This is a genomic window from Paraburkholderia sp. MM6662-R1, assembly GCF_050436245.1.
Lineage (GTDB): Bacteria > Pseudomonadota > Gammaproteobacteria > Burkholderiales > Burkholderiaceae > Paraburkholderia > Paraburkholderia tuberum.
Window position 1 is genome coordinate 1,431,412 of the sequence record NZ_JBNDLV010000003.1, and the last position, 45,723, is coordinate 1,477,134.

Annotated in this window: 31 protein-coding genes and 3 pseudogenes (1 of these 34 only partly in view); 15 read left to right on the plus strand and 19 right to left on the minus strand. The window is 61.4% G+C overall.

Going from position 1 to position 45,723, the window contains the following annotated elements; all coding sequences use genetic code 11:
• The 7 genes and pseudogenes from OKW39_RS29590 to OKW39_RS29620 all read right to left on the minus strand — a co-directional run.
• Nucleotides 1-585, minus strand: a pseudogene (locus tag OKW39_RS29590) (response regulator); it reaches 67 nt to the left of the window's first position.
• 793 nt (nt 586-1,378) lie between these two features.
• On the minus strand, nt 1,379-1,621 hold the full coding sequence (locus OKW39_RS29595; RefSeq protein WP_429564244.1) for a hypothetical protein: 243 nt from the start codon (nt 1,619-1,621) through the stop codon (nt 1,379-1,381).
• Between the two features lie 322 nt (nt 1,622-1,943).
• Nucleotides 1,944-3,371 carry a basic amino acid/polyamine antiporter gene (locus OKW39_RS29600; RefSeq protein ID WP_429360233.1) on the minus strand — a complete coding sequence of 476 codons (1,428 nt, stop codon included), beginning with the start codon at nt 3,369-3,371 and terminating at the stop codon, nt 1,944-1,946.
• 69 nt (nt 3,372-3,440) lie between these two features.
• The gene (locus OKW39_RS29605; RefSeq protein WP_429332842.1) at nt 3,441-4,877 is read right to left on the minus strand and encodes a basic amino acid/polyamine antiporter; all 1,437 of its coding nucleotides are present in this window, start codon (nt 4,875-4,877) and stop codon (nt 3,441-3,443) included.
• A gap of 140 nt (nt 4,878-5,017) precedes the next feature.
• Nucleotides 5,018-6,520: an efflux transporter outer membrane subunit gene (locus tag OKW39_RS29610; RefSeq protein ID WP_429564245.1), complete on the minus strand. Its 1,503-nt coding sequence runs from the start codon at nt 6,518-6,520 to the stop codon at nt 5,018-5,020.
• Complete coding sequence (locus OKW39_RS29615; RefSeq protein ID WP_429564246.1) at nt 6,517-9,576, minus strand: efflux RND transporter permease subunit; 3,060 nt, start codon at nt 9,574-9,576, stop codon at nt 6,517-6,519. Before OKW39_RS29615 ends, OKW39_RS29610 begins: the two co-directional genes overlap by 4 nt.
• Entirely contained in the window at nt 9,573-10,547 is a 975-nt protein-coding gene (locus tag OKW39_RS29620) for an efflux RND transporter periplasmic adaptor subunit (protein ID WP_429360239.1), read from the minus strand. The genes OKW39_RS29615 and OKW39_RS29620 overlap by 4 nt, the downstream gene beginning before the upstream one ends.
• 870 nt (nt 10,548-11,417) lie before the next feature.
• Here OKW39_RS29620 and OKW39_RS29625 point away from each other — a divergent pair.
• The gene (locus OKW39_RS29625; RefSeq protein ID WP_429564247.1) at nt 11,418-12,071 is read left to right on the plus strand and encodes a hypothetical protein; all 654 of its coding nucleotides are present in this window, start codon (nt 11,418-11,420) and stop codon (nt 12,069-12,071) included.
• 67 nt (nt 12,072-12,138) lie between these two features.
• The gene (locus OKW39_RS29630) at nt 12,139-13,401 is read left to right on the plus strand and encodes an esterase/lipase family protein (protein ID WP_429564248.1); all 1,263 of its coding nucleotides are present in this window, start codon (nt 12,139-12,141) and stop codon (nt 13,399-13,401) included.
• A gap of 2,336 nt (nt 13,402-15,737) precedes the next feature.
• On the opposite strand, the gene OKW39_RS29635 is transcribed toward OKW39_RS29630, so the two are convergent.
• Together OKW39_RS29635 and OKW39_RS29640 are read right to left on the minus strand one after the other, a co-directional pair.
• Nucleotides 15,738-16,712: a ParB/RepB/Spo0J family partition protein gene (locus OKW39_RS29635; protein WP_184023618.1), complete on the minus strand. Its 975-nt coding sequence runs from the start codon at nt 16,710-16,712 to the stop codon at nt 15,738-15,740.
• A complete protein-coding gene (locus OKW39_RS29640; RefSeq protein WP_167368785.1) occupies nt 16,709-17,920 on the minus strand; it encodes a ParA family protein in 1,212 nt (403 codons plus the stop codon). Before OKW39_RS29640 ends, OKW39_RS29635 begins: the two co-directional genes overlap by 4 nt.
• Nucleotides 17,921-18,964: 1,044 nt before the next feature.
• Between OKW39_RS29640 and OKW39_RS29645 the strand changes: the two genes are divergently transcribed.
• Nucleotides 18,965-20,368, plus strand: a complete 1,404-nt coding sequence (locus OKW39_RS29645; protein WP_167368809.1) for a replication initiation protein — start codon at nt 18,965-18,967, stop codon at nt 20,366-20,368.
• A gap of 56 nt (nt 20,369-20,424) precedes the next feature.
• On the opposite strand, the gene OKW39_RS29650 is transcribed toward OKW39_RS29645, so the two are convergent.
• Together OKW39_RS29650 and OKW39_RS29655 are read right to left on the minus strand one after the other, a co-directional pair.
• Complete coding sequence (locus OKW39_RS29650; RefSeq protein WP_090810670.1) at nt 20,425-21,921, minus strand: GntP family permease; 1,497 nt, start codon at nt 21,919-21,921, stop codon at nt 20,425-20,427.
• Nucleotides 21,922-21,923: 2 nt separating this feature from the next.
• The gene (locus OKW39_RS29655; RefSeq protein WP_176078826.1) at nt 21,924-22,967 is read right to left on the minus strand and encodes a patatin-like phospholipase family protein; all 1,044 of its coding nucleotides are present in this window, start codon (nt 22,965-22,967) and stop codon (nt 21,924-21,926) included.
• A gap of 559 nt (nt 22,968-23,526) precedes the next feature.
• On the opposite strand from OKW39_RS29655, the gene OKW39_RS29660 reads away from it, so the two are divergent.
• The 7 genes and pseudogenes from OKW39_RS29660 to OKW39_RS29690 all read left to right on the plus strand — a co-directional run bounded on the left by OKW39_RS29660 (nt 23,527) and on the right by OKW39_RS29690 (nt 30,073).
• Nucleotides 23,527-23,898: a GFA family protein gene (locus OKW39_RS29660; protein ID WP_429564249.1), complete on the plus strand. Its 372-nt coding sequence runs from the start codon at nt 23,527-23,529 to the stop codon at nt 23,896-23,898.
• On the plus strand, nt 23,895-24,017 hold the full coding sequence (locus tag OKW39_RS29665) for a hypothetical protein (RefSeq protein ID WP_260332763.1): 123 nt from the start codon (nt 23,895-23,897) through the stop codon (nt 24,015-24,017). The genes OKW39_RS29660 and OKW39_RS29665 overlap by 4 nt, the downstream gene beginning before the upstream one ends.
• Before the next feature lie 7 nt (nt 24,018-24,024).
• Entirely contained in the window at nt 24,025-24,765 is a 741-nt protein-coding gene (locus tag OKW39_RS29670; protein ID WP_429332601.1) for a response regulator, read from the plus strand.
• A pseudogene (locus OKW39_RS29675) lies at nt 24,762-26,107 on the plus strand (ATP-binding protein). Before OKW39_RS29670 ends, OKW39_RS29675 begins: the two are co-directional and overlap by 4 nt.
• Before the next feature lie 527 nt (nt 26,108-26,634).
• Nucleotides 26,635-28,056: pseudogene (locus OKW39_RS29680) on the plus strand (basic amino acid/polyamine antiporter).
• Nucleotides 28,057-28,181: 125 nt separating this feature from the next.
• A complete protein-coding gene (locus OKW39_RS29685; protein ID WP_429564287.1) occupies nt 28,182-29,372 on the plus strand; it encodes an arginine deiminase in 1,191 nt (396 codons plus the stop codon).
• A 365-nt stretch (nt 29,373-29,737) separates the two neighbouring features.
• Nucleotides 29,738-30,073, plus strand: coding sequence for an RcnB family protein (locus OKW39_RS29690; RefSeq protein ID WP_429564250.1), 336 nt, complete (start codon nt 29,738-29,740; stop codon nt 30,071-30,073).
• 98 nt (nt 30,074-30,171) lie between these two features.
• On the opposite strand, the gene OKW39_RS29695 is transcribed toward OKW39_RS29690, so the two are convergent.
• The 4 genes from OKW39_RS29695 to OKW39_RS29710 form a co-directional block, all read right to left on the minus strand.
• Entirely contained in the window at nt 30,172-31,428 is a 1,257-nt protein-coding gene (locus OKW39_RS29695; protein ID WP_429332598.1) for an MFS transporter, read from the minus strand.
• Entirely contained in the window at nt 31,425-31,988 is a 564-nt protein-coding gene (locus OKW39_RS29700; RefSeq protein ID WP_429332597.1) for a GAF domain-containing protein, read from the minus strand. The genes OKW39_RS29695 and OKW39_RS29700 overlap by 4 nt, the downstream gene beginning before the upstream one ends.
• Nucleotides 31,989-32,026: 38 nt before the next feature.
• Nucleotides 32,027-33,454: an MFS transporter gene (locus OKW39_RS29705; RefSeq protein WP_429564251.1), complete on the minus strand. Its 1,428-nt coding sequence runs from the start codon at nt 33,452-33,454 to the stop codon at nt 32,027-32,029.
• 69 nt (nt 33,455-33,523) lie between these two features.
• Nucleotides 33,524-35,308, minus strand: coding sequence for a gamma-glutamyltransferase family protein (locus OKW39_RS29710; protein WP_429564252.1), 1,785 nt, complete (start codon nt 35,306-35,308; stop codon nt 33,524-33,526).
• Between the two features lie 220 nt (nt 35,309-35,528).
• On the opposite strand from OKW39_RS29710, the gene OKW39_RS29715 reads away from it, so the two are divergent.
• Entirely contained in the window at nt 35,529-36,206 is a 678-nt protein-coding gene (locus OKW39_RS29715) for a FadR/GntR family transcriptional regulator (protein WP_184061755.1), read from the plus strand.
• A 40-nt stretch (nt 36,207-36,246) separates the two neighbouring features.
• Here OKW39_RS29715 and OKW39_RS29720 read toward each other — a convergent pair whose 3' ends face one another.
• Both OKW39_RS29720 and OKW39_RS29725 read right to left on the minus strand, forming a co-directional pair.
• Nucleotides 36,247-37,572, minus strand: a complete 1,326-nt coding sequence (locus OKW39_RS29720) for a type II toxin-antitoxin system HipA family toxin (RefSeq protein ID WP_429564253.1) — start codon at nt 37,570-37,572, stop codon at nt 36,247-36,249.
• Between the two features lie 2 nt (nt 37,573-37,574).
• Nucleotides 37,575-38,033, minus strand: a complete 459-nt coding sequence (locus tag OKW39_RS29725) for a helix-turn-helix transcriptional regulator (RefSeq protein ID WP_184061753.1) — start codon at nt 38,031-38,033, stop codon at nt 37,575-37,577.
• A gap of 897 nt (nt 38,034-38,930) precedes the next feature.
• Here OKW39_RS29725 and OKW39_RS29730 point away from each other — a divergent pair.
• The 3 genes from OKW39_RS29730 (at nt 38,931) to OKW39_RS29740 (ending at nt 41,571) form a co-directional block, all read left to right on the plus strand.
• Entirely contained in the window at nt 38,931-39,308 is a 378-nt protein-coding gene (locus tag OKW39_RS29730) for a hypothetical protein (RefSeq protein WP_090810644.1), read from the plus strand.
• A gap of 11 nt (nt 39,309-39,319) precedes the next feature.
• Nucleotides 39,320-39,538 (plus strand): YMGG-like glycine zipper-containing protein, encoded by a 219-nt coding sequence (locus OKW39_RS29735; protein ID WP_018422694.1) that lies wholly within the window; start codon nt 39,320-39,322, stop codon nt 39,536-39,538.
• 467 nt (nt 39,539-40,005) lie between these two features.
• Nucleotides 40,006-41,571 carry an alpha/beta hydrolase gene (locus tag OKW39_RS29740; RefSeq protein ID WP_090810641.1) on the plus strand — a complete coding sequence of 522 codons (1,566 nt, stop codon included), beginning with the start codon at nt 40,006-40,008 and terminating at the stop codon, nt 41,569-41,571.
• 113 nt (nt 41,572-41,684) lie between these two features.
• Here OKW39_RS29740 and OKW39_RS29745 read toward each other — a convergent pair whose 3' ends face one another.
• Together OKW39_RS29745 and OKW39_RS29750 are read right to left on the minus strand one after the other, a co-directional pair.
• A complete protein-coding gene (locus tag OKW39_RS29745) occupies nt 41,685-42,845 on the minus strand; it encodes an endo-1,4-beta-xylanase (RefSeq protein ID WP_429332591.1) in 1,161 nt (386 codons plus the stop codon).
• A 366-nt stretch (nt 42,846-43,211) separates the two neighbouring features.
• Nucleotides 43,212-43,520 carry a BON domain-containing protein gene (locus OKW39_RS29750; RefSeq protein ID WP_187616500.1) on the minus strand — a complete coding sequence of 103 codons (309 nt, stop codon included), beginning with the start codon at nt 43,518-43,520 and terminating at the stop codon, nt 43,212-43,214.
• A gap of 846 nt (nt 43,521-44,366) precedes the next feature.
• Between OKW39_RS29750 and OKW39_RS29755 the strand changes: the two genes are divergently transcribed.
• A complete protein-coding gene (locus OKW39_RS29755; protein WP_429564254.1) occupies nt 44,367-45,521 on the plus strand; it encodes a porin in 1,155 nt (384 codons plus the stop codon).
• The last annotated feature ends 202 nt before the right edge of the window (nt 45,522-45,723 follow it).

Below are 45,723 nucleotides of genomic sequence, written 5' to 3' on the forward strand. Positions count from 1 at the left end.
ATGCCAGCGTTCTTCTGATTGCTCACGGTCTTCGGACTGCGATTGAGCCGCTCGGCAATTGTTGCGATCGACATCCCGTCGCAGATCATTCGCACGACCGTCGATTCTTTTTCAGATAGCAAATTGAGAGAAGATCCGCCTTGCGCTGCGCGCCCCGTTGCGCGCAACATCTTGTCCGCAATGGAATCAGGCAGAAACACGCTTTTATTTTTGGCAACGCGGACGGCAGCGGTAAGGCTGACAAAGCCCTCGGGACCCTTACCGACGAAGCCGGCCGCCCCCGCGTTGAGCGCAGCTGAAATGATGTGCGTGGAAGAATGCGTACTCAAAAAAACTACTCGTATGGCTGGGGCGACACGCCGGATCCGGTCAAGAAGGTTGAGACCGTCGGCATACGGATCGCCTTCGAATTCGTAGTCGCACACAAGAACATCGACTGGCACTTCGACCAACCGCTGGAGAAGCAGGCCAATACTGTCGCTTTTGAAGCAGACCTGGATGTCAGGACAACGCTGAAGAAGATGCTCGACGCCGAGGAGAATAAATGGATGATCGTCGGCGATACCCCACTCTTATTTTGTTCACTCACACTCCATACCACGCAGGTGAATACCTTTTCCTTGCCGAAACACCCTGCATGATTTGTCACCAAAGTACCATGTCATTTCACGCCGTTACATGATGAGAAAGGCGCAGGGCATCTCGTCCCATCCACTCGTCGACTTCCCTGATCCTGTGTGTCGCCACGGGACGCTGCGTTTGCGTGGGCCTAGCCGCACACCTCAGCAGCAAGATCGAGAGCCGCAACCTTCCTGCTTCTAATGAAGCGAACGACGTCGGGAACGCCTATCATCTAAGCGCACCAGGCGGTGCAGTCCAGATAGCCCATATCAAATTGTCTTGATCGTTCCACAAAAGCATTTTGGCACCACGCAAATAGAAGTTTTCGAACCAGTGTTTTTTAAAACGATGCAAAATCGGTGAGAAGTCGGTGTGCTTTGGTAAAGACAAAGCAATTTTTGGGCATGCAACCTGGCATGGATCAATCATGAAGATGGGATAGCGCAACGCCCCCCAACTCGTCGGCGAGGAATTAAAACATCTTCGCCTTGCGCAGAGGCGGATTGTACAATGCGCTAACAAGAAAAAAGTCAGCAGAGTCCTATATGCGTCATAGGTGCAAGAAGTGCTTTCAACATCCAGCCCAGTCGGCCCGTCGCAATGCCCCATCGCCGCCGGCGTCACCGCCGTGTTTCTTCTAGCGGACCGCGCGACAGCAGGTCCGCGGTCGCGGGCCCATTTGCTTCAGCCATTTCTGTGCGTTCATTTCGTTCTCCTGTTGTGTATGGCCGGATGACATCGACGGTGACTCCGGTCACTAATCGGTAATGCGCTCGTCGAATACGGTCAGCGCGGCGAGACTGACGAGACTGCACGCGCTCATGTACCAGGCCGGCGCATAGGCGCTGCCCGCCACGCCAATTAGCCACGTCACGACGAACGGCGCGAAACCGCCGAACAACGTCACGCCGACGCTATAGATGATCCCGAGCGATCGCCCGCGCATTTCGCGCGGGAATCCTTCGAGCAGCAGCAGAAAGCCAGCCGGATTGCCGAGCACCCACAGGCCGATTTCCGATATGGACGTAGTCTGGCCGCCGGCCAGGCAGCACGCCGGGTCGGCGAAACGCGAATTGGCGAAGGTCAGGCTGTAAGGTATTGCTCGACGAGCGTGGCCCAGTAGGCGGAGCCGATCGGCAGTGCCTGATCGTTGAAGATGAAAAAGCTGGGTTTCATTGAAACGTCGCGCACGGCGAGACTGCATCTGATGCAGCGCGAAGGCGCGATTCACACGCGCCCGGCCGACTATTTCATCCGCTGCATTCGCCAGGCCGCGATCATGTGAGCCGCGCGGCGCGCGAGCGGGAGCAGGAGCGGGAGCCTTAAGCCGCAAAATGATTGCGCACGAGATCGACGAACGCGACCAGCCCGGTAAGCAGAACCACGATGAACAGCCAGCGTTCGAGCAGCGTAAACACAGGCCGTTTCCCCTTGCGACGCTCGGCGATGTAAAACCACACGGTCGCCGCCGTATAAAGCACGGTCGACATCAACAGATAATGCAGGCCGCCCGCGTACACGAGAAAGAGCGCGTAGCCGCAGCCCAGCAGCGCGAGCATGAAATCGATGCGCCGTGACCACGGCTGCCCGGCATACGATTCGCCGCTCGCTGCGAGCTTCAACCCATAGCCGGCGACGAGCAGATACGGGATCAGGCTCATCGACGTCGTGAACTCCTTGGCCAGCGTGAACGCTTCTTTCGAAAACAGCGTCACGATCAGAAAGGCCTGAATCACGAGGCTCGTCATCCACAGTGCGGCGACCGGTACGTGGTTGCGGTTTTCTCGCCCGAGAAACGCGGGCATCGTGCGGCTCTTGCCCGCCGCGTGCAGAATTTCGGCGGCGAGCAACGTCCATGCAAGATAAGAACCGAGTACCGATATCAACAGGCCGAGCTTGACCGCGACCGCGCCCCAGGCGCCGACCGCGGCGCTCAGCACGCCAGCCATCGACGGATTTTTCAGCGTGCCCAACTGCTCGAGCGGCAACACGCCATACGACAACAACGTGACCATGACCATCAACGCAAGCACGCAGAGAAAGCCGAGTACGGTCGCGACCCCGACGTCGCGCCGTTCGCGTGCATGCCGTGAATAGACACTCGCGCCTTCGACGCCGAGAAACACGAATACCGTGCCCAACATCGTCTTGCGCACCTCGCCGAACAGACCGGTCGCCGACGGCTCGGGAACGGTCCACAGGTTCCCGAGGAACAACTGCCACTTGACACTCGATAGCACGAGCACCGCGAACAGTCCAAGCGCCAACAACTTGGCGGCCGTCATCGATGCATTCACTACCGACGAGCCCTTCACGCCGCGCAGTATCAGAAAGTGAAACACCCAGATCATCAGCGAGGAACTGACGATCGCGCTAAACGTATTGCCAGCGCCGAATGAAGGCGCGACGATCGCGAGCGCGGACTTGATCAGCACGAGATACGCCACATTGCCGAGACAGCTGGCGCACCAGTAGCCGAACGCCGACAGAAATCCCGTGTAGCGTCCAAACCCGACGCGCGCATACGTGTAGACGCCAGCGTCGAGTTCCGGCTTGCGCCATGCGAGCCGTTGAAAGATCAGCGCGAGTATCAGCATGCCGGAGCCGGTGATGGTCCAGCTGATCAACGAACCGACTACGCCGGTATATTTGCCGAGCGCCTGCGGCAACGAAAAGACGCCCACCCCGACCATCGAGCCGATCACCATCGCCATCAGGCCCGGCGCTGAAAGTCTGACGCGCTTGTCCATTGCTGCGATCGCTCTCCCGCGAACACGTTCCGATCGAGCCGCGCTCGTGCGACTACGATGATCGACCGCTCAGATGACGATCGTGCCGGTGGCGAGGCCGATCAGCGCGCCAATCGCGCCGCAGGCCGCGACGGCCAAGATGACCCACTCGACTTTCGAAAACACCCGCTGCCCGCGCTCGCGTTTGGCCACCACATACAGCACCGTACCGGGCGCATAAAGCAGCGCCGATAGCATCAGGAACTTCAGGCCGCCCGCGAACAGCAAAAAGGCCGTATACAACGTCGCGAACATCGCGACGAAATACTCGGTGCGCAACGCGCCGCTCAAGGTGCCGCCATTCTGTCCACTATCGTCACGCGCGGCCTTGATGCCGTATGCGGCCACGAGAAAATAAGGAATCAGCACCATCGAGCTCGTGAGATTGAGCATCAGCGCAAACGCATCGGTCGACCAGTACGTGCTGATTACGAAACACTGCACCACGGTACTCGTGAGCCAGATCGCGGCGACCGGCAGCTTGCGCTCGTTTTGTCGCGCGAAGATACGCGGCATCGTCTCGAGACGCGCGGCGGCGAACAGCACCTCGGCACAGATCAGCGACCATGCGAGGTACGCGCCGAGAATCGAAATGATCAGACCGGCGCTGACGAACACGACACCGAATGGGCCGAGCAGCGCGCCGAGTACCGCGGCCATCGACGGCTGGCGCATCACCGCGATATCGGCGCGCGGCAAGGTCGCGTAAGGCAGCAGCGTCACCAGCACCAGCAGACACAGCACGGCGACGAAGCCGGTGATCGTCGCGGCGCCGACGTCCGAGCGCTTTTTCGCATAGCGCGAGTACACGCTCGCACCTTCGATACCGACGAACACGAAGACGGTGACGAGCATCGTCGCGCGAACCTGCGAGAACAAGCCCTTGCCGATCTGATCGCTGCGTTCCCACAGATTCGCGCGAAACATGTCGGCGCGAAACAACGCGATCAGCATCACGATGAACAGCACGATTGGAATCAACTTCGCGACCGTGACGATCGTGTTGATCATCGTGGCCTGCTGGACGCCGCGCAGCATCACCAGATGAAACAGCCAGATGCCCACCGACGACACGAGGATCGCGGTCGCCGTATTGCCGTTGCCGAAGGCCGGCACGAAAGCGCCAAGCGTCGATTTGATCAGCACCCAGTACGACACGTTGCCGAAGCAGCCGGCCATCCAGTAGCCGAATGCGGATAGAAAGCCCGCATAATCGCCGTAGCCCGCTCGCGCGTATGCGAACACGCCCGCATCGAGCTCGGGCCGTCGCTGCGCGAGCGCCTGAAAGACGCGCGCCAGCGCATACATGCCGATGCCCGCCACGCACCATGCAATGACCGCGCCGAACGGTCCGGTCGCGCGCGCGAAATTGCGCGGCAACGAGAAAATCCCTGCGCCCACCATTGAGCCGACGACCATCGCGGTCAATGCGGGCAACGACAGTTTCGTCTCGACCTGGGTTGCCATCGTCCACCCTTCAGAGAAGCTGATTTCCTCCAGAAATGGGCTTACGCGGAGCAGGTACGCGTGCATTGCGCATCTCCTGTCAGTTCTCGCGACTGAAGCCAACGGCCTTGCGAGTACCGGACCGCACTCCTCCTGGTCGTTCACTGTGAGGCCGGCGCCGGTGCCCTCGCGGTGGCGGGCGCGGCTTCCGTCGGCGCTCGTGTATTCGAGGCCACTGGCGGATTGGCCAACCAGCCGCCTCCCATCGCCCTGAACAGCGCGAACTGTGCCTGCAGTTCGCCGACCTCTTCCCTCGCCTGCGACGACTGGCTTTCGAGCAGCGCAACCCGCACCTGATCGATATCGACGCGGCCGGTATCGCCGAGTTCGTAGCGACGTCGCACCTGGCTCAACTGCGTGGTGCGACGCGTGACTTCTTCATTGCGTGCCTTGAACAACTCGTCCTGCCGGTTCAAACGCGCCAGTGCACGGTCGACGTCATAGAACGCGCCGAGCGCGGTCTTTTCATAGTTCAACATGGCCTGCTGCGCCTGCGCATCCGATGACTCCACCTGCGAGCGCCGCGCGCCAAAGTCGATCAGCGGCAGCGCCATCGCCGCGCCGAATAGCCAGAACGTGCTGGCCCCGAGGCTTTGACCCGCGATCTCCCAACCATTGCGTGCAAGCAAACCGCTCAACGACATGGTCGGCCAGTAGTTGAGCCGCGCGACATCCGACTGCCTGAGCGCCGCATTCACGCGTGCCTGCGCCGCGATCAGATCCGGGCGCCGCATCAGCAGGTCGACCGGCTGGCCGGGCTCGATATGCGGCAGCGCGGTCATCAGCGTGTCGCTTTCATCGAGAATCCCCGCAAATTCCGCGGGCTGCACGCCGCATAGATTCTGCAAATTGAGTCGTGCCTGCGCGATGCCGTTCTCCACGTCCTGCAAACGCGCATCGACCTGCGCGCGGCCGGCGCGCGCTGCTTCGATGTCCGTACTCAGCACGAGACCCGCGTTAAAGCTCTTTTCGGCGATGTTGACGAAGTCGTCCGCGATTGCGCGGCTCTGCAGCAAAATCGCGCGCTGACGCAGCAGCCCGCGATAGGTGACGTACAGATCCGCGACACCCGACACCACGCTCAGGCGTACCGCCTCCGCGTCGCCCGCGGCCGCGCGTGCCTGTTCGCGTGCCGCCGAGAGCCTTGCGCGTCCCTGACCGAACAGGTCGATCTCCCATTGCGCCTGCAAGCCGACACGCCAGAACTGCGCATCGGTATTGTTGATGCCGAGCACTTCCTCGAACTCGAGCTGCGTCTCGCCGCCGTGATACTTCGCGGCGCTCACGCCAGCACCGACCGACGGCAGCAGTTGCGAGCGAGCCAGCCGGATCCCGGCCTGCACCTGATCGACGCGTGCGTAAGCGGTCGCGATGTCGAAGTTGTGCGCGAGCGCGAGATCGATCAGTTTATTCAGCGTCGGGTCGTTGTACTGGGTCCACCATGCCGCGAGCTGCTGCCCGGACATCGGTGTCGCCACGCCCGGTTGCGCCTCCGAATACTGCGGCGGAAACGCGGCGGGCTTTTGCAGCTGCAATGAACCCGTACAGCCGGCTTCGAGCAGCAGGGCCGCGATGGCGAGAAGATAAGGGCGCGCGCGGATCATTTTGCTTCCGGGTGTCGACCCGGCTCCCATTCCGCCTGCCTGATCGAGAACAGCATCGCATACAGCGCCGGCACGGCGACCAACGTCAGCACGGTGGCAAAAACAAGGCCCGCCATAATCGTGATCGCCATGTCCTTGAAGAAAGGATCCCACAACAACGGCGCCATGCCGAGCGCCGTCGTACCGCCCCCCAGTATCACCGGCCGCAGACGGTTCATCGCGCCGTGGGTCACCGCCTGCATGCGCGGCACGCCCGCGGCGATCTGCGAATCCATCTCTTCGACGAGCACCACGCCGTTCTTGATCAGCATGCCGATCAGACTCAATAGACCGAGCAACGCCATGAAGCCGAACGCGCCGCGAAATAGCAGCAGACCGAGCGTGACGCCGACGATCGACATCGGCACGACGAGCAGCACGACGAGCGCCGGCTTCAGGCGTCCGAACATCATCAGCACGAGCAGCGCCATGCCGATGAAGCCGAGCGGCAGTTGACGGAACAGGCTCTGCTGCGCGCGCGTCGACGATTCGTGCTCGCCGCCCCATTCGAAGCTATAGCCCGGTGGCAGCTTGATGTTCTCGATGCTGGAGCGTATGCGGTTGAACGCGTCGACACTGTTCTGCCCATAGATCGGGTTGGCCGAAACCGTCAGCGTGCGAATCCGGTTTTCGCGCGCGATCTGGCCTTCCTCGGTACCGACCGCGAAGCCGTTGACCACGTCGCCGAGCGGCACGTAACGGCGCAGCCCCGCGCTGAACACCTGCAGGTCCTGCAGACCCGCGACGCCACGCGTGTAGTCGGGCGAACGCAGCACGATCGGCAGTAGCTGATCGCCTTCGCGATAGATGCCCACCCGCAGGCCTTCGCTTGCATAAGCCATCGTGTCGCTAACCTGACGGCGCGTCACACCGAGCGAGCGCGCCCGCGATTCGTCGAATTCCGGCCGCACGATGCTGATCGGGTCCTCCCAGTCGTCGCGAATCGCGATGATGCGGCCGTCCGCCTTCAGCACATTCTGTGCTTCTTGAGACAAGCGGCGCAGCACGGCCGGATCGGGTCCGGAGAAGCGTGCCTGAATGGCCGCGCCACCGCCGGGACCGAACTTCGGCCGCGTGACCGTCCATTGCTGTTCTGGGAAGCGGCTCTTCAGGTCCGCTTCGATGTCCGGAATCATGTCGTCGATCAGGCTCTGGTCCTTCGCGCCGACGATGAACTGCGCGTACGACGGATTGCGCGTTTCCGGATCGTAGACGAGGGAGAAGCGCGTCGCGCCCGAGCCAATATACGTCTGCACGTTGGTGACGTCCGCATGCTTGAGCAGCACCTTCTCCACCGCGCGGCTCTTTTCGACCACCGCGCGAATATCGGCGCCGCGCGGCAAACGCATGTCGACATAGAAGATCGGCGTGGTCGACGCGGGGAAGAAGCTCCGCTCGACGAAACGGAACGCCCACCCGGCCAGCACGGTCAGCGCGACGAGGCCGATGACCACGAGCACGCGCTGTCGGGTGACCCATGACAACAGCTCGCCGTAACGCTTGTACAGCTTCGACTTGAACGGGTCGTCATCGATGATGTCCGCGGGCTTGAAAAGATACGTGCCGAACAGCGGTGTCAGGGCGATGGCGATCACCCAGCTGAATAGCAGCGAAATCGCAGCAACGGCGAACAACGACGCACAGAATTCGCCGACCGAATCCGGCGACAGGCCGATGCCCGAGAAAGCCAGAATCCCCACAATGGTCGACGCGAGCAGAAGCCATTGGCTTTGTTTGAGAATCTCGGTCGCCGCCTGGAGATGCGACATGCCTCGTTGAACCTTCACGAGCATCCCCTCGACCACCACGATGCTGTTGTCGGTCAGCATGCCCATCACGATGATCAGCGCGCCGAGTGAGATACGCTGCAGCTCGATGCCTGCCGCGTACATCACCAGCAGCGTGCCGAGGATCGACAGGAACAGCTCGACGCCCAGCACGACGCCCGCGCGCCAGCCGAGCGCAATGCCCAGCGCGACACCGACGATCGCCACGGACAGGAACACGTCGAAGATAAAGCCGCGCACGCTCTCGTCGACGACCTGCGGCTGATCGTAAAGCGAGTGCAGCTTGATGCCGATCGGGAGGTCACGCTCGAGTTCGGCGAGCCTCGCCTTGAGCTCCTCGCCGACCCTCACCACATTGACGCGCGGCCGCGCGCTGATACCGATCGTAACCGCGGGCTGGCCGTTATAGTGAATGACCTGGTTCGGAATCGTCGCGTAGCCGTGGCTTACCCGCGCGATGTCGCCGAGCAGCAGCGGGGCGGGCGTATTGTTGACAGGCAGCGAACGAATGGCCTGCAACGAATCGAGCGAGCCGGACGGCGCAATCCGCAACGACAGGTCGCCGACACGTTCGCGGCCCGCGGGCCGAACCTCGTTCTGCACGAACAGCGTCTGCGCAAGATCGTCGGTGGACAGATCGTTGGCGATCAGTTGCGACTGGTCGACGTCGACCGAGATCTGCTCCTGCTGCTCACCGGCGATCACGATGTCGGACACGTCGCCGAGTGTCAGCAGTTGGCGGCGCAGTTCGCGCGCGTACTCATACAGTTGCGCCTGCGTGTAGCCCTCGCCGGTCAGCGCGTAGAACATCCCGTAGACGTCGCCGAAACGGTCGAGCACGAGTGACGGTCCCGCGCCCGGCGGAAGCCGGGGCTGTGCATCCGATACCGACTTGCGCAACTCGTCCCACACCTGCGGCAATTGCGCCGACGTGTACTGGTCGCGAATCTCGACGCGGACTTCAGAGTAGCCCGGTGTGGAACGCGAGGTCAGCCTGTCGACCTGCGGCATCTGCTGGATCGCGCTTTCGAGCCGGTCCGTCACTTCCTGCTCGACCTCGTGCGCACTCGCGCCCGGATACAGCGTCACGACGACCGCAGTCTTGATCGTGAACTTCGGGTCTTCGAGCCGCCCGATGTTGTAGTACGCGAAGATGCCGCCCAACAGCGAGATGAGCGTCAGAACCCACGCGATCAGCGGCTTTTCGATAAGGGGGCGCGCGAGATTCATTGAGGCGCATCCATTGGACGGACCGCCATTCCCTCTTTCATGAACTGCGAGCCGCCGGCCACCACGCGGTCGCCCGCCGCAACCGCCCCCGCGACGACCACATCGTCATTGCGAATTTCGCGCACGCTGACCGGCACCGCATGCACACGGCCGGACGCGGCGTCGTAGCGCCACAGACTGCGCTGACCGTCCGCGCCGATCGACACCGCGGCGATCGGAATCGCGAAGTACCCTTTGTTGCCGTTTTGCGCGACCTGACGCGCCGTTTCGGAAATCTGTACGCGCATCGCCATGCCGGGGAACAGCATCGCGCTTTGCGGTCCTTCGATGGAGAACACGAGCCGGTAGGCCGCCGAAGTCGGCGAGGTCTGCGTGGTCCGTTCGCGGAACACGAGCGGGAAGCGGTTCTGCGGCCGCCCGGGCAGCCACGCCTCGGCTCTCAGCGTCTTGTCGACGAATAGCCGTTCGGCAATGCTCTGAGGCAGATCGACGCCGACATCGGCACGGCCGATGTTTTCCAGATTGAACGCGGGCGCCCCAGCCTGCACGACCTGCTGGATCTCGATGTTGCGGCGAGCGATCCGGCCGTCGAATGGCGCGACGAGCTGGGTATTGCGCAGGTCGCGGCTCGCCAGGTCGCGTGCCGCGCGTGCGGCATCGGTGGAAGCCGACAACTGCTCATAGGCAGCCTGAGACAGAATGCCGTCCTTGCGCAGCACCGCCTGGCGCTTCAGGTTGTCGCTCAGCTGCTGATACTGCGCGTTCGCGCGTTGCAGTTGCAGCTTGTAGGGTTCCTCGTCGATCCGCGCGATCAGTTGCCCGCGTTTCACCGACGCGCCTTCGAGCACCGCGATCTGCACGACGCGGCCCGATACTTCGAAGGCGAGCGGCGAGATGCTGGTCTGCTCGACCCGCCCGGTAAAAATGCGAATGGCGGAAGCGTCGGCCGGTTCGACCCTGGTGAGCTGCACGGCTGGCCTCGTATCGCCACTCTGTGTTTCGGTCTGCCGTTGGCAGCCCGACAGTAAAACGACAAGCGCGCAGGTCAACGCGCACGACAATGCGCCGGTCAGTGCGATTCCGCCTGATCGGCGAGGCCGCGGTGCATCGGAGCGGTTTGCATTCATGACGTTCTCGGCTGACTGCTGGCGCAACCCGTGTCGTAAGCCCAGCGGCAACGTAGCTCACGGGCCGGCGAATACGAGACCCTACAGGTTGCTCAGCAATTCATAGGGGCCCATGACAGTGGACCGATGGGTGCATCCGCTTCGACTTCCACGGCCAGGTCAGACTCAAGGAACAGCGGCATCCCTTCTGTCGGACCGGCAACGTCGTTCAAACCAGTCTATCGGCGACAACGGTGTTGTGGCCGTCAGGACTACAGCCGCGACCCATGTGTCGTCATTCCGGCTCCGTTCATCAGGCATCCTGTCGAACTGCCAAACTGCTTCGCCATGCCGAAGCAAGACTGAGGAAATTGACGAATCCGCCCTGTATGGAATGCACGACGATTCCGCAAAACCTGAAGACGAATGAATATGCGGGCGGATTGCAGCGTTGAATCAGATCCCTTCGATTGAACCTTGCTGCAAAATTATTAAAGTTCCCAAACAATTCGCTGTCAAGAGCCTCACAGGCGCAGCACGATCGTATCGATTGCTTACCTTAAGCGGTATATCAAAGCCGTCATAGGCGTTCATGACTTCGCGCAGTTCACTGGTGGTTTGCCCGTGTCATGCGTGCGTCATTGGCCCCTTTCAGTTCGTCACAGGCATCATGGCCGAACAATGCGCAAGCCGTCAATCGATTCGCGACTTGCTACGGTCATACCGACTCGTTCTATGGTTGCTTCGGCTTCTGTTGATGAAATATACGCATGGCTATTCTGCTGTACTGGTGACGAAATGCCATGGGGAAAAGACGCTATAGGTTTCAAGGAATTTTTGTTTCGCCGATGGGTGACGCAACTCTGCGTGAAAAGAAAGTTGGCAATTGCAACGTCGCGGGCCGCCGCCAGCGTTCATCGCTTGCATCGGCGTAGCGCGGCTGCCCTCTCGCACGAACCGGTTCGACGCATCATGACGCGCTCGCTCGCATCGTGGACATCGCGGTGCGCGGCACTCGCGCTGCTCACTGGCGGACTTCTGTGCGGTTGCGCGATGGTCACCGTCAGCTCACAAGGCCCGGAGCAGTACATCGCGATGCGCCGCGGCGACATTCTATCGACCGGCCGTCTGAGCGCCGCGACGCGAGACACCCTGCACATCGCGGCACTCGATGGGAACACCTGCCAACGTGAGCCGCTCGATTGCATCAATACGATCTCGACCGTCGACGGAATCAATACCGACCGGCGATTGTCGAGCCTCGCCGAACTGTCGTTGCAGATGGCCATCACCAACACGCCCGGCCAACGCCAGCGATTGGAGCGACGCGCAATTCGATCTGTGGCTCGGGGCCGCGCGATTCGCGTATGCATTTCTGTTCCTCGGTGAACGCACTGCTGGCGAACGTGCATTCGAAGATCGTCAGACCCAGGTCCGTGACTACTACAACTACGCGGTGCAGGAGCTTGCCCACGCGCTGCTTCTGCGTGGCGCGCTCGCTACCGATGCCGGCAACGGCGTGCCGGGCACGCAGTACATCGCAGGGGGGTCCATTCATCTCGACCTGAGCCGAACCCGGCTACCCGAAGGCGTGCGCGAACCGCGCGAAGTCATCCCGGCGTCGCGGCTGTCGTTCGCGGGGATACGTAGCATTTATCGACGCGATGGTTTGGGGGCGGAACTCGTTGCTGTGATGAACGTGCCGCCGCCTGAAGATGATGTCGATGCGGGTGGCAATGCCAGCGCCGACACGCGTGTGTCCGCCCGCGTCGATGGTCCCGCGAGCGCACCGTCCAACCTCGGCGTGTCGTCGGCAGCCGCGGGACGGCCAAGGCCGGCGTCGCGCTTTTTCCGCGAGATGCCGTCGCCGAACATGACCGCGTCGATCTGGTTCAGCCAGGCCACGCTCGAACAGGTGCTTGCCTCGCATGAGGTCGTGCTGTCCGTCTATGATCCGTATCGCGAAGACAGTGTCGAGCGACACGGCCAGACTGTGCCACTTTCGGCCAACTTCAGCGCGGGCTACGGCATCTGGCTCGCGCGCTCGGGCTTCGCCGGGCAATCGTTGCGCACGCTGTTTGGACGCGCACACGGTATCGATACGCCCCGCATCTACATGATGCAACCGTTCGATCCCAATCGACGGATCATTCTGATGCTGCACGGCCTCGCGAGCAGCCCCGAAGCATGGGTCAACGTCGCCAACGATATTCAGGGCGATGAAGTGCTTCGCCAGCATTTCCAGGTGTGGCAGGTCTACTACCCGACCAACGTGCCGATTCTGGTCAACCTCGCGCGCATCCGCCGCGCCACGCAACAGACGCTCGCGCACTTCGATCCAGACGGTACGGTGCCGGCGTCGCATGGCATGGCGTTGATTGGTCATAGCATGGGCGGCGTTCTGGCGCGGCTGCTCGTGTCGACTTCCGGCGACGCGCTTTGGGCGACGTTCGAGGACAAGTACGTGCCCGAGGGCACCGATATCGATCGCGAGGACGAGCGGCTCGATCGGCTACTGAACTTCACGCCGATGCCGCAAATCGAGCGCGCCATATTTATCGCGGCCCCCCAATCGAGGCACGCCGTTCGCGAGCAACCGGCTGTCGCGCTGGGCGGCCAACCTCGTGCGTCTGCCGCTTGCCCTGCTGAACGAGATCGAGGAAGTGATGCAGACGGCGACGAACATCGAACCGCAGGGACGGACCTTCCATGTGCCTAGCAGCATCGAACAGCTGCGCGAAAACGGGCCGCTCGAAGATTCCGACGATGGCGTGGTCCCTTATCGCAGCGCGCATCTCGTGGGCGCGCTGTCGGAGAAGGTGATTGTTGCTGGACACAGTGTGCAGGAGACGCCGCGGGCGATCCTCGAGATTCGGCGGATCTTGCATGAGGATATTGCACAGATCGATCAGCGCGGGGAGGTTTGCGGGGAGGCTCGGATAGCGAAGCGATGGCGGCGGGGCCAGCTGTCTTTCGCGGCGGCTCGGACTTGGGCTCGGGGTTGACGAGCTTGCTGTTGCTGGGCTCCGTTCGAATCACTGGTACAGCGTTCCGAATCAAGCCAGCGTGATCGAGGCAGGCGCGGAAGATTGGTTTGAATGAGCGGTCAGGTCAGCGGAACGCTCGAAAGATCGCGACGGCCGCTCGAAATTCTTTCGCTACAAATTACGTATTGAACGTTACGGATTGGCGGGGCACGTGTGTTCATTCTTGCGCGTTGTCGTCGTTTGGCGGGAGTGATGGGGTATCGTGCACCAATTTGACTGATTGGCGTGAAACAATGGCGTGCATTGGTGAAAAAAGTCTTTTAAAACAATAGGTTGACACGCATAGAAGACGTTTCGCAATGTTTCACGCCGTGTCGGTTGGCGAGATTGGCCGAAGAATCGAAAATTCTCGCTCGTATTGGCTAAGGGTCACTCATTTTTCGATATTTAGTTCGCGAAAGTTGGCGGTATGTTCAGTCCCCGTATATTGTTAGGTCGCCGATGCGCGACCGCTGCATCTGCTGAAGTTCAAGTTGGCCACACGCGTGGCGACTGACAGTCGCTCGCATTGCCGATGCGCGATCGTCTTTATCACAGGGCGGGCCGGGAGAGACTCTTTACGTTCGCGAGATTTCCGCGCTTGCCCTCACCTATCCTGCCGTCCATCGTCCGACAGATTTCTTGCGGATGATCTGGGAGCAGCGATGTTGATTTCGCGCTGAACGAGTGGTCTGACGCAGGCCCATCCGGGTGGCGTGACATACGATCGGACGGAGATCATTCGTTGCGGTCGAGTCACTCACTACTCCGATGCTTGCCCAAAAATGATCGGCGCGGTTGCGATGCATCCCTTCGAATACTTCTATCTGGGTGTCTCCCCGGCGGGTGGGTAGATCGGTAGGCGTGACGACCGACATCAACTACCTTTAGAGTGTCCTCTCTTGACGACGGTGGGACGTTGGTTTAACGCGATTACGACCAATTCATCGCGGCCGGCAGGCGTTCGCGATTGACTTTCTGGTCGTCGATCGAGACGCTGGATCAGCAACAGGATCTGATTTGAGGACAAGCTTGCGCCGTGGCGAACACCGTTTGCGAAACGGCGATGCATCGTTTGAGAGAACGCGCGATACATGATTCGGGGTCCCTTAACGCGACGTTCCAGTAATAACTGGCTCCCGCCGGATCTTGACGCATGTCGTCTGTTCGCTGAGGCAAGCCCCATTCACAGCCCTTCCTTTGCGCGTTTGTTCGTGCCGCTTTCATTGCTAATCGTACGGAACAGCTTTTCCGGCAGAACGACTGCCGACTTTGCGGTCGATAAGCGGTGGCCTCAACGCTGCGCGCGTTCATTGCCTGAGGTACACCGGGAGAGTGAAGCATTCTTGCGGGACGTCGACGATCTTCGCCGACGTTTGCTGCGGCCGACAGCGCCATCATAAACACAGCTGTTCATGGACAACCATGTGCAATGCACGTCGCGCACTAAGGGCCGCGGCCTTTCTCATTGAGAAGATTGGAACCGACGATAGCGGAGTCGAGTCGTCTCGGGGAAACGCGTGATGCGGCGTTGGGTTGAGAATGACCGTGGATGGCCTGCCGGAATAGAGTTTCCGTTTATAGGACAGAGGGCAGGCGCTCCATCCCGTCCGTCATATGTCGCCCGTGCGATTTTGTATGTGCTCCGGGTAATGCGACCGTCAACGAAGCAGCCGAGCCCGGCTCAATGGATGCATCAGAAATCCCCAGTCATTGGCTGTCTCGCTCATGGCGAGCGGCTGACCCGCCGCAGGCGCCTGCGAGATCGCTGCGAACGCAATACTGCGTGAATCGCTCCACGGGTCGTGCAAGGCGCAAAGGATGTGCGTTCGCGCGGACGCGGCACGCTTTCATCGGCATCGGGGGTGCGTCGTCAAGAATGTCTAGAGTCTAGACACCGGATGGCGCAAAGGTAGGGCTGCGGGGTGAGTGTCTAGACTCTAGACACTCTTCGAGGTGGACCGATTTGATTGACCCAAAAAAAAGCCCGCACTAAGCGGGCCTTTTAACACTACAACCGAACCACCGATTAGCTCGTCTTCGGCTGCGATTGGAACATCTGTCCGATCAACTGTCGTATCTGAACTTCTTGCGCCTCGGTGATCACTCCGGTCTTGATCTTGATCGTGAAGTTACTCACATCCTTGGTGATGCTCCCAGCGTGCTCTCGTCCCGCGAAAAATTTCTCGATGCTGCGTCCGCTGGTACCACCCGACGTCGTCTGCCGGGTCGCCAGGGCGGTGATTCCCGCCGCGACCTTGCCCTGATCCATTTCGCCTCTCACCAACAGAGGCCAAATTTCGCGAGCGGCTTTAACGCCATCCTCGCCATGCTTTTTGATAGCCGCTGCAATTGCTTGCGCCGCAGTCCCGCCCAATAGTCGCGGTTGAATATCGAGATCTTTCTTGATGAAGTCCGGCAGATTGTCGAACGACAAGAACTGATACAGACCTGCCCGCGACAATCCCATCGCTTCCGCCAGTCGCTTGCGATTCGGGAACTCTGTTTCCGATCGACGAATCGCCACGCCTATTTCATAGTCAGCAAGGTCGTCGCGGCTAATGTTTTCGACCATTGCGAGCACGGCCATATCCGAGTCGGAGCAATCCGCAACCACGGCCTTGATCGTGTCCAGCCCCAACATTTTGTGCGCACGCCAGCGTCGTTCGCCGGCGACGATCTGATAGTCGTCCGCGACACGACGGACCACGATCGGCTGCATCAGTCCAACTTCGCGGATCGACTCCGCGAGCTCGGCTAATTTTGCTTCGTTGAACACGCGACGCGGCTGCCAAGGGTTCGGCAAGATGCCAGCAACCGCCAGTTGCGATGCGACGCCAGTCGATTCCAGTTCCTGCACGCGAAGTTGCGCAACGGCCAGCGCGCCGGCAAGGCCGGGCGCCGTTTGCGTGCGGTTGCTGCGCTTCACCTCGTCCTCGTTGATCGACGAAGTTTTGCGAATGCCCGAGGTCTTGGCCAGCAACTGTTCTCGCATATTGCTCATTGCGCGTTCCTCCATTTTTCCGAATAGATCTCGTCGATCCAGCGACAGTAGTCGACGAGAGGTTGCCGCACGCGTTGCAACGACTTGGCCGCGCTGTGATTGCTGCTGATGTCGAAGACGGTCGAGAACGCCAACGCCCCGGTGCTCATCACCGAGCTCGCCGGTACCTCGATCGAGTGCAGCCAGTTTTCGTACGCGCTTTGCGCCCACGCGCGCACGATCGGCGCCGACGAGTTCCGCCCATAATCGACCCGCGACAACACCAGCGACACGAAGTCGTACTTCTTGTCCGTCTCGAATTTGATAAAGCTTTTGGACACGTCCGAGAAAAGTCGCCAGAACGACAGCGAGCTGATGAAGTCCAGGTTTTCCGGCACCATCGGCATCACCATGGCATCCGCGGCCATCAGCGCGTTCAGATTGAGGTACGACAGCGACGGCGACGTGTCCATGAGAATGTAGTCGTACTTCTTGCGCAGCGGCTCGAGCCCTTGACGAAGCACGGTCCAGAAGCGAAAACCCGGTCGCATCTTTTGCATCGCCGGCAGATGGAACTCTGCTCCAATCAGTTCCGTGTGCGCAGGAATCACGTCGATGCCATCCCAGTACGTCGACTGGACCCGCCCCTCGAGGCCACCTTCGATGTCCTGGTCGTAGACGTACGGCAATACTGTGTCTTCAGGCGTCACGTCTTTTTCCGCGTACAGTCCACACAGTTCCGAAAGCGACGCCTGCGGGTCGAGATCAACCACCAACACTTTGCGTCCCCGCAGCGACAGCCCCTGGGCGAGGCACATCGTCGTCGTCGTCTTGGCGGAGCCACCTTTGAGCTGCGCGGTGATAATGATCTTCCCGTCTGGCTCCTTCAGGCGCGTGACCAGTGGAGTCTGGTAGATGTCGGAAATCTTTTGTACCCAGATCCGCGCCTCCTCCAGCGTGAAGGTCCGGGTACGGCCCGTGCCTGCCGCCGTGCCCGAAGGCAGTTCTCCGTCGCCTTTTGTCGCGAGATACTGAACCTGCGAGTGTGAGACGTTGCACATCTCGGCAATCTCGCCGGTCTTGAAAACGGGAGCCGTTTTTCGAGGACGCGGAGCCAGAATCGTGTCACGCAGCTCATTAGTGAAAATGGTGACTTTTTCTGCGAACTCACTGATCTGCTCAAAGTGAACGGTTCGGTCTACGGCAGGAAGTTGGCTCGTTCTGACCATTCTGAGGTTTTTCCATAAAATTCCAGAAACCTCAGAATACAGGAAATACTTGAAAATAGCTTTTTAAATTACTGTTTTTATGCGGATTTTCTGCAAATTTCTGTATTTCCAGACCGTTTTCGGTTGCGGAATCGCCGTGGAAACTAAACGAGCCTCGAAACACTGCGTCCTCGAAGGCACAAATGACCTCACCTTTCTTCGCAATCTGGGTAGCGGAGTCGGCACTCCTGCTCGAGACTTAGGCACTGGGTGAGGTCATTTGTGCACTTTCTCATTTCCTGAAAGACCGGTCCGGCGATCTTCTGCACAACCGACCTCACCATTGTTAGATTTTCGCCACCTCCCTGCGAGTGCTCCCCGCGCCTAGAACCCAAATGCACAATCAACCTCACCCACAGAAGCGGCGATACACCGGCGCCAGGCCGTCAGCCAGAGGTTCAGCTCATCGTCAAGGGTTGCCAATCACCGTAGCAGCACAACCAACCTCACCTTGGCAACAGCTCTTCCAAACCCGGTCAACGTTTCGCACAATCAACCTCACCATGCTGCATCGCGCAATCTTCAGCCGCATTTATTTGTGTGCTGGGTTAGTAGGTTTTTTTAAAACCGAGAACGAACCCACAAACCAACGCAACCAAGCACTATTCAATCCATTCAAGCACTTAAGTTCCAAAAGGTGAGGTGCGTTGTGTCGAAGGTGAGGTTCGCTGTGCTCAGAGGTGCGGTTGGTTGTGCAGCAAGGTGAGACCGATTCCCCGCCAAGGTGCGGTTCGATGTGTTTGCCACTGCGTCAAATCACGAAGGTGAGGTGGGTTGTGCAGCGACTGGGAACGAGGTTGAAAGGGCCGTCGCACAAGGCCTTGCCGCGCGAACGCCCGCCCGCAAGGTGAGGTTCTTTGTGAACATGGTGAGGTTCTGTGTGCCGAAACGCGGAAGGGACACCGAAACGGCCTCCGTTGCGGTCGTTTGATGGTGAGGTTCTGTGTGTTGACAGCTCACCACCGCATGCTTACAGTCCCGGGAGCGAAAAAGTGGATGAAGAACATGGCCGCGGACAATCCGGAAGAGGGCAGGTCGAAAGCGACGTCACGCCAGATGGCGCTCGCGCTGTTCGAAGACATGTTCGATCAGGGATTGCGCATCAACGAGGCCAATCGCGAGATCGGTTATCAGCGCAACGATTTCTTCACCGAAATCGTCAATATGGGGCTGCCGGCGCGGCGCTTTCTCGATGCCGCGTACTTCATCGTCGCACAGGAGCCCGAGCAGCGCGATCAGTACGACGTCGAACTCAACTACTTCAAGTGGCTGATGCGTTACGACAGCCGCAACCTGAAGCACTTGCGCACGATCGCCGACGAAGCTCAGAACGCGAAAGTCCGCGTGACGAATACGCCCGCGGACCGCGATCCCAACGAAAACGATCTGTGGGTGCAGGTTCAGTTGATCGGTATGGTCGGTTTTCATCGCGGACGTATGCGTTTTGACGTCCATCCGCGGCTGGTGCCGCATATCCGCGATCCGCAGAAATCGCATTGGCTGAGCTTGCGCATTTCCACCGCGTTCACGCGCAGTCTAGCGCGCGCGATCTACGACAAAGTTTTGCCCAACGTGCCCGCGGGACGCACCGACTGGATCCAGCTCGAGGAAATGCGCAACTGGCCCGGCAAAATGGGCGCGAATGCCGCCATCTTCAAATACTTCAAGCGCGATTGGCTCGAGCCGGCGGTGCGCGAGATCAACGAAGTGTCGGACGTCGAGATGTCCTATGAGACGCGGACTGCATCCACGACGTCGAAGAAAATCGACCGCATCCGCTTCCTGCTAAAGCGCAAGGACACAGCCGACGCGGTACTCGCGAGCCTCGCCGACGCGAGCCATCTGTACAAGATTCTCACCGACGAATTCGGGCTCTCGACCAAGCAGTTCAGCGAGATTTCGGAGAACCGCGAACTCTGGACCGACGAACGTATCCAGCAGGCCGTCGAATACACGCGCTTCAGGGTCAAGCGCGGCCAGGTCAAGAAGAGCCCCGCGGGCTACCTGATGCGCGCGCTACGCGACAACTGGAAGATCTCCGACGCCGAGCGCACGATGGTCGACGTACAGGCCAAACTGCTCGCCGACGAAACGCAGGAACAGGCGGTCAAGACCGAAACGAGAAAGACCGTGGCCCACAGCATCGCGACGCGGGAAGAAGAAGTGCGCGCGCGCATGAACGAGGATTCGCGCAAGGGCCGCGACCATTTCAACGCCGCCGATGCGAAGACGCGCAAGGAACTGATGCATGCGTGGACGACGTCGCGCGAAGGCAAGCTGATGCTGCGTCGGATGAAGCTCGAACCGTCGACGGTCACCGAAGATGCGATTTTCGCGAATACCGAGCTGGTCTGGTATCTGGGGCAGTTCGTGTTCGGCCGGATGAATGCGGCGCGCGCGGCGGCGTGAAGTGAGCCGGAAATCGGCTGCAAAGCAGCCCTTGCTACTTCAGACGCTCAGAACGCTCAGAACGACCCGAACAGCGAGCCCAGCACGATCACCACCACCAGCGCGAGTAACGCGCCGAGAATCCCGACTATCACGATGTCGCGATAGCTTTCGCGGTGGTTCGACCCACACACGGCAAGCAGCGTCACGACCGCGCCGTTATGCGGCAGGCTGTCGAGTGTGCCTGAGGAAATCACGGCGACCCGATGCAGCAGCGCCGGGTCGATGCCGTATTGCGCAGCCAGTTGCAGATAGGTGCTGCCGAGCGCGTCGAGCGCAATGGTGAGACCGCCCGAGGCCGAGCCGGTCAGCGCCGCGAGCAGATTGGTGGCGACCGCGAGCGATACGAGCGGACCACCGCCGATACCCAGCACCCATTCGCGCACGAGCGCGAACGCTGGCAGCGCGGCGATCACCGCGCCATAGCCGACCAGACTGCCGACGCTGAGCACCGGCAGCACCGATGCATTCGCGCCCGCATCGATCGTCTCGCGCAGCGCTGGCAGGCGATGCCGATTGAGCAGCACGAGCACGACGATCGCGACGGTGAGCGCCACGCACACGCCCCACACACCGCCGACCGCCGCAAGCGACGTCTCGCCCCAACGGACCTCGGCCAGATAGTCGGCGTCGATGCGCGGCAGCACGATCACGTTCATCACGAAGTTCGTCAGCACGACGAGCACGAGCGGCGTGAGCGCGACGCCGAACGAGGGCAGACTCTCGCTGACATGCCCGCGCTTCGCTTCCTCCGGATCGAAACTCTGCGATACGCTTGCGCGCTCGCGCACGAGGTTGTCGCTGGCCGGCGCCCCGGTGGATTTCACCGCCGCCTCGAGTCCGTCGAATCCTTCATTGGCCGCCTTCGCGCGCGATTGCTGCAAGGACAACCACCAGAGCCCGAACACCACCATCACGATACTCGCGATGATGCCAAGCCCAGGCGCCGCAAACGGCGTCGTACCAAAGAACGGCATCGGGATCGCGTTCTGGATAGCCGGTGTGCCGGGCAGCGCGGACATCGTGAACGTCGACGTGCCGAGCGCGATCGCGGCCGGCATCAGACGGCGCGGAATATTGGCGGCCTGGAAGAGGGCGGTGGCCATCGGCGCGAGCACGAAGAACGCCACGAAGAGGCTGACGCCGCCATAGGTGACGAGTGCGCCACCGATCACGACCGCGAGAATCGCCCGATGCGCGCCAAGCTTCTCCGTCATGTAACTGGCGATCGCCTTCACGGAGCCGCTGTCTTCCATCAGCTTGCCGAACAGCGCGCCGAGCAGGAACAACGGAAAGAACTGCGCGAGAAAGCGCGCGGCGCTGAGCATGAAGGTCTGGGTCCAATGCGCGAGAATCGGTTCGCCCGAAATCGCGGCGGCCAGCATCGCGGCGAACGGCGCGAGCAGCAGCACGGTCCAGCCGCGGTACGCGAAGCCGATCAGCAGCGCGAGACTCGCGAGCATGCCGAAAAGCCCTAGACCGATCGCGAGCGGTGACAGGGTGATGACTTCCATGGTCAGACTCCGTCGAGCAACGCGTCGAGATCCAGCGAGGAGCGCACGCCGATCGAATCGCCGTGCTCGGCGAGGAACGCGTCGGCGGCACGCCGGCCTTCGTCGCGCAGCATCGTCAGAAAGCTCCACTCGGCGTTCAGCTTCGACGAGTAGCCGAGTTCGGTCATCAGCTCGCTCGCGATCCGATGGATGCGCATCGCCGCCCAATGGCGGCCTTCGTCGCTGCCGGGGTCCGCCGCGCGGCGCAGCAGCGCGATCATGCGCAGCTCTTTCAGCAGTGGCGCGTTGAAGGCAACTTCGTTCAGGCGACTGATGATGTCGCGCGCGGTGCGCGGAGTTTCGTCCCGCACGACGGGATTGACCTGGATCAGCAGCGTGTCGCTCGACGTGCATTCGCGTACCAGCGGCGTCATGGTCGGATTACCGGCATAGCCGCCGTCCCAGTAGTCTTCACCGTCGATCTGCACGGCCTGGAACAGCGTGGGCAGGCAGCCGGAGGCGAGCAGCACGTCAGGCGTCAGGTCGGCATTGCGAAACACACGCGCCTGGCCCGTGCGCACGCGCGTCGCGGTGATGAACAGCTTGATCGGCGCGTCGCGCAGATGCGCGAAATCTATCGAGTCCTGCAGAATCTTCGCCAGCGGATGTACGCCGCGCGGGTTCAGGTCGTAGGGAGAAAACACGCGCGCCGCGAGGTCCATCGCGATGAAGAGCGGCGAGTAGTCGAGCGTCCAGCGGCCCATCAACACGTCGAACGGGGTTCGGCGAAACGGGCTGTACACCGATGCTTCGAACACTCGCCGCCAGAAGGCTTCGAGCGCGGCGCGCGCGCCGGCCGCGCCGTCTGCCTGATAGCCGCTCACCAGCACCGCGGCGTTCATCGCGCCAGCCGACGTACCCGATATTCCTTCGATCCGCAGCCACGACTCTTCGAGCAAACGGTCGAGGACGCCCCATGTAAAAGCACCGTGCGATCCGCCGCCTTGCAATGCGAGGTCGATAAGGGCGGGTTCGCGGTGGGTGGGTTGGTTTTTTGTTGCAGCCAAGACGACTCCGGTAGTGAGGAGTGCTCCATTTCGCGAGCTGACGCCGCATGCACGGCGGACGAATGAACTGCTGGCCAATGCTGTGAACTACCGAATGAGGTGAGGCGTGTTTCAAAGGCGAAACATCGCACTGCACCATTGGTATTGGAAGTGGCCGGTGACTAAAAGTCAAGCGTATTCAACTTGATTCACAGAGCTTGCGAGCAACCGGCTCGTGGCCGTCATCGCCCGCTTGCTGGTCACGCCGAGGTCAAAAACAGCGTGTAGGGAGGCCGGCCGGCGCGCCGCTTACATAAGCCGCTCACATAATCATGGATAGCCGGAGTATCTTTGCACGGTTGAGCGCGATAGTGCGGTGGCAATCATGCAATCTGCGTTATCCGTTTGCGCGTGCCGCTTAAATGCTAACTCGCGTGTATATCTTCGCTGTTTCGCCTTGCGCTAATCGCCGCGGCGTATTGCAATGTAATGTATCGTCTCGGCCGCCGGATACATTACGACATAATTCGACTGATGAACCGGGCTATAAAGCAGGCATCGTCAAATCACGGAGAGCATCATGAACGCCGGGTTGCTGCAAGGGTCCTGTCACTGCGGGGCCGTCAAGTTCGAAGTTCGCACCGAAATCGTTCCGGCTGGTCGTTGCAACTGCAGCCTGTGCCGCCGCAAGGGCGCGCTGATGACACCGCTCTTTCCCGCCAGTCAGTTGAAGATTCTGAGTGGCGAGGATTCGCTGACGCTATACCAGTTCAACATGAAGGTCGCGAAACACTACTTCTGCAAGCATTGCGGCATCTATCCTTTTCATCAGACGCGCAAGGATCCGCAGCAATGGCGCGTCAATATTGGCTGCCTCGACGGGGTCGATCCTTACGCGCTCGAAGCCGGCGTGGCCGATGGCGCGAGTCTTTCCGTGCTGGAGGACGCATGAAACGCCTGTTTGCCATCGCTGTGTTCGTGGCGGGCGGCTTCGCGGCCGAACTCGCGCATCCGTTGCAGTGTTCATTGATCCAGTCGAGCGGCGTGCAACTCAAACGCCGCAGCAGATAATCCGTCGATGGAAACCTCCGACCACGTACTGATCGTCGATGACGATCGCGGTATCCGTGAACTGCTCGCGGGATACCTCGAGAAAAACGGCGTGCGTGTCTCGCTCGCGGCCAATGGCCGCCAGATGCGCGCCGCGCTCGAGAACGGCGCGCCCGACCTGATCGTGCTCGACCTGATGCTGCCCGGCGAAGACGGCCTCCTGCTGTGCCGTGAGTTGCGCGCGGGCAAGTTCCGCACTGTGCCGATCCTGATGCTGACGGCGCGCAGCGAGGAAGCGGACCGGATCGTCGGCCTCGAAATGGGCGCCGACGATTACCTGACCAAACCGTTCGCCGCACGCGAGTTGCTCGCGCGAATCCGTTCGGTGCTGCGCCGCGCGCGCATGCTGCCGCCCGGCATGGAGGTGACGGAGTCGGCGCCGATGCTGTGCTTCGGCGACTGGCGGCTCGACACGACCGCGCGCCATCTGCTCGACGCGGACGGAACCGAGGTGGCGTTGAGCGGCGCGGAGTACCGTCTGTTGCGTGTGTTTCTCGATCATCCGCAGCGCGTGCTCACGCGCGATCAGTTGCTGAACCTCACCCAGGGACGCCAGGCCGATCCGTTCGACCGCTCGATCGATCTGATGGTGAGCCGCCTGCGTCAACGCCTGCGGGACGGCGCGCGCGAGCCGCGCTACATCAAGACGCTGCGCAGCGAGGGCTATGTGTTTTCAGCGGCCGTGACCGCGATCGGAGATCCGCAATGAGCGCATCTCCATCACCGTCGTTGCTGCGCTGGCCGCATTGGCCGCGCACGCTGTTCGCGCGGCTCGCGGTGATTTTGTTCGTCGGGCTCGCGCTCGCGCAGGCGCTGTCGTTCTGGCTCACGATGACCGAGCGCGACCAGACGATGACCAACATCATGATGGGCTACATCGAGCGCGAGGTGGCGAGCTCGGTCGCGCTGCTCGATCATCTGCCGCCCGACGAGCGCGCCCAGTGGCTGCCGCGGCTCGCGCGGCGCAGCTATGAGTTCGTGCTCGGCCCGGGCGTGCCAGGCACCCCGGTCGACGCGAGCCTGTCGGCGCGCGTCGCGCAGTCGATCGGCGATGGCATCGGCACGCGTTATCCGTTGACCGTCAACGCAGTGCCGGGCGATCGCGAGCGTCTGCAGGTGCACCTGAAACTGAGCGACGGCACGCCGCTCACCATCGACCTGCGGCCGATGCCCGGCGCCCCGTTGTCGCGCTGGCTGCCGCTCGTGCTGACGCTGCAACTGCTCGTGCTCGCGGCCTGCTGCTGGCTGGCGGTACGGCTCGCGACGCGCCCGCTCAATCAGCTCGCAGTCGCGGCCGACACGCTCGGCCCCGACCTGAAGGCCGCGCGTCTGCGCGAAGCCGGTCCGTCCGAAGTGGCGCGCGCCGCGCGCGCGTTCAACGCGATGCAGGACCGGATCGCCACGTACATGACCGAGCGCATGCAGATTCTCGCGGCGATTTCGCATGATTTGCAGACGCCGATCACGCGCATGCGTCTGCGTGTCGACACGATGGACAACGACAGCGAGGCCGCAAAGCTGCGCCAGGATCTGCAGGAAATGGAGGCGCTGGTCAAGGAAGGGGTCACCTATGCGCGCACGATGCATGGCACGACCGAGGTGCCGCGCCGCATCGATCCCGATGCACTGTTCGACAGCCTGGTGTGCGATTACGTCGACGCGGGTCAGCAAGTGTCACTGCAGGGCCACTTCGGCCAGTCGCTGACGATGCGTCCGCAGGCGTTGAAGCGAATCGTTGGCAATCTGGTCGATAACGCGCTGAGGTACGGCGGCGCCGCGCAAATCGATATCGGGGCGTTGCACGATGGCGAGGCTACCGTGTCGGTGCTCGATCGCGGTCCCGGCATTCCGGTCGAGTCGCTGGAGACGGTGTTCGAGCCGTTCGTGCGGCTCGAAGGGTCGCGCAATCGTCAAACGGGCGGCACGGGGCTGGGGCTCGCGATCGCGCGGCAACTCGCGCTCGCGATGGATGCGACGCTCACGCTGCACAACCGCGCGTCGGCGGCGGTCTCGAAGCGCGGCTGACGTTGAGGAAGTTGCGCGAGTCATAGTTGGACCTCTTGCGGCGCGGACACGCAGACGATTCCGTCAGAAAAATTCACAAAGCCCGCCATTATGAAATCGTCATTGGGTTTGGACTCTTAATGACCCCCGCGCGCCATTTCGAGCCGTGGTTCTGGTGCTTCTCAGTAGTTCTGAACGATCACCGGTTCAGCTCGCTTCAGCGATTCCCCATCATTTGAGAAAACCGCGGCGGTGATGCGGCAGGTCGCATCATTGTTAAATCATCGATATTCAAAGCGACTTATCGATGCGAGCGATTCAGATGCGTGGTGAATGGTTAATTCGCAAATTCAACCAGATTCGGCAACGCAGCATCGATGGATTCGATCGCATAGCGAGCCACAGTCCGTTACCTTGTCTTCGATAAATTGACAAACGCCAATGGACAGACCATTCTTTTCGTGTGGTGGTTGCAGAGTAGCGCGGCTGATCAACAGCAAGATTGGCCGAGAGACACGTTTCGTTCGAATCTGATTAAAGATCCTTGTTAAAAAGGTAACTAAAAGGAATCCGAATGGCGTCCACTCCACAAAAGATGTCAAAAATGCAACTCACCGGGATGGTGGTGGGCGGCATGGTCGGAGCCGGGATCTTTTCCCTGCCGCGCACTTTTGCCAATGCCACCGGTCCGGTGGGCGCCGTGATTGCCTGGCTGATTGCGGGCACGGGCATGTATATGCTGGCGCGCGTGTTTCAGGCGCTGGCGGAACGCAAGCCCGAACTGGACGCCGGCGTGTTTGCGTATGCGAAAGCGGGCTTTGGCGACTATCCGGGCTTTCTCTCCGCATTTGGCTATTGGATCGGTAGCTGTATCGGCAACGTTTCTTACTGGGTGCTGATCAAGTCGACACTCGGCGCGTTTTTTCCCGTGTTCGGCGACGGCAATACGGTCGTTGCGATCGTCGTTGCATCGATCGGCATCTGGCTATTTCATTTCATGATCCTGCAGGGCGTGCAGCAGGCGGCCTTCATCAACAGTATCGTCACGATCGCCAAGATCATTCCGATTCTGGTGTTCATCGTGATCCTGATCTTCGGCTTCCGGTTGGACCTGTTCCAGGCCAACCTCTACGGCGGAGGACTCGAAGGCAATATCCTCGAGCAGGTGCGGGCCACGATGCTGGTCACGGTGTTCGTGTTCATCGGTATCGAAGGGGCGAGCGTTTATTCCCGTTATGCGAAGAAGCGCTCCGATGTCGGCCAGTCGACGATTCTCGGCTTCGTCGTCGTGACCTCGCTGATGGTGCTCGTGACGATGCTGCCTTACGCAGTGCTTCAGCGCGCCGACATCGCGGCCATGCGGCAGCCGTCGATGGCGGCGGTGCTCGAAGCGGTGGTCGGTCATTGGGGCGCGGTTTTCGTCAGCATAGGTTTGCTGATTTCGGTACTGGGCGCTTATCTCGCCTGGTAGCTGATTTGCGCCGAAGTGTTGTTCACGGCGGCAAAGACCGAAGACATGCCCGCCGTATTCGCGAGGGAAAACGCCAACAAGGTACCTGCCAATGCATTGTGGCTGACCAACATCGTGGTGCAGCTGCTCGTCATCAGCACCTACTTCTCGCGCGATGCGTTCGCGCTGATGCTGAATCTGACGAGCGCGATGTCGTTGATTCCGTACCTCTTCGTTGCGGCGTTCGGCTGCATGAACGCGAATCGCGGCGACGGTTACGACGTGCGCGCCGACGAGCGCCGGCGTGACTTCATCATGGCCGCAATCGCCTCGATCTATACGGTCTTCATGATCTGGGCGGGTGGCCTGAAATTCATTCTGCTTTCCGCCGTGCTGTATGCGCCAGGAACGGCGCTTTATATCTGGGCTCGGCGCGAGCAGAACAAGAATGTCTTCATCGTTTCCGACTGGATCATTTTTATCGTTGCGATCATTGGCGCGATCATCGGCATCTATGGCCTCGTAACCGGAAGGATCGCGATTTAGCTTTAATGAAATCCGATTGAACAGAGCGGGCCAACATTGGCATTCAGGAGATCATCATGGCGAACACGGACGCGAAAGCGGGTGAATTGGGTGTCTACTCGGAAGTCGGGCAGCTGCGCAAAGTGATGGTCTGCACACCGGGGCTCGCGCATCAGCGTCTTACCCCGAGCAATTGCGATGAACTGCTGTTCGACGACGTACTGTGGGTCGAGAACGCGAAGCGCGACCACTTCGACTTCGTCACGAAGCTGCGCGACCGCGGCGTCGAAGTGGTGGAGATGCACAATCTGCTCGCCGAAACGGTCGCGGTGCCCGAAGGCAAGAAGTGGATTCTCGACAACCAGGTGGTGCCGAATCAGGTCGGCCTCGGCTTTATCGATGAATTGAGAAGCTATCTGGAAGGGCTCGACAATCGCAAGCTGGCCGAAACGCTGATTGGCGGGCTATCCACTCACGACTTCCCGGAAGCGCATGGCGGCAAGGCGCTGGAGGTCGCGAAAGAAGCGGCGGGCGGCACCGAATATCTGCTGCCGCCGCTGCCGAACACGCTGTACACGCGCGACACGACGTGCTGGATCTATGGCGGCGTCACGCTGAATGCGCTGTACTGGCCGGCCCGCCACGAGGAGACGATCCTGACTACGGCGATCTACAAGTTCCACCCCGATTTCGCGGGCAAGGTCAACGTGTGGTGGGGCGACCCGACTCAGGACCACGGTCTCGCCACGCTGGAAGGCGGCGATGTGATGCCGATCGGCAAGGGCGTCGTGCTGATCGGCATGAGCGAGCGCACCTCGCGGCAGGCCATCAGTCAACTGGCTGCAATGCTGTTCAAGAAGGGCGCGGCCGAGCGCGTGATCGTCGCGGCGATGCCGAAGATTCGCGCGGCAATGCACCTCGATACCGTGTTCACGTTCGCCGATCGCGATTGCGTACTGGTCGCCCCGGACTTCATGGCGAAGACGCGCACCTATTCGTATCGGCCGAGCAGCCATCCGAGCGGCGTCGAGTTGCACGCCGAAAACAAGCCGTTCACCGACGTCGTCGCCGAGGCGCTCGGGCTGAAGCATCTGCGCGTGGTCGAGGCGGGCGGCAGCGACTATCAACGCGAGCGCACGCAGTGGGATAGCGGTGCGAACCTCGTGTGCGCGGCCCCGGGCGTCGTCTATGCATACGACCGCAACACGTACACGAACACGCTGTTGCGCAAGCAGGGCATCGAGGTGATTACGATCGTCGGTGCGGAGCTGGGCCGTGGACGTGGCGGCGGTCACTGCATGACCTGCCCGATCATCCGCGATGCGGTCGACTATTGATCAGTCAAGCGAATCAATCTGGCCGACAGCGCCGGCGCGCGCGTCCGCCGCCGCCAGGAACGGCGCGATCCGTCCAGACGATCGACGCGACGAATCGAATCGCCCCGCTAATCGCCGGGTTGACGCACGCGGTAGTGGCGGGCAGGTCCGGCTTGAAGTCGAACTTCCTTTTACTATACTTTTTAACGACTTCGCGCCTGAATTATCGAATTTGATATCTCGCGATTTGCAAGGATTACATTCGATAGACCAGCGATCGCTGCAATGAAGTTCGAGTTAATGAATCTGCGAGTAGCTGGACGATCACTTTTCACGTCAATCGCGTGAATGCTCGGAGCTTTCATCCACCGCACGGAGGTTCGAATATGAATAATCGCTTTGTTGCGCAACTCGTCGCCTTGTCGTTTGCCGGTATGTCCGCGCTCGCGATTGCGGCTGGGTCCATGAAGGACCAGGGCGGCGGCCAGATGGCCGGTACGGGCCGTCAGCAGGTGATGCCGACGATTCCGCACCGTGACTGGCATAAAGGTCAACGTGTGCCGGCCGAATACCGTAACTACAACTTCATGATGGACGACTGGCGCGGACATGGCCTCAATGCGCCGCCGCGCGGGCACAAATGGCTGGGTATCAATGGCGACTATGTGCTCGTAACGACGAACAACTGGACCATTTCAGACATTGTCGCCGGAACCCAGTAATGCTTCCTCGTGGGGCCCGGGCTATCCGGCGACCAGTTTTAGCGCCGGAACCTGGGCCATTCATCGACACGACATGATTTCGTCATTTTCGCGTCGATTTAATGCTGCGTGTCGTATAGCCGGTCGGGAACGAACAATGCAGTCACGCCGCTCAAAAAGAACACCGCGCCGACCACGAGAAAGCCAAGTCCGATCGAGAACTGCGTCGCGATAAAACCGATGACGATCGGCGCCGCCCCCGAACAGAAGCGCCCGAGATTATACGAGCCGCCCACCGCGGTGCCGCGCACCGACGTCGCAAAACTCTCCGACATGAATGTGCCGATCGTGCCGAGTGGCACGCCGTACAGAAAGCCGAAGACAAGCATCAGCGTGGAAATGTTGTCGTGGGTGTGCCAGAAAATGATCACGGGCAGAAAGAGTGCCGCACCGATACAGCCGAGCACGTACACGCCGCGCCGGCTCCAGCGGTCACCGAGCCAGCCCGCGAAGATCTTGCCGATGAAGGCGACCACGTATGTGCCGATCATATAGCCGGTCAGCGAGCTGAACTTGATGTGCAATTCCTTCTCGAGATACGTCGGCAGCCAGTTGTTCAGGCCGTAAAAGCCGGACAGCACGAAGGTCGACGCGAAGGTCCACAGGATGAACATCGTGCGCGCCTGGCGGTCGCGGAAAATCTGCGCGTAGCGATTGTCGACGAGCCGCGTTTTGCTCGCATGGTCGGCAGCCCGGCTCGCGAGCCATGCCGCCGGTTCGGGCACCGCGAACTTGATCACGAATGCGAGCAGCACCGGCACGGCAGACACGTAGTACAGCGTGCGCCAGCCGTACTGCGGCAGGATCCAGTTGCTGAGTGCGATCACGACGATATAGCCGGCCGAAATGCCGGTTTGCAGCATGCCGAGTACCAGCGAGCGCCGTTCTGTCGGCACATATTCGGCTACGAGCGTGGTGACCAGCACCATGCAGCCAATGCCGAGCGAACTGATAAAGCGCACCGCCGCGAATTCGACGAAGCTGTGCGTGAACCCGAGCATCCCCGCGCCGAGCGAGAACAGCGCGAGCGCCCATGCGATGACCCGCACGCGGCCGAGACGATCGCTCGCCCAGCCGCCGACAATGCCGCCGATCGCCATGCCGAGCAAGGTCAGACTGCCGAGCGCGCCCGCTTCGACATTGGTCAGCCCGAAGTCGTCCTTGATGCGCGACAGGGTGAGGCCGTACATCATCACGTCGGCGCCATCGGCGATCAGCGCGAGGTAGGCGAGCACGAAGACCAGCACCCAGCGGCCTTGCGAGACGGCGGAATGGGTCACCGCTCGATAGTTTTGCAGGTCGGATGGTGTTTTCATGAACGGGCGGCGCAAGCGGGGGATGCCGTATTCTGCTTGAGCAGAGCGGGGACGAGGAAGGCGCCGATCAGGAGGCCTATGCTTTCATGACGGCTGGTGTACCAGCCTTCCTTGTGGGTCAGGTTCATCGTACCGATGCACACGCCATCATAGGCGATCGGAATGTTGAGGATCGAGCCGAGACCGATACCTGTCATCACCGCATGATCGTCGAAGGCCTCGCGAATGCCTTGCGACGTGGCGGCACGAAACGGCTTCAGATCCTGAAGTATCTGTCGCGACCACGCGGTGCCTTGCTTCTTTTTGCGGCCGCCCAGTGGATAGATGTCCGGCAGGTTCGTGTAGACCCGTTCGACCTCGTGACGCCGCGCATCGTAGGACATGATCGTGAACAGGCTTAGGCCTATCGCCTTTGCCGCCACCGCGTGAACCGCGCGGAACAGCTCGAGCGGTTGGTTCTTCAGGCGCATCGCCAGCGCGAGACGCTCGAGGTCTGCGATATCCAGCATCTGCGTATCGTGCGGTGCGGGTTCGGTCAGGTTGCCTTGCATCATTTGCATCGCGTTTGCATCGGAAAGTGTGAAAAGTCGCAGTGCGTTTAGCCGTGCATGCGGGTGGAGTTCAGCTGGCCTCGCGCGTCGCGAGCCGGTTCGAGTTCGCTCGCCTCGATATCTTCGAGCGAGCGGTTGCGCGTTTCGATGCCGAAGAAGAACACCACGCATGCGCCGATCACCAGCACCGTCGTGGTCATCGCGAATACACCGAGGAAACCGGACAGCGGATAAACGAGGCCGACGAGGATCGGTGCGCTGACCGAGCCGATGCGGCCGAACGATGACGACGAGCCCGTGCCCGTCGTGCGTACCGCGGTGGGAAACACTTCCGGCGTGTAAGCGTAGACGCCGGCGAATGCGCCGTTCATGAAGAACGACAGCGCGATGCCCGCGGTCATGATCTGTATGCCGGTGTGAGAAAACGCGAGCGTGATCGCGGCGATGCCGCCGAACAGCATGTAGGAAGCGACCACCGCCTTGCGGCCGATCTTTTCGTTGAGCCACGCCGCCGAGAAGTAACCGGGAATCTGCGCGCCATAGATTGCAATCGAATAGCCGAAGCTCTTCGTCATCGTCAGCCCTTCCTTGACGAGCAGGCTCGGGATCCACGCGAAGAACGAGTAGTACGCGAACGCGACCGAGAACCACATCAGCCAGCTGACCGCGGTCGTGCGCGCGAGTCGCGGCGACCACAGCGTGAGCACGTTGCGCCACGCGTTGCCGCGCGCCGGCGTCGAGGCCGGCGTGGGCAGCGCGTGAAGCGCGTGGTTCGCAGTCACGGGCGCAAGCGCAATGCCGCGCTCGACGAACGCCGCTTCGATGCGGCCGACGATGCCGTTCGCTTCGGCCGCGCGGCCCTGGCTTTCGAGCCAGCGCGGCGATTCCGGCAGCGTCCGGCGCCACCACAGCAGCATCACGACGGGCAGCGACGTGATCACGGCCAGATAGCGCCAGCCGTCGACGAAGTTGCGCACCACCGCGAAGCCGAGAATCGACGAGGTCAGATAGCCGAACGACATGAAGCCGACCAACGCGCCGCAGAAAATGCCGCGATAGCGGCGCGGCACGAACTCGGCGAGAAACGGCGCGATCACGACCGTCTCCGCGCCCGAACCGAAGCCCGCGACGACGCGCAGCGCGAAGAACGTGTGCCAGTCGTGCGCGGTCGCGCTCGCGAGAGACGCGACGCAATAGATGGCGAGCGCGCTCATCATGATGCGGCGCCGGCCGATCACGTCGGCGAGCACACCCGACAGGAACGCGCCGAAAAAGTAGCCGATATAGGTGCTGCTCGCGACGAGCCCGGTCTCAGCGCTCGTCAATTGCCACAGCTTGCTGACGACCGGCAGCAGGAACGCGAGCGACGACGAATCGAGCCCGTCGAACATGTACCCGAGCCCGCCGATCAGCAGCAGTCTGCGGTGAAAGCTCGACAGGGGAAGTCTTTCAAGACGGGCGGCGACGGCGGACACGGCAACTTCTCCTGAAGGAAATGGCGCGGCGAGGCCGCGCGTTCTGCGCTGATGGCTGCTTCGGGCCGCTTATCGGCCGATTGCGTAGGCCTGCATCTGACGCGGTGTAGCGGCGCCTCGCATCAAACCGTTGCGGATCGCGACCGCGCAGACCCGGCCGAGCGCCCACGGTTCCGCGACGGTGAGGTCGTGGCCCCGCGCGTGCAGTTCGCCGAGCGTGCTGTCCGGAAAGCGCGACTCGGCCGACATCTTGCCGAGCTGCATCGCGCGCGGATAGAACGAGCCGGGGAAGTGCGCGGTCTGGAACGAGGGCGCATCGGCGGCGGCCTGGAAGTTCATGCCGCCATGCACGTGCTTGAGGAACAGCTGCAGCGACCACTGATCCTGCTGGTCGCCACCCGGCGTGCCGAAGGCCGCGTACGGTTTGCCGTCGCGCGTGACGAGCGTCGGCGACAGCGTGGTGCGCGGCCGGCGGCCCGGGCCGAGTGACGAAGGCAGGCCTTCTTCCATCCAGAACATCTGCGCGCGCGTGGTGATGTTGAAGCCAAGCCCCGGCACCGCCGGCGACGCCTGCAGCCAGCCGCCCGACGGCGTAGCCGACACCATGTTGCCCCAGCGGTCGACCACGTCGAGATGCACGGTATCGCCGCGCAATTCGGGCAGCGGCGCGAAGGTCGGTTCACCCTGGCCAAAGCCGCCGGCCTGCTCGCGCCCGGCATTCGCGACGATGCGCGCGGCGCGTTGCTCGCTGTCGCCGAGCATCCCGGGGCGGAATTCGAACGACGCGCGGCGCGGATCGATGAGGCGGCGCCGCTCGTCGTTGTACGCGTCGCTGAGCAGCACGTCCATCGGCACATGCGAAAACGCCGGGTCGCCGTAGAACACTTCGCGATCGGCGAATGCGAGCTTCGAGCACTCGATCACCGTGTGCACGAAATCGGGCCCGAGGGGGTCCATCGCGCCGAGATCGAAACCCTTCAGCAGCGCGAGCTGTTGCAGGAACATCGGGCCCTGGCCCCACGGGCCGGTTTTGTGCACGCGCATGCCCGCGTAGTCGTAAGACACCGGGTCTTCGTAGGTTGGCTCCCAGCGCGCGAGATCGCCCGCATCGAGCAGACCGCTATTGCGCAGGCCCGAGGTGTCGAGCACGGCGGTCGAACGGAAGTACTGGTCGATTGCGTCGGCGACGAAGCCGCGATAGAAGACATCACGCGCGCGTTCGCACTGCTCGGCGCGATCGCTGCGCGTATTCGCCTCGCGCAGGATGCGCTTGTAGGTTTCGGCGATCGCGGGATTCGCGAACAACTGGTTCGGCATCGGCGCCTCGCCGTTGCGCAGCCATTGCTCGGCCGAGGTCGTCCATTCGGTGCGGAAGAAGTCCTGAATCGCGAGAATCGACGATGCCATGCGTGGCAGCACCGGATAGCCGTTTTCCGCGTAGCCGATCGCATAGCTCAGCACTTCTTCGAGCGGCAACTGGCCATAGTCGCGCAGCAGCGCCATCCACGCGCCGAATGCGCCCGGCACGACCGCGGGCAGCAGGCCCGTGCCCGGCACCACGTCGAGCCCGATCTTGCGCATCCGCTCGATCGTCATGCGCGCGGGCGTCACGCCTTGTCCGCACAGCACGCGCACGCGTTCTTCGCGCGCGCTGTAGAACACCACCGGCAGCTCGCCACCCGGACCGTTCAGATGCGGCTCGACGATCTGCAGGACGAAGCCGGCCGCGGCGGCGGCGTCGAACGCATTGCCGCCTTTTTCGAGGACCGCCATCGCCGATGCGCTCGCGAGCCAGTGCGTCGAGGCCACCATGCCGAAGGTGCCGATCAGTTCTGGACGGGTTGTAAACGACATGCGCGACTCCTTGGCGACGACGGTCCGAATGGAAGAACCAATATGGAGTGGTTCAACTGAAGAAAATGAAAGCGTAAAACTAACGAAGCCGGGTTGCACCCGGTGTTAACCATCAACATGCGACCCAGTATAGCGAATCAAAAATCACCGGGTGCTGCTATGTCATGCCGCCGCGATTCTGGTATGGTTGGGACCAATACAAATTGGTTCAGTGGATAACATGGACAAACCGGTACTGGATGCGCTGCTCGACTACATCGCCGATCATCAGTTGAAGGACGGCGACGCGCTGCCGCCCGAACGAAAGCTCGCCGAGGAACTGGACGTGAGCCGCCGCGACCTGCGCGCGGCGCTCGCTTCGCTCGAGGCGTCGGGGCGCGTGTGGCGCGGCGTCGGCCGCGGCACCTATCTGGGCGCGCGGCCGCTGAAGTTTGCGCCGACGCTGCGCGGCTTGCGCGCCGGCACCAGTCCCGCGGATATCGCCGAAATGCGGCTGCTGTTCGAGCCGGCGCTGGCCGCGCTGGCCGCGACGAAAGCGAGTGGCGACGACCTGCAGGAACTGGAGAAATGCGCACGCAAAAATGCCGCCGCGAAAAACGACGACGAGTGGCAGCAATGGGATCATCGCTTTCATTTGCTGATCGGACATGCCACGCGTAATCCCGCGTTGATTGCGTTGATGGAGGTGATCAACGGTATGCGGGTGAAGCCGGAGGTGCGCGAGAAAACGTCCGCGCAGGAGACGCGGCAGTTTTTCGCGCAACAGCATCAGGCGATCGTCAATGCGCTGAAAGCGCGCGATGCGGATGCGGCCGCGCAATGCATGCGCGAGCATCTGCTGAGCGTGCAGTGGCGTGCGTCGGCGAAGACCGATGGTGCGGCGGCGCGGCGTGCGTGAGGCTGCCGTGGTGCCGCGCGTCGATCAGGATGGCGGCGCTTTACTGCGCAAGCTTCCGGTTCAGCCGGCGCATGCCGTCGAAGACCGCATCGGCCACGTCCAGCGGAAAGGCGGCGGGCAGTTGCGACGAGACTGTGTCGATCACCGTCTCCGTTTGCGCGGTCAACTGATCGATCAGCGTATCGACGTCCGCGGCGGAAAAACCGACGCGCTGTCCTTCGGCCACCCAATGCCGGCGCTGGATCTGATTGAGCAGGTAGTGGACGTTCTTGCCGCGAACCGCCATCGCCAGTTTCACTTTTTGCGCCGCGAGGCGCCCCGCGCCGCTGCCGATGATCGGATGTGCGGACAGCACGTCATAAAGCGGCGTGGATTCGTAGCGATTGCCGGGCAGATGCGCAATGCTGAAGTTCTTCGCGTGGCCATCGGTCGCGGCGAGCAGCCAGAAAACCAGCTGCGTCGCGAAGAAGTTGCGCCGGTCCGTCGTCGCGCGTGTGGACCTCGCGAGTATTTCCATGATCGCCTCGATGCCCGGACCGCCGTCGGACTCGTACTTGTGCAGCGCCGACGTGCCAGTGGCCTGGCACATGTCCTCTTGCGGCAGACGCACGATCCACGTGGCGTCGCTCGACAAACGGCGATCAAAGCGCTCGACGATCAATACCTTCTGCTCATCGAATCGTGCGATTTCGCAACGCGCGACGGGGAGCCCGTAGGCCGCGACGATCTGCGAGCACAGCCATTCGTTTTCCACCGACGTGCGCATATCGGCGCGCATGTTGCCGACGAGCCCAAGCGGCAGCTTGAAGATGTGCGTGGTCGGCGTGCTGCCTTCGGGCAGCAGCCAGCGATTGCGATGACGGAGCAGCGCGGTTTTTTCCTGCGCGCCGGCGATCGACAGACGCAGGTCTTCGAGCGGATCGTGCTGCCCGAGCGGCGCCGCCGTCGTCGTGCCGCGTAGCAACGCCGCGATGTCGCTGTCGCTGAGTTCGCGACCGTGGATGCTCGTCAGATCGCTCGGCTCTTCGTCCGGCGACAGCAGTTGCAATGCGCCGACGCAGTCGCGGCCGAGCGCGGTGAGCAACGCAAACGGCGCGGCGCTGCCGGTCCGGTAGCGCGCGGCGATGCGGCGCCGGATCGGTTCGCTGTCGGGCAGCAGGTTGTCGAAATAGTCGGCGACGATCTGGCCGCGATACGCCTGATTGCCCGGTGTGAACGGCAGCGACAGCGATAGCGGTCGTCCTTGCGGATCGTCGATCCATTCGTCGGCATAGCTCAGACGTTCGCCGCTGCGTGTCGTTTCCCAGGCGCCGACCCGCAGGCCGTTCATCCACAGATTCAGACGGTTCGGTGTGCTGCGCGCCATGCTTACCAGTCCTCCCGTTTCTTGCTGGTGCTGGCCGCTTTGGTTGCCTTGGCGGGTTTGACCGCTTTGGGCTTTTGCGCCGACGGTCCCGGTTTGAGCGGCACGCGCGTGGCGCGTTTAGCGTTGCTTTTTGCGTCGACCGGCGTTCCGGCGACCGGCGCTCCGGCGGCCGGCGTTCCGCTCCCGGCGCGGCGGGAGCGGTTCGGCGCCGGCGCGGCGTCTTCCACGGCCACGCTTTGCGTCGATCCGCTCTGCGCGAGCTTCAGATCGACCTGCAAGACCCGCAACACCCTGAAGAGCCGTTCGACGCTGACGGTCGCCGGATTCGCTTCGAGTTGCGCGTAGGTCTGTTGCGTGACCCCGAGATGCGCGGCCATCGCGGCCTGAGTGAGGCCGGCGGCCTTCCTGAAGCCCTGCAGGATCGGTCTGAGCTGGCTCAGTGTCTTGATGGCGTAGTCCACGGTCGATCTCCGGTTCGGCTGCGGCGGCGTAACAGCCCAAAACCTGTAAATAACAGATACAGTCTATACTCTGTATTTAGCAAATACAAGCTAGAGACTGTTAATGACGAGCACGGACGCATTGGAAACGGCGTCCCGTCACGCTACTCATCACGCAACTAACGGTCAACCGCGCACCGCCACCCCCTTCGCTGCTGCGCAGCCCCTGCGCCGCAGGCAACATGTGATCCACCGAAAATAAAGATGATGGACAAACGCAACCATAAAATCGCATCTGTTTCACTGCTGGTTGGTGCTGCCATCAGAAGAAGCAACGCCTCGACCGGAAATAGATAAATCCGAATCGTTTTCGATTGACGATCTAATCAGGAAGCCGAACATTCAGGCAAAACAAAAGCTGTTTTCGCATCGCGTGGCTAGAACACTGAATGGCCGTCGATAACGAATCGCTAGCAATATCACGGGCGCTCAAATCGAGCGCAGGATAACTGACGAGTGTTGACGCGCATTGCATCGTATCCTTTCGCTCGCTGAATGAAATTTGACACAAATGTCACGCGCCGCGCATCGAGCCGAAACGGGCTTGGAAATTACAGAAAAGGCTGTAGACTCTATAGCGTGTATTACGCGGCGACGCCAACACGAGTCCAATCGTTGCGCGCCTACAGCATCTGTGCAAATCACTCCAATCCGCCATGAGATTTTCTGCCATCAAGGTGTCTATTCGCTGATACGACCCAACGCCAATAGAAGCCGAACCGGCGAACCACGCCGACCGGTGAACCTGAAAGGAGATTCGACGAGACACACAGACCATTTTTCCAAATAACGCGATCGACGCCGCCGGATGCGGTCGCCGGCGGGCCGCTGGAGAACATAACTTCTTTGGAGTATGTGATGGCAAGCAAACCACAATGGCGAACGCTGTTATCTCTGACTTTTCTATCGCTGGCAATGATGGGCAACGTGGCGCGTGCGGAGAGCATTCCAATTGTCACAGGCCAGCAATGGATGCAGTCGACCGATGAGCAGAAGAAAGCGTATCTGGTCGGCATCTCGAATTTGATCGACGTCGAGCGCGCCTATGCCGGCAACATGGCGAACAGCAATGACATCGCACAGCGCTTCGGCAAGGGCATGCAAGGCCAGACACTGGACAGCGTGCGTCAAGGCCTCGACGGCTACTACGCCGCCAATCCCACGATGATCCAACACCCGGTGATCGAGACCCTCTGGTTTCAGATGGTCATGCCCGGCCTGAAAAAAAATCAGTAAGGAGAACGATCATGAAACGACTTGGGTGGATCGTCAGTATTGGCGCACTGGCTGCGATGATCGGTTGCACGGACATGAGCCCGCAGACGCAGGGAACGGTGAGCGGCGCGGCACTTGGCGCGGGCGCCGGTGCGGGCATCGCGGCGATCTCCGGCGGCGATGCGTGGACCGGCGCGATCATCGGCGGCGCGGCGGGCGGCGTGGCCGGCAATATCCGCGGCCGTCAGTAATTACCGGCGAGCAGGCAAGGCTGGGGCGCGACCTGGGTCACGTCCCGGTTTCGTTACTGAAGCACACGGCCCGATCAGGCCTTGATCAGGCATTCCACGGCCGTCGAGTGAAGCGATTTCCGAGGCGTCGCTGAAGGACCGTTCTTCCATGGGGCACCTCTCCCTTCTCCGCGATGCCGTATGCATTCCGTGCCATTTTCCTCACGTCGAATGTCAAGTAGCGAAGCGAATGGGGCGAATTCATTCGCGCTCGCGACATCGCGCATCCCCAGTTCGTCATGAAAATCATCCGTTCATACTCGAGCCGCTGTCGACGTCGCGTTGCCCTCCCGGCCGACAAAGTTTGAACCGATGATTAAAAGCCCTTAGGATATCCACATCGGAAGCCGCCGCGATGGCGGCATGCGCACACCACGCAGAGAGCAGTCTGCGCGCGGTGCAACCTTCATCTCATCAAGAGAACACGAATGCTGCGCACGTCACTGAAGGTGATAAAGATAAGTGCATGGGTTCTGGTGCTGCTGGCGGTGCTCGCATTGGGGCTACGCGCGTGGTATTCGCAGCGCGGGCCGGAGCTGTCGGTATGGCACACCTATGTGCCGCGCGAAATGACCGTCGAGGAAATGGACACCGCCGACTGGAACGCATACATCAAAGCGGAAAATCGGATTTTCGACGACGTGCGCGTCAATGTCGTTGAAAAGCTGCGGCCGTCCGAGCGCATTCCGGCGAACCGCTATTACGAGGGCTCGCCGATTTTTCCGTGGCATTTCGCCGAAAACTGGAATCACTCGTACATTCTCGAGCCGTCGGGGCCACCCGTCGGCGCGGTCGTGCTGCTGCACGGCATGACGGATGCGCCGTACAGCATGCGGCATATCGCGCGTCGATATCGTGATCGCGGTTTCGTCGCGATCGGCATCCGCTTACCCGGACATGGCACGGTGCCGGCGGGGCTCGTCGACGTGCACTGGCAGGACTGGACCGCGGCCACTCGGCTCGCGGTGCGTGAAGCGCGCCGTCGCGTGGGGCCGGACAAGCCGATCGAGCTGGTCGGGTTTTCGAACGGCGGCGCGCTCGCACTGCAATATGCGCTCGACGCGATCGAGAATCCCGCGCTCGCGCGTCCGACGCGCGTCGTGCTGATCTCGCCGATGATCGGCGTCACGCGTTACGCACGCTTTGCCGGTCTCGCCGGATTGCCCGCGGTGCTGCCGGCCTTCGCGCGCGCCGCTTGGCTCGGCATCGTGCCGGAGTTCAACCCGTTCAAGTACAACTCGTTTCCGGTGAATGGCGCGCGACAGTCCTTTCTCCTCACGAGCGTGATTCAGGATCAGATTGCGCGGCTCGAGCGCGAGAACCGGCTCGATAAGTTGCCGCCTATCCTCACGTTCCAATCGGTGACGGATTTCACGGTCAGCACGCCAGCGGTGATGTCGGCGCTCTACGACAAGCTGCCGGAGAACGGCAGCGAAATCGTGCTGTTCGACGTGAACCGCAGCGTGCGCTTCAGGACCTTCCTGCGCTCCGCGTCGTACACGGCGCTCTCGCGCCTACTGCGCATCGGTCCGCAGAACTATCGCACGACGGTGATCACCAACGTGTCGCCGGATTCAGCGCATACTGTCGAGCGCAGCGTTTATGCGGGCGAAGTGCAAACGCGTGTCAAGCCGCTGGATATCGACTATCCGCAGGATATTTTCTCGTTGTCGCACGTCGCGATTCCATTCCCGATCACCGACGCGCTGTACGGCATCGCGCCGGACGATTCGGAGAACTTCAACGAGAACCTCGGCACGCTCGCGCCGCGCGGCGAACGCGGCACACTGATTCTGACGCTCGATTCGATGTTCCGCATCGCGTCGAATCCGTTCTTCCCGTATCTGCTGCAGCGTATCGACGAAGGCATCGGCAAGATGCCGCCGCCGGTCGTCAAGTCACCGCCGCGCACGCATGAAACCGCCGACGGTCCGCCCGACGATTTCCCCGAAAATCTGAATGCGCTCGAGCAGGTCGGCTCGGACGAGCCTTGAAATCTCGATGCTTTGAATCAAGCTGACGGCAATTGCACTGCCACCCTCGCGAGATGTGACCAGACGGCCCGCACTTACCGCGGACCGCCTGCTTTTCGGCTCGAAGATCGACGTTACGGCTGATACGACGAATCGACGATCGTCCACAGCGCCGCTTTCGGCTGCAGGTTCGCATCGAACGGCAGCGGCAGGTTGTTGCGCGGCACCGGCGTCGACGTCAGCCACGTGTGCTTGTCCGAATAGCCCCAGAACGTGACCGCCTTGATGCTCGGCTCCTGCTCGAACAGAGCGAACACGGCGCGATAACGCTCGGCCTGCGCGCGCATGATGTCGTTCGGCACTGGATGCCCGAGGTCCGGCAGACATGCATGCGGATCGCTCCAGCATTCACCGGGATCGGCATAGAGACTTACGTCGAGCTCGGTCACCTGGTTTTCGAGGCCGAGCGCGGCGACGTCGTCGAACGCCTGCTTGATGTTCGGCAGCGGCGGCCAATTTACGCTGATATGCATCTGATGCCCGACACCGTCGATCGGCACGCCCTGCGCGCGCAAATCGCGAATCACCGCGAGCAGCTTTGCGCGCTTGCGCGGATCGTCGGTGTTGTACTCGTTGATATAGAGCTTCACGTTCGGGTCCGCCGCGCGCGCCGCGCGGAAGGCGATCGCGATGTAGTCCTTGCCGAGCGTCCGATACCACGGACTGTCTTCGCGATACACCTGATGCGGATCGTCGCTGATCACTTCGTTGACTACGTCCCACGCGTAGACCTTGCCTCGGAAGTGTGTGACGACGTCGGTTACATATCGATCGAGCCGCTTCGCGACGATGTCGTGATAGAGCGGATCTTTCGGATCGCCGGCGAAGAACCAGTCCGGCGCCTCGGTCCAGTCGCCGGCCTTGAAGTGCCACAAGAGCGTGTGCCCGCGCACCGCAATGCCGTGCGCTTGCGCGAACGCGACGATCCTGTCGGCCGGTTCGAAGTTGTACTTGCCTTCCGCGACGCCGATCGTGCCCGGCTTCATCTTGTTCTCGGCGGTCAGGCTCGAGAACTGGGCGGCAACGAGCGCCGCGTCGGCGGGACTGTCGATTGAATCAGGTTCAATCGCCGCGCCGACCTTGAAGTGCGCGGCCATCACACTGCGCAATGGCGGCAGCGCCTCAGCGGGCGCCGCGGCGAGCGGCCGGCCGTCATGAGCGACGGCGGCCTGGTTGTGCGCGCAGCCTGCGGTTGCGAGCGCGCAAACGGCGACGGCTGCGCAGAGCATGCGCATTGAAGTCCTCAAAGGACGCACTCCTGGTCTCCTTGTGACGCAATGCCGGTTCGGATGTCTTCTCTAACTATGTTCATCGTTACCGGTAACAGCGGGAGATGTTAAGCAGCCTCTGTCAGCCCCGCTATGAGGGATTTACCTGACATATCGACGAGACATGGATGGTGAATCAGCGTCGAGTCGACCGGTTTGACACGGCGTGGGTTGAAAGCGCTTTCAGATGGGGATTGCACGGAACCGACGCGCGGCTAACGGCGCGAAACAGGGCGCCAGTCACTGAATCCCAACTGGCGAGACAGGAAAACCGAATCCGTTGAACGCGCGGGTTTGCTTCAATCGTCGTCCGCGCCGCGATTCAGTTTGATTTCAATGCCCGTTCAGCGAGCCAGCGTCGGGCGAGAGCCGGTTGTCCACCGAGGTGACACCCGGTACCGACATCGCACTCTGCTCGGCACGCGCGACATGGTCCCGCTCGGGCACCCATCCGAGCAGCGTGATCTGCCCCGAGTGGGCAAAGACGAACACATGTGACATCCCGACTCCGCTGTGCGCCTCCGCGACCCGCACGCTATGGGCGAGTTGTTGGTCGGTGGCTTGCGAATCCTGGGCATGGGCCGCCGGCGCTATTGCGCTTGAAATCAGCAGCGCGAGTGTAGAAACAAGGGCTGTTTTCACGATACCTCCTTAGAGTGCCAAGGTGTGCCGGCAAAATCCGCCGGCAAATCTTCCGGTTCGACTCGATGCGAGGCGTCGGAAGTGCACTGGACAAAATCCTCATTTCACTGCATGCGTCGCGGTTATCGCGGTTGCGCGCCGAGGTTTTGCCAGTCGGGGCGATGGGCGGTCGTGCCGTCGCCCGCAGAAAAGTTGCAAGGGCAGCGTGTTCGAGCGGGACGTCGCATGTGCGGCGTGGCGGGGGAACAGCGAGAGCCGGGGATGGAAGCTGGTTGGAGCGTTCGTATTGGAGCGCGAGAGCCAGACGGATGAGCTGACAATCCCGCACTCAGCCTGCTACGCGGCTGAGCCCGGCTCGTTGCCCGACATCGTATGCATTGATGATAGTCGCTAATGTCCACCACTGCTGGCGGCTCCTGCGCCAGTTCGTCAAGCCCAAACCGGCAATGCAAGCGAGACGGCTCGTTGCATCTTCGCAACATCAAGCGCGAAATTTTGCTTGCATTCGAGCGCGTCTTCCTTGTTAAGCAAGCGCTGAGCGACGCGCGAGACGGATTGGCGCATCGTTTCTGTGCATGAGTTCAAACGGATTTCCGACGCTTGTGACCATCACGTAATGGTCACAAAGCAGGGCGCTACTGCGGGATCGTCGGGCGCGCAACTGTTATCGATAACAGCGTTTTCCCTGAGCAGTTAGTTTGATGCGCGGCGCAAGGCCATCCCTATAATCGCCTCGAAATGTGAAGCGAATAAGTAGCGAACATTTCGGCAAGAGGGAAAACGTGTGAGAACGCGTGCGTCCTGTGCGGCTTGGAGACGCCAAAATATATATATAAGGATATCTAAATGAAGAAGAAGCTTATTGCTATGTCGGTGATGGCAGCCGCGACGACGGTGGCCCATGCGCAGAGCAGTGTCACGTTGTACGGCCGTATCGACAACGGCATCCAGTTTGAAACCGGCCTCCCGGGCGGCCACGCATGGTCAGCCCAAAGCGGCGACTGGGGTTGCTCGTGGTTCGGCCTGCAGGGCGCCGAAGATATCGGCGGCGGCACGAAGACGGTCTTCCAGCTCGAAGGACAGCTCAACACGATGACCGGTGCATCCGCCGGCAATCTGTTCGGCCGTCACGCAACGGTGGGGCTGACGAACGACCACTGGGGTTTGTTCAAGATCGGTAACCTCGGCGCCGGCGAACTTTCGCAGGACAGCTGGGGCACCGACCCGCAGGTGATGCAGCGCTACGCGATCTCGACACTGGTGCGCGGTCGCAACTGGGCGAGCACCAGCAACGGCGCGGAGTACAACTCGCCGGTGCTGTTCGGCGGCCTCGTGCTGAAGGGCCAGTATTCGCTGACCAACAACACGAGCTGGAACTCGGCGCCTGTCAACTCGGCTGGCGTGCCGACCGGCCAGGGTCGTACGAACGCGGTCGAAGGTGTGTACACGTGGGGCAACGGCGACGTCCGCGTGATCTATGACGAAGTGCGCGGCGCCAACGGCTCGTTCAACAACGTCTACTCTGCTTCGCGGATGGCCCTTGTCGGCGGCACGTACGTGCTAGGTCCGGTCAAGCTGTACGCGGGCTACCAGCACCTGAGCGCGCCTGACGCGACCAACGCGAGCGTGGGCGTAACCGATGCGTCGCAGCCTCTCGGCGTGAGCGCGCCGACCAGTGTGAACCACGAATGGGTCGGCGCTGCATGGCAGGTCACGTCGCCCACGCTGTTGACGGCTGCGGTCTACCACGCCAACGCGAACAACGGCAACGGCAATGGAACGCTGTTCACGCTCGCCGCGACGTACGCGCTGTCGAAGCGCACGTTCCTGTACACGGAAGCCGGCTACGTGCACAACAGCTCAACGTCGAACCTGAACCTCGGCAACGGGCCGTACGGCAACAACAACTTCGATGCGGTGACGGGCACGTCGTCGAACAGCAACCCGAACTATGGTCATAGCCAGACCGGCGTGTTCGCCGGGATCATGACCTCGTTCTGAGTTGAGGTTGCCTGATCAGCAATCGCAGTGATCTCTTTGTTTCAAGGACTGTTTATTTCTCTTTCATAGAGAGGCCGGTGCGACGCCTCCTCCACCCTCGTCGCATCGGCTGCTTTTTCTTTTTTTCGAATTCATCACCGGACGTAGTGCGCCTCTTCATATCTGAGAGCGCTTTCATCACAGGATTCAGGCAGAACTCATG

Excerpts from the sequence above, each read along its gene's own strand:
- OKW39_RS29635 (WP_184023618.1), bottom strand. The coding sequence starts at position 16,712 with ATGAGCAATATGCGAGAACAGTTGCTGGCCAAGACCTCGGGCATTCGC.
- OKW39_RS29600 (WP_429360233.1), bottom strand. The coding sequence starts at position 3,371 with ATGGACAAGCGCGTCAGACTTTCAGCGCCGGGCCTGATGGCGATGGTG.
- OKW39_RS29665 (WP_260332763.1), top strand. The coding sequence starts at position 23,895 with ATGAAACGCCTGTTTGCCATCGCTGTGTTCGTGGCGGGCGGCTTCGCG.
- OKW39_RS29650 (WP_090810670.1), bottom strand. The coding sequence starts at position 21,921 with ATGGAAGTCATCACCCTGTCACCGCTCGCGATCGGTCTAGGGCTTTTC.
- OKW39_RS29710 (WP_429564252.1), bottom strand. The coding sequence starts at position 35,308 with ATGTCGTTTACAACCCGTCCAGAACTGATCGGCACCTTCGGCATGGTG.
- OKW39_RS29685 (WP_429564287.1), top strand. The coding sequence starts at position 28,182 with ATGGTCTGCACACCGGGGCTCGCGCATCAGCGTCTTACCCCGAGCAAT.
- OKW39_RS29745 (WP_429332591.1), bottom strand. The coding sequence starts at position 42,845 with ATGCGCATGCTCTGCGCAGCCGTCGCCGTTTGCGCGCTCGCAACCGCA.
- OKW39_RS29645 (WP_167368809.1), top strand. The coding sequence starts at position 18,965 with ATGGCCGCGGACAATCCGGAAGAGGGCAGGTCGAAAGCGACGTCACGC.
- OKW39_RS29730 (WP_090810644.1), top strand. The coding sequence starts at position 38,931 with ATGGCAAGCAAACCACAATGGCGAACGCTGTTATCTCTGACTTTTCTA.
- OKW39_RS29720 (WP_429564253.1), bottom strand. The coding sequence starts at position 37,572 with ATGGCGCGCAGCACACCGAACCGTCTGAATCTGTGGATGAACGGCCTG.
- OKW39_RS29615 (WP_429564246.1), bottom strand. The coding sequence starts at position 9,576 with ATGAATCTCGCGCGCCCCCTTATCGAAAAGCCGCTGATCGCGTGGGTT.
- OKW39_RS29755 (WP_429564254.1), top strand. The coding sequence starts at position 44,367 with ATGAAGAAGAAGCTTATTGCTATGTCGGTGATGGCAGCCGCGACGACG.
- OKW39_RS29690 (WP_429564250.1), top strand. The coding sequence starts at position 29,738 with ATGAATAATCGCTTTGTTGCGCAACTCGTCGCCTTGTCGTTTGCCGGT.
- OKW39_RS29740 (WP_090810641.1), top strand. The coding sequence starts at position 40,006 with ATGCTGCGCACGTCACTGAAGGTGATAAAGATAAGTGCATGGGTTCTG.
- OKW39_RS29605 (WP_429332842.1), bottom strand. The coding sequence starts at position 4,877 with ATGGCAACCCAGGTCGAGACGAAACTGTCGTTGCCCGCATTGACCGCG.
- OKW39_RS29715 (WP_184061755.1), top strand. The coding sequence starts at position 35,529 with ATGGACAAACCGGTACTGGATGCGCTGCTCGACTACATCGCCGATCAT.
- OKW39_RS29735 (WP_018422694.1), top strand. The coding sequence starts at position 39,320 with ATGAAACGACTTGGGTGGATCGTCAGTATTGGCGCACTGGCTGCGATG.
- OKW39_RS29660 (WP_429564249.1), top strand. The coding sequence starts at position 23,527 with ATGAACGCCGGGTTGCTGCAAGGGTCCTGTCACTGCGGGGCCGTCAAG.
- OKW39_RS29695 (WP_429332598.1), bottom strand. The coding sequence starts at position 31,428 with ATGAAAACACCATCCGACCTGCAAAACTATCGAGCGGTGACCCATTCC.
- OKW39_RS29700 (WP_429332597.1), bottom strand. The coding sequence starts at position 31,988 with ATGCAAATGATGCAAGGCAACCTGACCGAACCCGCACCGCACGATACG.
- OKW39_RS29640 (WP_167368785.1), bottom strand. The coding sequence starts at position 17,920 with ATGGTCAGAACGAGCCAACTTCCTGCCGTAGACCGAACCGTTCACTTT.
- OKW39_RS29625 (WP_429564247.1), top strand. The coding sequence starts at position 11,418 with ATGGTTGCTTCGGCTTCTGTTGATGAAATATACGCATGGCTATTCTGC.
- OKW39_RS29670 (WP_429332601.1), top strand. The coding sequence starts at position 24,025 with ATGGAAACCTCCGACCACGTACTGATCGTCGATGACGATCGCGGTATC.
- OKW39_RS29610 (WP_429564245.1), bottom strand. The coding sequence starts at position 6,520 with ATGATCCGCGCGCGCCCTTATCTTCTCGCCATCGCGGCCCTGCTGCTC.